The organism is Pseudomonas sp. SWRI179, assembly GCF_014268705.1.
Lineage (GTDB): Bacteria > Pseudomonadota > Gammaproteobacteria > Pseudomonadales > Pseudomonadaceae > Aquipseudomonas > Aquipseudomonas zanjanensis.
On record NZ_JABWRA010000052.1, the window covers coordinates 1 to 45,450 of the forward strand.

Genomic DNA, 45,450 nt, shown 5'->3' on the forward strand with positions numbered 1-45,450 from the left:
CGAGGGAGCTTGCTCCCGCTCGGTTGCGCAGCGACCGCAAGATCTTAGGGCCGCTGCGCAGCCCAGCGGGAGCAAGCTCCCTCGCCACAGGTTGTGTGTTCAAATCTTGAGCATCAGGCGCTGGCGCGCTTCACCACTTCCGACGGATCGGCATGCACCAGCACTTCGGCTTTCGGATAAGCGCGGTGGATCGCATCGGCGGCCTGGTCGCTGATGCCGTGGGCCACTGACAGGGTCAGTTCCCCCGGCAGCTCCAGGTGCAGCTGCACGAACCAGTGGTTGCCGGAGACCCGCGTGCGCAGGTCATGGGCGCCGAGCACGCCGGGCACCGCGCAGGCCAGTTCCAGCATGCGCTGGCTGACGTCGGGCGGCAGTTCTTCATCCATCAGCACGGCGAAGCTTTCCCGGGCGATCTGGATGGCGCTCCACAGGATGTACGCCGCGATCCCCAGGCCGAACCAGGCGTCGAGTTGATACCAGCCCAACCCTGCCAGTACCAGCGCCACCAGGATGCTGCCGTTGAGCAACAGGTCCGAGCGATAGTGCAGCGAGTCGGCGCGCACGGCGTTGGAGCCGGTGGCGCGGATGACCCGATGCTGCAACGCCAGCAGCGCCAAGGTCAGCACCAGGGAAAACACGATCACACCGACGCTGAGCCAGGGCGCGTCCACCGGCACCGGCTCCTTCAGGCGTTCGAAGGCCTGCAAGGCGATCAGTACCGCACTGCCGCCGATAAACAGCGCCTGGGCCATGCCCGCCAGGGATTCGGCCTTGCCGTGACCGTAGCGATGGTCATCGTCGGCGGGACGCAAGGCGTAATGCACCGCCAGCAGATTGAGCAGCGAGGTGACGCCGTCCAGCGCCGAGTCGGTCAGGCCGGCAAGCATGCTCACCGAACCGCTGAGCCACCAGGCGAAGGCCTTGGCGACAATCAATGTCAGTGCCACGGCCACCGACGCCCGGGTGGCCAGGCGCAACAGGCGAGCGTGTTCGGTGCTGGTGGTCATGGCGCGGTCGTTCCTTCAGTCGCGTCGGTCATGCGGCCGGTTTGAGACCGAGGGCAGCCAGTTGTTGTGCGCTGCCCTTGTGTTGGATCAGGCGCGGATCGTCCAACGGAAAGCTGCGGCCCAGTTCGCGTTCCAGGATCGCCTGCAGTTTTTGGTTATTGACGGTGCCATCGGGGTTGATGGCCGGCTTGAGCTTCTCGGGCTCGATCTGGACGCTGCGGCCCGGTTCGAAATAAATGGCACCGGTGGCAAAGTCCACGGCGAACGCGATCAGGCCAGGGATGATGTAGAACAGCAGGCCGACGGCATCGAGGGCGGCGATGGCCGGGTCGATCTTGCCGTCGATCTGGCCGCGACGGTCCGGGTAGAAGATCGAGCCACAGGCGCTGATCTGGGTCAGCAGGGTGGCGACCAGGACGCCACCGATCACGCGAAAGGGAATACGCATAGCAATCTCCTGAACAGGTAGAGGCGTTGCTGGTTGGAGTCCAGACCACGCTAAACAGTTCGCCGTTATACTCGGCCCTCTGTTTTGGAGCCAGCATGATTTCTTTGCCGATTGATGAAGTTTTACCCGCCCTGCGCCAAGCCTTGGCGTTGCGCCACGAAGCCGTGCTCGAAGCGCCGCCCGGTGCCGGTAAAACCACCCGTGTTCCCCTGGCCTTGCTGAACGAGCCGTGGCTGGCCGGACAGACCATCCTGATGCTCGAACCCCGGCGCCTGGCGGCACGGGCGGCGGCCGAACGGCTGGCCAGCGAACTGGGGGAAAAGGTCGGCGAGACGGTCGGCTACCGGATTCGCCTCGACAGCAAGGTCGGGCCCAAGACCCGCATCGAAGTGGTCACCGAAGGTATTCTCACCCGCCGCTTGCAGGACGACCCGGCGCTGGAAGGCGTGGGGCTGCTGATTTTCGATGAATTCCATGAACGCAGCCTCGACGCCGACCTGGCCCTGGCCTTGAGCCTCAACGGTCGGGAGTTGTTTCGCGACGACCAGCCGCTGAAGATCCTGTTGATGTCCGCCACCCTGGAAGGCGAGCGCCTGGCCGGGTTGCTGGGCGACGCGCCGATCCTGCGCAGCGAAGGCCGCATGTTTGCGGTGACGGTGCGCTGGGGGCGGCCGTTCCAGCCCGGCGAGTTCATCGAGCCGCGCCTGGTGCAGACCGTGCTCGACGCCCTGCACGATGAAACCGGCAGCGTCCTGGTGTTCTTGCCCGGGCAGGCGGAGATTCGCCGGGTGCATCAGCAACTGGCCGAGGCCTTGGGTGAGGGCGGCAATGTGTTGCTCTGTCCGTTGCACGGCGAACTGGACCTCGCCGCCCAACGCGCCGCCATCGACCCGGCGCCCCCCGGCCAGCGCAAAGTGGTGTTGGCCACCAACATCGCCGAGACCAGCCTGACCATCAACGGCGTGCGGGTGGTGATCGACGCCGGACTGGCCCGCGTGCCGCGTTTCGATCCGGGCAGCGGCATGACCCGTCTCGACACCCAGCGCATTTCCCGGGCCAGCGCCACCCAGCGGGCCGGTCGTGCTGGGCGCCTGGAACCGGGTGTGTGTTACCGGTTGTGGTCCGAAGACCAGCATGAACAATTGGCCGCTTACGGCAGCGCGGAGATTCTGTCGGCGGACCTGGCCGGGTTGGCCCTGCAACTGGGGCGCTGGGGCGTGACGCCGCAGCAACTGGTCTGGCTCGACGTTCCGCCTGCCGCTGCGTATGCCCAGGCCCAAGACCTGCTGCAACGCCTGGGCGCGCTGGAGGGGGAGCAACTGACCCGCCACGGCCAGGCCATGGCCGAACTGCCGGCCCACCCACGTATCGCCCATCTGCTGTTGCGCGGCCAGGCGCTGGGCCTGGCAGACATGGCCTGCAATGTCGCCGCACTGTTGGGCGAGCGCGACATTCTCCGTGGTGCCGGCGCGGACTTGCACAGTCGCCTGGCCTTGCTGTCGGGCGAAGAACGCGCCGCGCGGGGCGCCCAAGGTGGGGTGCAACGGGCCCGGCAATTGGCTCGGCAGTATCGCGGCTACCTGCGGGGCAAGGCCGAAGAGGCCGTGGCCGATCCCGATCATTCGCGCTGGCTCGGCGCCTTGCTGGCGTTGGCCTACCCGGACCGTGTCGCCCAGCAGCGCCGGCCCGGCGGCGCGGAATATCGTTTGGCCAATGGTCGTGCGGCGCTGTTTGCCGAGGCCGACAGCCTGATGAAACAGGCGTGGCTGGTGATCGCCGATTTGGGCAGTCGCCAGGGCCAGCGCGAAGAGCGAATCTATCTGGCGACGGATTTCGACCCGGCGCTGTTCGATTCGGTGCTGGCCGAGCAAGTGCGCACCGTGGACCAACTGGATTGGGACGAGCGCGAAGGCGTGCTGCGGGCCGAGCGCCAGCGCAAGGTCGGCGAGCTGGTGCTCAGCCGCGAACCGCTGACCGGCCTGGATGAGTCAGCCCGTAGCCAGGCCTTGGTGAACCTGGTGCGGCGCAAGGGCCTGGAACTATTGCCCTGGACCCCGGAACTGCGGCAATGGCAGGCGCGGGTGGCGCTGCTGCGGCGCCTGGACCTGGACGCCAAGGGCGAGAGCGAATGGCCAGACGTCAGCGACGGCGCCTTGCTGGACAGCCTCGAGCATTGGTTGATGCCGTATCTGGGCCGCGTCTCGCGCCTCAGCCATTTCGCCAACCTGGACGTGTCGAGCTTCGTTCACAACCTGTTGCCCTGGCCCCTGCCGCAACGCTTGGATGAACTGGCGCCGCACCATTTGAACGTGCCCTCGGGTTCGTCGATCCGCCTGGACTACAGCGAGCATCCACCGATCCTCGCGGTGCGCCTGCAGGAACTCTTCGGCCTGGCCGACACCCCGCGCATTGCCGGCGGTCGGCAGGTGGTCAAGCTGCACCTGCTGTCACCAGCGCGGCGGCCGGTGCAGGTGACCCAGGATTTGGCGAACTTCTGGCGCAGCACCTATGCCGAGGTGAAGAAGGACCTCAAGGGGCGTTATCCCAAGCATTACTGGCCGGACGACCCGCTGGTGGCGGAGGCGACGGCGCGGGTCAAGCCGCGCAAGTAATTGGGGCCGAGACAAAACCTTTGTGGGAGCGGGCTTGCTCGCGAATGCGGAGTGTCAGTCAATAATTTATGTAACTGACCCACCGTATTCGCGAGCAAGCCCGCTCCCACAGTTGTTCGGTGATGGGGCTCAAATCACGGCATCGCCGGCAACAGGAACCGCGCGATCACCGGCAAGTGATCGGAGATGCGCAAGGTATCGTCCTGCCTTACCTGGGCTTCAACCCGCTTGATCCGCGGGCTGTAGAACAGGTAATCGACGGTGCGGTCGGGGCCGTTGAGGCCGGGGTCGTTCGGGTAGTGGGTCAGCCAATGTTCGCGGTCGATGCCGCTGGCTTCGTTGTTGGTGGGGATCATCGGGTATTTGTCCCACAGCAGGTGCAGCGGGCTGTCGGCGGCGTAGGGCGTGCGCTGCTCGGACGGCAGGCGCCGGTACTGGCCCAGGGGCAGCAGGTTGAAATCGCCACCGATCAGCCAGGGCGTGCCCGCGGATTCGAATTTATCCACTGCCTTGGTGACGGCGGCGATTTGCTTGGGCAGGGTGTCGTCCGGCTCGGTGGCCCGTTCCAGATGGGTGTTGAGCACCGCCAGTTGGCCGCCGTCGCTCAGCGCCAGATAACTCACCAACAAAGCGTTTTTTGGCTGGAACTGACGGCTGATGAAGTTGGCGTCGGCCACCGGCAGTTGCACCCGTTCGGCATGGTCGATGCGGTAGCGACTCAGGGTCGCCAGTTGCCGGCCGACACTGCCGAAGATGCGCGGGTTGGGGATGAAGTCGGCTTTCCAGTCGAAGGCGCTGGTGCCGCACGGATAGAGGTCGGCCAAGCGTTCCTGTAGCAGCTTGAGCTGGTCCTGGTAATCGCTGGCCTTGGCGCCCTTGTCCAGTTCCTGGAGCAAGACGATGTCCGGTTGTTCGTCGCGAATGACCCGGGCCACTTCGTCGAGGCTGAAGGCCATGTCCTCCAAGGTCGGGCTTTCATCGTCGCCCTGGGCCAGGTCGTGCCAGAACACGTAGCGCTTGCCGGCGAGGAACTGGACGTTCCAGGTCATCACCTTCAAGGCCTGGCCAGGCGCCAGCGCTGCTGCGTTGGCAGTGCAACTGACGGGCAGTACTTCCCGGGCCTGGGGGCGCCAGGTCAGGCCATAGGTTGCAAAGGCACCGATGCCGACAATCAACAGCAGGCCCAGCAAGGCGTGGCGCAGTAGACGGGTCATGGCTTGGGTTTTTCTGCAATCAGCATGAACATTCGGAACAACACCACGGTGGTGAACAACTGCAGGAAACTGTGGAGGCTGTCGACCAACAAGCTGATCAACGGATTCTGCGGCGGCGGATACACCGAGACGCTGGCACCCTTGAGCAACCACAGCGGGACCATGACGGCCAGGATGCAGAGCAGGATTCGCCAGAAATGGCCTCGACTCAGGCGCGCGCTTTCCTTCATGGCGGCCAGTGGCGCCAGGCCTTTCAACACCAACAGGTATTCACCGAAGGCCAGGACGACCATCAGCCACAGCCCAGGCAGGAAGTACAAGGAAATGCCGATCAGGATCAGCAACGTGTTGAGAGCGGTCAGCAAGGCAAAGCGCGGCCACTGGAGCAGGGCGGCGGCAAGCAGGTCTCGCGTGCGTGGCGCTTCACCACGGCTGCGGGCATCGAGGAACAGAATCAGCGCCGCGGTGTACAGCGGATAGACCAATAACCCAACGATTACGCTGTAGCCGGAAAAACCGTCGGCCCCCAGGGCGTTGTCCACCCCTTGTTGCAGCACGGCTTCAAGTATCACCAGCGGCAGGCACAACTGGGCGATCCGGCCCAGATGGCGCTTGAAAAAATACAAGGAGTCACGCAGTACTTCTAACGGATTCATGGGTCGGTATCGCAGTTCAAAAAAAGCGGTCCGACACTTTACCCATCAGGTGACCGCAGAAACAAACGTAAACATCAGGTAAAGACCATTGAAAGCTTTTCGACGCGCCCCATTACTGATGGGCACCGGTCTTCGGGATCGGAATGGTTTCTACCCGGCAATCGAATGAGGTCGCCATGAACAGCGAAGAACAAACCCTGATCGATGGACTGTTTTCACGGCTGCAACAGGCCGAAAAGGATTCAGCCCCGCGCGATGCCCAGGCCGAGGCGCGGATCAAGGAACACCTGGCGAGCCAGCCAGCGGCGGGCTATTTCATGGCCCAGGCGATCCTGGTGCAGGAGGCCGCGATCAAGCGCCTCGATGAGCAGAACAGGCAGCTCTCCCAACAGGTCGAGCAGTTGCAGGCCGAGCTGCAACAGGCTCGCAAGCAAGCGCCGGCGTCCAGCGGTGGCGGTGGTTTCCTCTCGAGTATTTTCGGCGGTAGCCCACGGGACTCGCGCCCGGCGAGCGCACCGGCCTCCAGCGGCGGTGGTTGGCGCGAACCGGCGCCGTCGTCCTTCAATGCCCCGGCGCAACAGGGTTTCGGCGCGCCGCCCGGCAATTATGGCGCGCCGCAGCAGCAGGCCCCGGCAGCGGGCAGCTTCCTCGGCGGCGCGCTGAAAACCGCGGCGGGCGTGGCCGGTGGCGTGATGCTGGCCCAGGGCATCAGCAGCCTGTTCCACAGCAACCAGCAACCGCAGGAAATCGTCGAGATTCTCAAGGAAGAACCGGCGCAACCGGTCAGCGACACCACAGACAGCGGTTGGGGCGATGACCAGCGTATGGCCGATAACGACGCCTACGGTAACGACCCGGGCGGGTTCAGCGACGCGGACTACAGCGACAATTCATCTTCCTTCGGCGACGACGACTCCTTCGTCTGACCTGCCATTCGTCCGGGGCGCCCTGGCGCCTCGGGCCGATTATTCGCGGAACAATCCCTCTGGCTGGCATACTGGGCGACTTTTCGGCCCTGGTGGTCTGCCTGCGTGTGCATCCAAGAGGAAACGCGGTGAAAAAAATTGCGGTGTTCGCCGATGTCCAGAACCTCTACTACACCGTGCGCCAGGCTTATGGTTGCCATTTCAACTACGCCGCGCTGTGGGCCGATGTCAGCAAGCAAGGCCAGATCGTCGAGGCCTACGCCTATGCGATCGATCGCGGTGACAGCAAGCAGCAGCAATTCCAGCAGATCCTGCGCAACCTGGGTTTCATCGTGAAGCTCAAGCCCTACATCCAGCGCAGCGACGGCTCGGCCAAGGGCGATTGGGACGTGGGCATCACGCTGGACATCATGGACGCCGCCGACCACGTCGATGAAGTGGTGCTGGCCTCCGGCGATGGCGATTTCGACATGCTGCTCGAACGCATCATCAACAAGCACGGCATCCAGGCCGTGGCCTATGGCGTGCCGGGGTTGACCGCCAACTCGCTGATCCGCGCCGCCAGTCGCTATGTGCCCATCGAAGGCGCGTTGTTGCTCAAGAATTGATTTTCACGGAGTTCAAAAGGTTTGGAACGCATCGCAGTCATCGACTTTGAAACCACCGGCATCACCCCGAGCAGCAGCTGCCGGGCCACTGAAATCGCAGTGGTGATGCTCGAACAAGGCCGGATCGTCGACCGCTACCAGAGCCTGATGAATGCCGGTGTACGCGTCCCAGCCTTCATCGAACAACTGACCGGCATCAGCAACGCCATGTTGCGCAGCGCACCGTCGGCGGAAAAGGTCATGAACGAGGTCAACGAGTTTGTCGGCACCACGCCGCTGCTGGCCCACAACGCTGCGTTCGACCAGAAGTTCTGGGATTTCGAGCTGGGACGCATCAAGCGCACCCGCTTGCAGAATTTTGCCTGCTCACTGTTGCTGGCCCGGCGCTTGATGCCGGCGGCGCCGAACCACAAGCTCGGCACACTCAACGTGTTTGCCGGCTTGCCCCACACCGGCCAGGCTCACCGGGCCATGGCCGACGCCGAAATGGCCGCCAACCTCACCGCGCACCTGGCTTCGGAGCTGCGGCAAAAGCATGGGCTGCGGGCGTTGTCCCATGATCTGCTGTGCAGTTTGCAGAAGGTGCCGGCGGCGAAGATCAGCGAGCACCTCAAGCGCCATCGCGGGTTCTAAACACACCACAGAACCCTTGTGGGAGCGGGCTTGCTCGCGAATGCGGTGTGTCAGTCGCATGTTTACGTACTGACACACCGCATTCGCGAGCAAGCCCGCTCCCACAGTTTTGACTTGTGTTGGGCCGTCTATTTGCCATTCCCTTCCAACTGCCCCAACGGCACGCGCTTTTCAATGGCACTGGACAGCACGATCGAGGTCTTGCTGAAGCCGAACTTGGCGATGCGGTTGATCAATTCTTCCAGCTCGGGCATCGAGCCGACTGCCGCTTGCATGATCACGCACGGGTCCCCGGTGACCCGATGGCATTCGGTCAGTTGTGGGATCTTGCACAGTTCGTCGTAGGTCTTCTGGTTGCCGTGCTGGTTCATGCGCAGTTCGATGACGCACTGCACCGGCAGGCCGATCTTGGCCATGTCGACCTTGGCTTGATAGCCGGTGATGACGCCGCTGGTTTCCAGTTTGCTGACCCGCTCGGCCACGGCCGGGGCTGACAGGTTCACTTTGCGGGCCAGTTCAGCGTAGGACGCACGACCGTTTTCCAACAAGGCGCTGAGCAGCATGCGGTCGTATTTATCCACAGGTAGGCTTCCAAATGACGTGACTTTCGAAAGCGCGATTTATAGCGCCGAACGCCGTGTTTTGAAAAGTGTATGGCTTGGATAAACAGGTTTTGTAACTTAAATTCCGTCTGTCGCCTTTCTAGAATAACGTCTCTCATTGTCCTGACTTCGAGTTGAACATGCCTGGCACACGCCGTTTTCCCCTGCCCTTGATCGCTGCCTTCTTTGCCTTGTACGTCATCTGGGGTTCGACCTACCTGGTGATTCGTATCGGTGTGGAGCATTGGCCGCCGTTGCTGCTGGCCGGGATTCGTTTTGTGCTGGCCGGTTCGCTGATGTACGGCTTCCTGCGCTGGCGTGGGGCGCCGGCACCGACCTGGGCGCAGTGGAAGGCCGGGGCGATCATTGGCGTGCTGCTGCTCAGTTTTGGCAATGGCGCGGTGAGTGTCGCCGAGCACACGGGCGTGGCGTCCGGGGTCGCGGCATTGGCGGTGGCGACGGTGCCTTTGTTTACCTTGTTGTGCGGCTATTTCTGGGGCGCGCGTAATACGCGTCTGGAATGGGCGGGCATTGTGCTGGGATTGATCGGCATCGCCATGCTCAACCTCGGTTCCAACCTGCAGTCCAGCCCGTTGGGCGCGATCTTACTGGTGTTCGCGGCGGCGTCCTGGGCCTTTGGCTCGGTGCTGAGCAAACATTTGCCGTTACCGGCCGGGGCGATGGCCAGTGCCGTGGAAATGCTGGTAGGCGGTGTGGTGCTGTTGATCGGCAGCTTCGCCAGCGGCGAACACCTGGACAGCATGCCGCCGCTGGAAGGTTGGTTGGCCTTGTTCTACCTGATCGGCTTCGGTTCGATCATCGCCTTCAACGCCTACATGTACCTGCTCAAGCATGTGCGCCCGGCGGCGGCCACCAGTTATGCCTATGTCAACCCGGCCGTGGCGGTGCTGTTGGGCATCGTGTTTGCCGGTGAAACCATCGGCATGGAGGAGGCCCTGGCGATGTTGGTGATCATCAGTGCCGTGGTGTTGATCGGCTTGCCGCAGTGGCGCAAGCCCAAGCCTGCGCCGGCCGCCGCCTGATTTAGGGTAAACTGCCGCGCATTGCACACCTTGCGCTGATTTTTCCTACGGTACTTCCATGACTTTCGCCACCCTTGGCCTGATCGAACCCTTGTTGCGCGCCCTCGAGACGCTCGGCTACCAGACCCCGACCCCGGTTCAGGCCCAAGCCATGCCGGCGGTGCTCGCCGGTCGCGACCTGATGGCCGCGGCCCAGACCGGCACCGGCAAGACCGCCGGTTTTGCGGTGCCGCTGTTGCAGTTGCTGACCACTGAAGGGCCGAAGGTCGCGGCCAACTCGGTGCGGGCGCTGATCCTGGTGCCGACTCGGGAACTGGCTGAGCAGGTCCATGAAAGCGTGCGTCAGTACGCGCAGAACCTGCCGCTGAGCACCTACGCGGTCTACGGCGGCGTCAGCATCAACCCGCAGATGATGAAGTTGCGCAAGGGTGTCGACCTACTGGTTGCCACGCCGGGTCGCTTGCTCGATCTGTTCCGCCAGAACGCGCTGAAGTTCAACCAGTTGCAGACCCTGGTGCTGGACGAAGCCGACCGCATGCTCGACCTGGGCTTCTCCGAGGAACTGGCGAATATCTACAAGGCCTTGCCGAAGAAACGCCAGACTCTGTTGTTCTCGGCGACCTTTTCCGATGCGATCCGCCTGTTGGCCGGGCAGATGCTCAACGATCCGCTGAGCATCGAAGTGAGCCCGCGCAACGTCGCCGCCAACACCGTCAAGCAATGGGTGGTGACGGTGGACAAGAAGCGCAAGGCGGAATTGTTCGTGCACCTGATGCGCAAGAATAAGTGGAAGCAGGTGCTGGTCTTCGCCAAGACCCGCAACGGCGTCGATGCGCTGGTGGAAAAACTCCAAGGCCTGGGCGTCAACGCCGACGGCATCCACGGGGACAAACCCCAGGCCACCCGCCAGCGGGCGCTTGACCGCTTCAAGGCCAGCGAAGTGCAGATACTGGTCGCCACCGACGTCGCTGCTCGTGGCTTGGACATCGAGGATTTGCCGTTGGTGGTGAACTTCGACCTGCCGATCGTCGCCGAAGATTACATCCACCGTATCGGCCGTACCGGTCGGGCGGGCGCCACCGGGCAGGCGATTTCCCTGGTCTGCGCCGACGAAGTGAATCTGCTGTCGGCCATCGAGATGCTGACCCGCCAGACGTTGACTCGGCAGATGGAACAGGACTTCGAGCCTGAGCATCGGGTGCCGGACACCGATGCCAGCGGCCAGGTGATCAAGAAGCCGAAAAAGCCGAAGAAACCGAAAACCTCCGGGGGTGGCGGCAAGCGCAACCTGGGTAAGTGGGTGGACAGTGGCGACGCTGCGCCTGTGGAACCTTCGGTCAAGCCTGTGCGAAAAGTGCCGGTGTTCAATACTGGGCCGCGTAAGCGTAAGCCTTGATGGTCTGCTCTATCTGATAAACCGCTATCGCGAGCAGGCTCGCTCCCACAGTTGATAGGTGTACGCCGTCAATGTGGGAGCGAGCCTGCTCGCGATGGCCGCGCCTAGGTTTCAATCCAGGCGCTGTAACCACTCCACCATCCCCAACCCCGCCGCCCGGCCGCTGGCAAAGCACGCCGTGAGCAGGTAGCCGCCGGTCGGCGCTTCCCAGTCGAGCATTTCCCCGGCGCAGAACACGCCGGGCAGGTGCTTGAGCATCAGGCGTTCATCCAGGGCCTCGAAGGTCACGCCACCGGCGCTGCTGATGGCTTCGTCCAGGGGACGAGGCTTCACCAGGGTGACCGGCAGGGCCTTGATCGCCTGGGCCAGTTGCGCCGGGTCAGTGAAACACTCGGCCGGGGTGAGCTCGCGCAGCAGCGCCGCCTTGACGCCGTCGATCCCCAACTGGCTGTGCAAATGCTTGGCCATCGAGCGTGAGCCGCGCGGTTTGTTCAAGGCCTGGAGGATTTTATCCACAGGCCGGCCCGGCAATAGGTCCAGATGAACAGTCGCGTGGCCATGCTGGTTGATGGCTTCACGAATGGGCGCTGACAGGGCATAGACCAGGCTACCTTCGAGGCCGGTGACGGTGATCACGCATTCGCCGAGGCGCGGCATATCGTCGTTCAGGCCCATGGCGATGTTTTTCAGCGGGGCGCCGGCGAATTTGCTGATCATCAAGTCGCTCCAGGCCTCGACCTCGAACCCGCAGTTGCTTGGTTGCAACGGCGCCAGCGCCACGCCGCGTTGTTCCAGCGGTAGCATCCAGGCGCCATCGGAGCCCAGGCGCGACCAACTGCCGCCGCCCAACGCCAGCAAGGTCGCCTGGGGGCGCAAGGTTGTTTCGCCTTCCGGCGAGGCGATGCGCAAGCTGCCGTCGGGGTTCCAGCCGAGCCAGCGATGACGGGTGTGTATCGCCACGCCCGCATCGCGCAGGCGCTTGAGCCAGGCGCGCAATAGCGGCGCGGCCTTCATGTCGGTGGGAAATACCCGCCCGGAGCTGCCGACAAAGGTGTCGATGCCCAGCCCGTGAATCCAGGTGCACAACGCGTCCGCCCCGAATGTTCGCAGCAGTGGCGCGAGGTTGGGCGCGCGTTCGGCGTAGCGGGACAGGAAGGCCGGGAAGGCTTCGGAGTGGGTGATGTTCATGCCGCCCACGCCGGCCAGCAGGAATTTGCGGCCTACCGATGGCATGCCATCGTACAGATCGACTTTCAGGCCGGCCTGGCTCAAGACCTCGGCCGCCATCAGGCCGGCGGGGCCGCCGCCGATGATGGCGATGTTTGGGGTAGAAGGCTGGACGGTCGCGGTCATGATCTGGGCTGCGGGGCTGGAATAGGCGAGGCATTCTACCAGCACACATTCCTGTGGGAGCGGGCTTGCTCGCGAATGCGGTGTGCCAGTGACATAAATATCGACTGGCGCACCGCCTTCGCGAGCAAGCCCGCTCCCACAAGGGAATGCAGGTGTTTTTGAGAACTCTGATCAAAAAACAGCCAAGCCTCTGCAAGCTATAGGCAACATAGCCTGTAGGCCGTTTCGCTCAGGTTATCCACAGGCCGCTCCACAGGCATTGTGGGTAAAGCCCAGGTTTCAGTGACAACCTGATGACGTCCAGACCCTTTGTGCGCTGTGGTGCAGGATCCCGTGGCGGCGGGCCAGGGCCTGGCGATCCTTGCTGTAGCCACCGCCGATCACCCCGACCACCGGGATGTCGCGCCCCAGGCAATGGCGCATGACGCTCTCGTCCCGGGCGGCGAGGCCTTCGTCCGTCAGCTTCAGGTAACCGAGGGCGTCATCCTTGTGCACATCGACGCCGGCGTCATACAACACCAGGTCCGGTTGATAGAGCGGCAGCAGGTAGTTGAGCGCATCGTCCACCACGTTCAGGTAAGCGGCGTCGCCCATGCCCATCGGCAGCGGGATGTCCCAGTCGCTTTGCGCCTTGCGTGCGGGAAAATTCTTTTCGCAATGCAAGGAAACTGTCACGGCGTCCGGGGTGTCATGGAGTATTCGAGCGGTGCCGTCGCCTTGATGCACATCGCAATCGAAAATCAGCACCCGCGACACCCGGCCGCTGGCCAGGAAATAACGGCTGATCACTGCCAGGTCGTTGAAAATGCAGAACCCGGCCGGGTGGTCGTAGTGGGCGTGGTGGGTACCGCCGGCCAGATGACAGGCCAGGCCGTGTGCGAGGGCTTGCTCGGCGGCCAGGAGCGAACCGCCGACGGCGCGCACCGTCCGGCGGGCCAGGGCCTCGCTCCAGGGCAGGCCCAGTCGCCGTTGGTCTTCACGGGACAGCTCGCCGCCCATGTAGCGCTCGATATACGCGCGGTCGTGAGCCAGGGCGAGAATGTCCGGCGGACACAGTGAGGGGCGCAACAGGTCCGCATCGCGGGTCAGGCCGCTCTCCACCAGGTGGTCGCGCAACAGGCGAAACTTGTCCATGGGGAAGCGGTGTTCCGCCGGGAATTCGGGGCTGTAGTCTTCGTGATAGATCAGCGGTAGCGGCATGGTGTTTTCAGTGGTGATTGAGCCACGAATCCTACCAGCGATGTAGACTCTGAGGGCATGGAGGGGAGTGAAGATGGAGCCGATACTGGAACTGGAAAGCGCACGGCTGATATTGCGGCAGTGGCGCGACGATGATTTGCCGGCGTTTGCGGCCATGTCTGCCGATCCGCAAGTGATGCGTTATTTTCCGGCACCCTTGAGTCGCCTGGAAAGCGCTGCGTTGATCGGCCGTGTGCGCGGGCATTTTGCCGAGCATGGTTTTGGCTTGTGGGCGTTGGAGCGCAAGGACACCGGGGCTTTCATTGGCTTTACCGGGCTGGGCGTGGTCGGGTTCGACGCGCCGTTCACGCCAGCGGTGGAAATCGGCTGGCGCCTGGCGCGCGAGCATTGGGGGCTCGGTTATGCCAGCGAAGCGGCGTGGACCGCGCTGCGCTGTGCCTTCGACCGTCTGGGGCTGGATGAAGTGGTGGCGTTTACCGCTGTGGATAACCTGCCGTCGCAGAAAGTCATGCAGGCCATCGGCATGCAGCATGATCCTACCGACGACTTTGAACACCCAAAACTCGCGGTCGATCATCCATTGCGTCACCATGTGCTTTATCGCATCAATCGTGAGCAATGGTTGCAGACCCTTCACGGTTAGCCGACACGGACGTTTACAATGCCCGCCAGAATGGCCTGGGCCAACAATCGATCCACCGCCGCAGCGTAGACTGCGCGGTTTTTGCGCTGTGTGAGGAAAGTCTGAATGAGCCACGTGTTGGAAGATCTGGTCGACCTGCTGACCCTGGAACCGATCGAAGAGAACCTGTTTCGCGGTCGCAGCCAGGACCTGGGGTTTCGCCAGCTATTCGGCGGCCAGGTACTGGGCCAGTCGTTGTCAGCGGCCAGCCAGACCGTGGAAGAGGCGCGCCATGTGCATTCGATGCACGGTTATTTCCTGCGTCCAGGCGATGCCGCGCTGCCGGTGGTCTACCAAGTGGACCGGGTGCGTGACGGTGGCAGTTTCAGCACCCGCCGGGTGACGGCGATCCAGAAGGGCAACCCGATCTTCACCTGCAGCGCCTCGTTCCAGTATGACGAGCAGGGTTTCGAGCACCAGAGCACCATGCCGCAAGTCGTCGGCCCGGAGAACCTGCCGTCCGAGCTGGAGCTGACCCAGCAGCGCGCGCACCTGCTGCCCGAGCACATGCGTGAAAAACTGCTGTGCCCCAAGCCGATCGAAGTCCGCCCGGTCACCGAAAAAGATCCGTACAACCCGCAACCGGCCGACCCGGTGAAATACGTGTGGTTCCGTGCCGATGGCGCCTTGGCCGACATCCCGGCCCTGCACAAATACCTGCTGGCCTACGCGTCGGACTTCGGCCTGCTGACCACCTCGATGCTGCCCCACGGCAAATCGGTGTGGCAGAAGGACATGCAGGTCGCCAGCCTCGATCACGCGTTGTGGTTCCACGCTGACCTGCGGGCCGATGACTGGTTGCTCTACGCCATGGACAGCCCGTGGGCCGGCAATTCCCGTGGTTTCTCCCGTGGCAGCGTGTTCAATCGCGCTGGGCAACTGGTGGCGTCGGTCACCCAGGAAGGCCTGATTCGCCACCGCAAGGACTGGGCATGAGCCTGGCCGAGGTTCGTCACTGGGTGTTCGACATGGATGGCACGCTGACCATCGCCGTGCATGATTTCGCGGCGATCCGCGTGGCCCTGGCGATTCCGGCCGAAGATGACATTCTCACTCACCTGGCAGGGTTGCCCGCTGAGGAGGCCACGGCCAAGCATGCCTGGTTGCTGGAACACGAGCGGGACCTGGCGCTGGGCTCCAAGCCTGCGCCGGGCGCGGTCGAATTGGTGCGCGAGCTGGCCGGGCGCGGCTATCGCCTGGGGATCCTGACCCGCAACGCCCGTGAGCTGGCCCACGTGACCCTGGAGGCCATTGGCCTGGCGGACTGTTTCGCGGTGGACGATGTGCTGGGTCGCGACGAGGCACCGCCCAAGCCGCATCCCGGTGGCCTGTTGAAACTGGCCGAGGCCTGGAACGTGGCGCCCGACACGATGGTGATGGTGGGCGACTACCGCTTCGACCTGGATTGCGGGCGTGCGGCGGGGGCACGGACGGTGTTGGTGAACTTGCCGGACAATCCATGGCCGGAGCTGACGGATTGGCATGCGCGGGATTGCCTTGAGTTGCGGCGGATGTTGTCGGCTTGAGATTTGTGTGACGGGTTAATCGCTTTCGCGAGCAAGCCCGCTCCCACAATGGATCTGCGGTGGACATGGATTTTGTAATCGACAGAGATCCCTGTGGGAGCGGGCTTGCTCGCGAAAGGGCCTCCCCAGTCGCAACGAGGCTCACTGCCCAAACAACACCCTCAGCCCCTCCGGCGAATTGAACATCCCATCCCCATCGTGCCCGACCCCGGGCACCTCGATCAGCCGCTGGTTCAGCCCCTCGGGATGGCGCCGGGTCAGGTAGTCGAAAAAGAAATGCCCACGCAGTAACCGATACGCCCCCTGGGTCTGTGCTTCACAACCCTTGTCCAACGCCGGATGCTCCGGGTCGATGTCCTGCTGCCCGAGCAGATAAACGATATCGCGCTTGACGTAGTGTTCCTCCAGTTGGGCGGGCGTTCGCCCAGCGGCATAGGCGGGCAGGTCCTGCAGGCCGTATTTCCAGCGGTTGAAGCCCGGGCAACTGGCGGCGTCGAAGGCCATGGGCCGTTGCGCATCGAAATAGGCATAAGACGAGGGGTTGGCGATGACGAAACGCGGGTTGATCCGGTACTGGCCTTGGGCGAGCAGGGCATAGCGCTGCACGACCTGGGCGCCGCCGGAATGACCGGCGATGACGATTTCCTTTACTTCGGGAAATTGCTGCCGGTCACTGACCCGCGCGACGATGTCGTCGAGGACTTGAAAGGAGCTGACCGGGTTGGGCCCCGTGGACAGGCCTGCGGCCATCCAATCATTGCCCTGCCAACGCAGTAGATCATTGGGCAACGTGTGGCGAGCCACGTCCTGCTCGTTGAGGAATTGCGGGGCGATGACCAGCGTCGTGCCCTGTTGCCCGGCCTTTTCGGCCGCCTTTTCGGCGCTGTGCAGGTAGGTGTCGGCGTTGCGCAGCCGACCATGAAGGATGATCAGCACGCGTTGAATGGACGCCGGGGGCGGGCTGACGGCGACGGCCATGGCACCGCCCTTGAGTTGCAGGCGTCCCTGGGCGATCACGTTGACGCCGTGTTCCTCGGCTTGGGCAGCGGCGCAGCACAGCACCAGCCCGATCAACGCCCACCCCTTCATCTACAGGGTTTTCGCCGCGAAGGTGTCGCACTGACTGACCTGGCCCTGGGCGAAGCCGGTCTTGAACCAACGCACCCGCTGCGCCGACGTACCGTGGGTGAAGGAGTCCGGCACCACGCGGCCCTGGCCTTGCTGCTGCAAGCGGTCGTCACCGATCGCATTGGCGGCGGTCAAGGCCTCTTCGATGTCGCCCGGCTCCAGCCAGTTCAGGCGTTTCTGCGCATGGTTGGCCCAGACCCCGGCCAGGCAATCGGCCTGCAACTCCTGGCGCACCAACAAGCCACCGTCGCCTTCCATTTGCCGGCCTTGCTGGCGTGCTTCCTGGATTTTCGCCGACACGCCGAGCAGCGTCTGCACATGGTGGCCGACTTCGTGGGCAATGACGTAGGCCTGGGCGAAGTCGCCGGCGGCGGCAAAGCGTTGGGACATTTCCTTGAAGAAACTCATGTCCAGGTAGACCTGCCGGTCCGCCGGGCAATAGAACGGCCCGGTCGCCGAAGAGGCCAGGCCGCAGGCCGAATTGACCCGGCCGCTGAACAACACCAGTTTGGGCTGCTGGTACTGGCGTCCGGCCTGCTGGAAGACTTGGCCCCAGGTGTCTTCGGTATCGCCGAGGATCGAGCGCACGAACTCGGCCTGTTCATCGTTGGCCGGTGGCGCCTGGCGGGTTTGTGACGTGGCGGGTGCGGACGTGTCCATCTGCCCGGCCAGTTGCCCGAGAATCTGCATCGGGTCCTGGCCGGTGATCCAGCCGATGCCGACGATCAGGAGAATGGCCGTCAGGCTCAATCCCTTGCCGCCGCCAAAACGCATTCCGCCACCGCCCCCACCATCACCACGGGCGTCCACCACGTTGTCACTGCGGCGACCTTTTTTCCATAACATGTGGGAGATCCTCTAAATGACGCTGCGAGAAATGACTGCTGTGGCGGTGAGTCTAGCTTTTAGGCGCCCAAGGTGCGCGCCGCGCTTGTGCTGTCAGGCAACGAACACGGGTTTTGGTTCAGCGGTGAGCCGATCCTGCCCTGCGCCGGAATTTTCATTACACTGCCGATTCAGAACTTATCGGCATGCTCGCTGGCCCAACAACTGCATCGTGCGTCACGGCCCTTACATCAAGCAACGCAGGTTTCCCTCATGACCGTCAGCACACCGCTCTCCGGCGTCAATCAGGCTTTCAAGGGCATCGTGCTAATCCTGGCCGCAACGTTCCTGTTCTCCAGTCATGACGCGTTGTCCAAATACCTGTCCGGTTTTTATCCGATCGTCATGGTGGTCTGGGCGCGTTACGTGGTGCACACGTTGTTGATGGCGGGTATTTTCCTGCCACGCTCGGGGCTACGGGTACTGCGTACCAAGCGCCCGTTGTGGCAGTTGGCCCGGGCGTTGTGCCTGCTGGGCACCAGTCTGTTTTTCACCACCGCGTTGATGTTCATACCTCTGGCGGAGGCGACGGCGGTCAACTTCCTCGCGCCCGTACTGGTGACCGCGCTGTCGGTGCCATTGCTGGGCGAACGGGTGACGCGCGGTCAATGGATCGCGGTGATCTTCGGTTTCATCGGGGTGTTGATCATCGTCCATCCCGGCGGCGATCTGTTCACCCCGGCGGTGCTGTTACCGTTCTGTTCGGCACTGTTTTTCTGCTTCTACCAACTGCTCACGCGCAAGCTCAGCGAGATCGACAGCCCGACCACCAGCAATTTCTTCGCCGGCCTGTGCAACACCTTGGTGATGAGCGCGCTGGTGCCGTTCTTCTGGCAGGTGCCGAGCCTGATGCACGGGGCGATGATGTTAGCACTGGGGGCCTGCGGGATGACGGCGCACCTGATGCTGACCCAGGCCTTCCGCTTTGCCGCCCCGGCGCTGCTCGCGCCGTTCGGGTATTGCCAGATCGTGTTTGCCGGCCTGCTGGGCTGGTTGTTGTTCAACCACACGCCGACGCTGACCACCGTGGTGGGCATCGTCTTGATCTGCTTGAGTGGGTTGGCGGCGGCGTGGCAACAGCGGCGGGCGTAACCGCTAACAAACCCTTTTGTGGATAGCACCACAGCCCCTGTGGCCAGCACAGTCCTCTGTGGGCTAGTACAGCCCCCAGTGGCGAGGGAGCTTGCTCCCGCTGGGCTGCGAAGCGGCCCTCGCTTTTATGCGATTGCTGCGCAATCGAGCGGGAGCAAGCTCCCTCGCCACAGGTGAATCGCTGCCCGTTAGCGTGTGGACAGTCAATTTTCCAGGGTTGGCACCTTGCGCGGCGCCATGAAGTACAGCCAGGTCAGGGCAATGAAGTACATCGCCGGAATCAAGGTGAACAGCACCGTGTAATTGTTATTGGTGATCGTGAGAATGTGGCCCACCAGTTGGGTCATGAACATCCCGCCGATGGCCGCGCACATGCCGCCGAAGCCGAACACCGTGCTCATCATGTGCTTGGGCGTGTAGTCCATCACCAGGCTCCAGATGTTGGCGGTCCAGGCCTGGTGCGCGCCGATGGCCAGGGAAATGGCGAACACCGCCATCCACAGGCTGCTGGAACCCGCGGCCATGATCACGCCGATGATGCAGCAGGCGAACAGCAGCATGGACACCAGGCGCGCCTTGATCGGGTCGAGGCCGCGGCCGATCAGGAACGACGACAGGATCCCGCCGCCGACGCTGCCGAAGTCGGCGGTGAGGTAGATGATGATCAGCGGGATGCCCATCTGGGTCACGTTGATGCCCAGGTTGTATTGCTGGTTCAGGAACGGCGGCAACCAGTAGAGGTAGAACCAGAACACCGGCGCGGTGATCGAGTAGGCCAGGGCGAACGCCCACGTGCCGCGCATGCGCAGGATGCGCGAGAACGGTACGCGGACCGGGGCCGGTTCGTCCTGGGCCTGGATGTAGTCCAGCTCCGACTGTTTGACGGTGGGATGGTCTTCTGGGTTGAAGTACTTCAGGCCCCAGAACAGCAGCCAGATCCCGCCCAGCGCGGCCATGCACAGGAACGCCGCCTGCCAGCCCCATACGTGCAGGACCAGTGGCAGGAGCATCGGCGTGAACATCGCACCGACGTTGGTTCCGGCGTTGAAAATACCGGTGGCGACCGCCCGTTCGCCCGCCGGAAACCACAGCCGGGTGGTCTTCACGCAGGCCGGGTAGTTGGCGGCTTCGGTAAGGCCGAGAATGAAACGGCAAATCATGAAGCCCGCTGCCGACGTGGCCAGGCCGTGGGCGCCGGTTGCCAGGCTCCAGAGCAGCACGGCGCAGAAGAACACGCGCTTGACGCCGATCCGGTCGATCAGTCGCCCCTGCAACACGAAGCCGATGGCATACCCGACCTGGAACCAGAAGTTGATGTTGGCGTAATCCATCGCCGTCCAGCTCATTTCCTTGGCCAGGATCGGCTGCATGACGCCCAGGGCGGCGCGGTCGATGTAGTTCAGGGTGGTGGCGAAAAACACCAGGGCGAGCATGCCCCAACGGGTCTTGCCCACGGCCATGGCGCCGCGGATCTTGTCACCGACGCTGCCGGTGGAGGCACCCAGGCCAGGGGCCAGGCGGGAACTTTGGGAGGGAATCATAGCGTGTACCCGTTTTTGAAATTCTTATGGTTGGTCTGGGTCTGTCCATCGAGATTGGCGATCAGAGCCGGTGTCAATGTGGAAGCGATGGTGCGCAGTGAGCAAAAAATCGTCAATTCAGCCATGGGCATTGTGTTCGATAATCGCCCAAAAAACTAACCGGATGGTACATATTGAATTGCTGAAAGAAACCGGCAGCTCAATAATCGGCTGACTCTTAAAAAGCGGCGCACCTTTGTAGCCGATGCCTGTCCCGGGAGCCGAAGTCATGCAGCGTTCCATTGCCACCGTGTCCTTGAGCGGTACTTTGCCGGAGAAACTCGACGCCATTGCCGCCGCCGGCTTTGATGGGGTGGAAATTTTCGAGAACGACCTTCTTTATTACGATGGCAGCCCTCGGGAAATCAGGCAGATGTGCGCCGACCTGGGCATCGCCATCACCTTGTTCCAACCGTTTCGTGATTTCGAAGGCTGCCGCCGCGATCGTCTGCCGCGCAACCTGGAGCGGGCCGAGCGCAAGTTCGACTTGATGCAGGAGCTGGGCACCGATCTGGTGTTGGTGTGCAGCAATGCCTCGGCCGACAGCGTCGGCGATGAGCAGATCCTCATCGATGACTTGCGCCTGCTGGCCGAACGGGCCGGTGCCCGCGGCTTGCGCATCGGTTACGAGGCGCTGGCCTGGGGCCGCCATGTGAATACTTATCAACAGGTCTGGAACATCGTGCGCCAGGCTGATCACCCCAACCTCGGCGTGCTGCTCGACAGCTTCCATACCTTGTCCCTCAAGGGCGACCCGAGCGCCATCGCCGAAATTCCGGGCGAGAAGATTTTCTTTGTGCAAATGGCCGACGCACCGATCCTGGCCATGGACGTCCTGGAGTGGAGCCGGCATTTTCGTTGTTTCCCGGGCCAGGGCGAATTCGACTTGCCGGGTTTCCTGGCGCCGATCATCAAGAGTGGTTATACGGGGCCGCTGTCGCTGGAGATCTTCAACGACGGTTTTCGTGCCGCGCCGCCACGGGCCAATGCCGCCGACGGCCTGCGTTCGCTGCTGTACCTGGAAGAAAAGACCCGCCAGCGCCTGGCCGAAGAAGCGAGCGCCGCTGGCAATGCCGACATCCTGTTCGCCACACCACCGGCCAGCGAATACGACGGCATCGAATTCCTCGAGTTTGCCGTGGACGATAACCTCGGCGCCAAGCTCTCCCACTGGTTGGAACGGTTGGGGTTCGTCAAGGCCGGCCAGCATCGCTCGAAGAATGTCAGCCTGCTGCGCCAGGGCGATATCAACCTGATCCTCAACAGTGAAGCGTATTCCTTCGCCCACAGCTTTTTCGAAGCCCACGGGCCATCGTTGTGCGCCACCGCCGTGCGGGTGAAAAACAGCGCCAGTGCCCTGGAGCGGGCGGTTGCCTACAAGGGTCAGCCCTATCGCGGATTGGTGGGGCCCAATGAGCTGGAGCTGGCGGCGGTGCGTGCACCGGACGGCAGCCTGATCTACCTGGTGGACCAGGACGCCGACGTCTATGGCACCGATTTCAACCTGCAACCGGGGGCGGTCATCGGGGCCGGGCTCAAGCGCATCGACCACATGGCGATGGCGCTGCCGGCCGACAGCCTCGACAGTTGGGTGCTGTTCTACAAGAGCCTGCTGGATTTCGAGGCCGACGACGAAGTGGTCTTGCCCGACCCCTATGGCCTGGTAAAAAGCCGGGCGCTGCGCAGCCGCTGCAGTTCGATTCGCTTGCCGCTGAACATTTCCGAGAACCGCAACACCGCGATCTCACATGCGCTGTCGAGTTATCGCGGCTCCGGCGTGCATCACATCGCCTTCGACTGCGACGACATTTTCGCCCAGGTCAGTCGGGCCAAGGAGGCGGGCGTACCGTTGCTCGACATTCCGCTCAATTACTACGACGACCTGGCGGCGCGTTTCGATTTCGATGACGAGTTCCTCAGCGAACTGGCTTACTTCAACGTGTTGTACGACCGTGACGCCCAGGGTGGCGAGCTGTTCCACGTCTACACCGAGCCGTTCGAGGGGCGGTTTTTCTTTGAGATCATCCAGCGCAAGAACGGTTACGCCGGTTATGGCGCCGCCAACGTCGCGGTGCGCCTGGCGGCCATGGCCAAGTCCCGCAGCGGTGGCTTGCGGCACGCCAAGTTGTAGGGAAATCGTAAACGTGGCGGTAATGGGCGGTGTCGTGGCTTCCTTCAGTGCACGGTGCGGCCCATAATCGCCAGCCTGTGCAGTGATGGCCGTGAGCCCGCAATGACTATGAATCCAGAGCTTTCCGCAGCGCTCGACGAACCTGTCGCCCCGCCGCGCAAGAGTCGCAAGAACAACCCGGAGAAGACCCGGGAAAACATTCTTCAGGAAGCCATCGTCGAATTCGTCCAGCAAGGCCTGGCGGGTGCCCGGGTCGACGCCATCGCCGAGCGCATCCACACCTCCAAGCGCATGATCTACTACTACTTCGGCAGCAAGGAGCAGTTGTACGTCGAGGTGCTGGAAAAACTCTACGGCGATATCCGCACCACCGAGAGCCGTCTGCACCTGGCGGAACTGGCCCCGGTGGACGCAATCCGGCGCCTGGTGGAATTCACCTTCGACCACCACGACCGCAATGTGGATTTCGTGCGCATCGTCTGCATCGAGAACATTCACAACGCCGAGTACGTGAAGCAGTCAGGCGCGATCAAGGCGATGACCAATACCATCCTCGATTCCCTGGGGGTGATCCTGCGGCGCGGCGCCGAAGAGGGCGTGTTCCGTGCCGGCCTCGAACCGCTGGATGTGCATCTGCTGATCAGCTCGTTCTGTTTCTACCGGGTGTCCAATCGCCAGACATTCGGTGAGATCTTTCAGATCGATTTGTCGGATGAAGCGGTGAAGCAGCGGCATCGGCAGATGGTGTGTGAATCGGTGTTGCGGTACTTGCAGGCCTGACACCGAACCTAGTGTGGGAGCGGGCTTGCTCGCGAATGCGGTGTGTCAGTAGGCAAATGTGTGACTGACACACCGCATTCGCGAGCAAGCCCGCTCCCACAGGGGATGCTTCAGGTCTTAGTGGTTCATGCTCTGGAAATGCGCCAGCATCCGTTGCGCGTCCGGCGCCACGCCACTGAACAGTTCGAACGCCTTCACCGCCTGGAACACCGCCATGTTGCCGCCATCCAGCGTGCGGCAGCCGATGGCGCGGGCGTTGCGCAGCAGCTCGGTTTCCAATGGGAAGTAAACGATTTCCGCGACCCACAAAGCGCTCCGCAACAGCTCGACCGGCACCGGCATGCCCGGCAGTTTCGCCATGCCCATGGGCGTGGTGTTCACCAGACCGTCGGCCTCGGCCATGGCCGTTGGCAGGTCATGCCCGGCGCGAGCGCGGCCGGTGCCGAAGTGTTGATTCAAGTTATCGGCCAGTGCCTCGGCGCGGCTGACTTCGACGTCAAAGATGCTCAAGGTTTCCACGTTCTCTAGCAACAGCGCATGGGCCACCGCCGCGCCGGCGCCACCGGCGCCCATCTGGACCACGCGTTTGCGCGCCACTTCCCCCAGGCCACGGCGAAAACCTTCGGCGAACCCCAGGCAGTCGGTGTTATGGCCGATGCGCTTGCCGTCCTTGAGCACCACCGTATTGACCGCGCCGATGCCACGGGCCTCGGGCGACAGCTCGTCCAGCAGCGGGATGATCGCCTGCTTGCAGGGGAAGGTGATGTTCAGGCCGGTGAAGTCCATGCGTTCGGCGGCCACCAGCAAATCGGCCAGGGCACCGCTGTCGAGCTTCAACGCGTCCAGGTCGATCAGTCGATAGAGATAACGCATGCCTTGGGCATCGCCTTCGCGCTCATGCAGCGCTGGCGTGCGGGACGCCTGGATACCCGCGCCGATCAGGCCGGCCAGCACAGTGATATTCGACATGCCCATCAACCCTTCAACCGCTGACTGAAATGTTCAAGGGCCAGGCGATAACCATGGCTGCCAAACCCGCACATCACGCCAATGGCGACGGATGAGACAAAGGAGTGGTGGCGGAAGGTTTCACGGGCATGAACGTTGGACAGGTGGACTTCGATGACCGGCACTTCGCTGGCCACCAGGGCGTCACGGATCGCCACGGAAGTGTGGGTCCAGGCCGCCGGGTTGATGACGATACCGGCGCACCGGCCCCGGGCACCGTGAATCCAGTCCAGCAATTCGCTTTCCTGGTTGGTCTGGCGGAACTCTACCGCCAAGCCGAATTCGTCGGCGGCGCGCCCGCACAGTGCAGAGATATCGGCCAGGGTTTCATGGCCGTAGGTGGCCGGCTCGCGGGTGCCGAGCAGGTTCAGGTTCGGGCCGTTGAGCACCAGAACGATCGGAGGCATCGCAGTTTCTCCACATTTTTATTGTTGGTGTCGGCGGGGTTTCAGCCGGTGGAGATAAATTGTACTAGATGGTTAATTTGGTCAAATAAAGCAGCGGTCGTTGGGCAATAAGTGTTCGATGATCGAACATTGCCGGCCGAAAGGGGAGGGAGAGCAATTGTGGCGAGGGAGCTTGCTCCCGCTGGGCCGGTCCGACGCTTCGGGCGTAGCAGCCCCAAGCTTTTTGCGGTTGCTGCGCAACCGAGCGGGAGCAAGCTCCCTCGCCACAATAGGTATGTGTTGGCTTAACGCCGAGTCAACAACACCCCGGATTCCATGTGATGGGTCCAAGGAAATTGATCGAACAACGCACAACGCGTGATGCGGTGGGTGTCGTTCAGCTGTGCGATGTTCGCGGCGAGGGTCTCCGGGTTGCAGGAGATATAGAGGATGTTGTCGAACCGCCGAGTCAACTCGCAGGTGTCCGGGTCCATGCCGGCGCGAGGCGGGTCGACGAAGACACTGCCGAACTCGTAGCTTTTCAGGTCGATGCCCTGCAGACGACGGAACGGCCGGACTTCGTTCAAGGCTTCGGTCAGTTCTTCGGCGGACAGGCGCACCAGGGTGACGTTATCCACGGCGTTTTCGCTGAGGTTGCTCAGCGCGGCGTTCACCGACGTCTTGCTGATTTCGGTGGCCAGGACTTTGCGCACGCGGGTGGCCAGGGGCAGGGTGAAGTTGCCGTTGCCGCAGTACAACTCCAGCAGATCGTCGCTGCGATCGCCCAGCGCTTCATAGGCCCAGTTGAGCATCTTCTGATTCACCGTGCCGTTGGGCTGGGTGAAGGCGCCCTCGGGTTGGCGATAGCTGAAGGTGCGGCCGCCCACTTCAAGTTTCTCCACCACGTAATCGTGGCCGATCACTTCCCGCTTGCCCTTGGAGCGGCCAATGATGCTGACGCCCAGGTCGGCCGCCAATTTTGACGCGGCCGCGTGCCAGTGCTCGTCCAGCGGGCGGTGATAACACAGGGTGATCATCGCATCGCCCGCGAGGGTGGTCAGGAATTCCACTTGGAACAGCTTGTGGCTCAGGGGCGCACTGGCTTGCCAGGCGGCCTTGAGCTGCGGCATCAATTGGTTGATGCGCAGGCTGGCAATGGGAAACTCCTCGATGAGGATCGGTGTGCGCTTGTCGTCCTGGGAGAACATTGCGTAATGCCGTTCGCCGGCCTCGCGCCAGAGGCGGAACTCGGCCCGCAGGCGAAAGTTTTTCAGGGGCGAATCGAACACCGCAGGTTCCGGTGCATCGAACGGCGCCAACAGGTCACGCAAGCGGGTGACCTTGTCCTGTAACTGGGCGGCGTAGGCCTGGGAATCAAAAGTCATGCGTTGAACCAACCCAACTTGATCACGAACAGGATCGACAGAATAACCAGCGCCGGGTTCAGCTCACGGCCACGGCCAGACACCAGTTTGATGGCGGTCCAGGCGATGAAACCGAAAGCGATGCCGTTGGCGATGGAATACGTGAATGGCATTGCCAGGGCGGTCACCACCACGGGTGCGGCGACGGTGATGTCATCCCAGTCGATTTCCGCCAGGCCCGAGGTCATCAGCACGGCGACGAACAGCAGGGCAGGCGCGGTGGCGAAGGCCGGGACGCTGGCGGCCAGTGGCGAGAAGAACAGCGCCAGCAGGAACAGGATCGCCACCACGATGGCGGTCAAACCGGTGCGGCCGCCGGCACTGACGCCCGCCGCCGATTCGATGTAGCTGGTGGTGGTGGAGGTGCCCAGCAGCGAACCGGCCATGGCGGCGGTGCTGTCGGCGATCAGCGCACGGCCCATCTTCGGCATGTGGCCGTCCTTGCCCATGAGTCCGGCGCGCTTGGCGACGCCGATCAGGGTGCCGGAGTTGTCGAACAGGTCGACGAACAGAAAGGCGAAGATCACGCTCACCAGGCCGATGTCCAGGGCGCCCTTGATGTCCAGTTGCAGGAAGGTCGGGGCCAGGGACGGTGGCGCGGAAATGATGCCGCTAAATGGCGTGAAGCCCATCAGGATCGAAACGATGGTGACCGCCAGGATGCCGATCAGCACCGCGCCGCGTACCTTCAAGGCTTCGAGGGCGACGATCAGGACAAAACCGAGGGTCGCGAGGATCGGCGCCGGTTGCTTCAAGTCGCCGAGGCCCACCATGGTCGCCGGGTTTTTCACCACGATGCCGGCATTGTTCAGGGCGATCAGCGCCAGGAACAGGCCGATACCGGCGGCAATGGCCGAACGCAGCGGCAGCGGGATGCTGTTGATGATCCACTCGCGGATGCGGAAGATCGACAACAGGAAAAACAGCACGGCGGAGACGAACACCGCGCCCAGGGCCACTTGCCAGGTGTGGCCCATGTGCAGGACCACGGTGTAGGTGAAGAAGGCGTTCAGGCCCATGCCCGGCGCGAGGGCGATCGGGTAGTTGGCGATCAGGCCCATGACCGTGGAGCCAATGGCCGCCGCCAGGCAGGTGGCGACGAACACCGCGCCCTTGTCCATGCCGGTTTCGCCGAGGATGCTCGGGTTGACGAACAGAATGTAGGCCATGGCCAGGAACGTCGTGACGCCCGCCAGGATCTCGGTCCGCACGTTGGTGTTGTGTGCCTTGAGTTGAAACAGCCTTTCCAGCATGTCTGCTCCCCGTGGCGCGCCCGGCGCCGTGAATGTATCGACCTCAACAGCAAAGCACAGGTCGCCAGCGGCGCCCGGGAATTTTCTGCGGGTCGGAAAAAGCCGCGCATCATACCAGCAGCGTAGCGTTGTGGCTGCGATCGTCGTCGATGTTTTGCCAACGCGCCAAGTGGGCCATACTGCCCGCGGTTCCGGGAGGGTCTCTATGTTCCACATGAATAAAAAGCGGCTGGTGGCTCTGGGCTGCGCGCTGGGCCTGTGGTTGCCCGGCCAGGCCGTCAATGCCGCGTCGGCCCCGCCCTTGAGTGAGGTCAAGGTGCTCAAGGTCGAGTCGCCGGCCTGTGGTTTCGAGGACATCGTCCCTGGGCAGGCGCAGACGCGTTGCGATCACAGCGGGCCGAACATAAAGGTCTACGTGCTGGAGGTTGGTTATGGCCATCAGCCCCATGTCACCCTGGACGGCTTTGAAGTCGACGGCACCCGCTCGCCGGTATGTGCCTACAGCAACGGCAATCTCAATGACTGCTCGGTGCGGACCAAAGTCGTCGGCTATGTGTACATCTTCGACCTGAAGGGCAAGCAAGAGGGCACCTTCAGCTTCAGCAACCAGTCGATCAACGCCCCGGGCAATCGGATGTCGACCCAGTTGTACATCAAATAGCCCGGCTCCCGCGTGGGAACTGCATAAACGCTGTGTAGGAGCTGCCGAGCGCAGCGAGGCTGCGATCTTTCCCCAGACGCTTGAGTCTCAAGCGCCTGTAAAAAGATCGCAGCCTTCGGCAGCTCCTACACTACAGGCATCACCCAGTGGAGAGAGCGCCCATGATTCCTGGAACCAAGATCCCCCGAGCCCTGATCGCCGTCGCCGAGGGCGTCGACGACTTGCAGACGGTCACCTTGATCGATGTGCTGCGGCGCGCGCAGATCGAAACCGTGGTGGCGAGCATCGAAGGACGGCGCATGCTCACCTGCGCCCGCGGCACGCGCCTGACGGCTGATGGCATGCTGGTGGACATGCTCGTGCAGGATTTCGACCTCGTCGTCCTGCCGGGCGGCATTATCGGCGCTCAGCACTTGGCGGCCCATCAGCCGCTGCAACAACTGATCAAGGACCAGGCCGCCGCCGGGCGTTTCTTTGCCGCCATCGCCGAAGCCCCGGCCCTGGCGCTACAGGCCTTCGGCGTCCTGCGCCAGCGCCGCATGACCTGCCTGCCAGCGGTAAGCCAGCAACTGTCCGGTTGCAGCTTCGTGGATCAGCCCGTGGTGGTGGACGGCAACTGCATCACCGCCCAAGGCTCGGCCGCCGCCCTGGCGTTTGCCTTGATGCTGGTGGAGCAACTCAGCGGCAAGGGCGTGAGGAGCGTGGTGGCGGCGGAGTTGCTGGCCTGACGGAGGTCAAGCGTGTTGGGGGAAAGGTTCGATCGCGGGTTGCTCACGGCGCTCGGCTTGCCACAAGTCATAGTCGGCCTGGACGCCCAACCACACCCTGGCCTTGCCGATCCCGGCACGTTCCAGGCGCACCGCCAGATCGGGGCTGATGGGCGCATGGCCATGCAATACCCGGGAGAGATGAGGCCGGGCGAAGCCCAGGTGTCGCGCCAGTTCGGTGACCGTGATGCCCAGCTCGGGCAACACGTCCAACCGCAAGGTTTCGCCAGGGTGTGGCGGATTGTGCATGGGCATGTTCCAGCCTCCTGATCAGTGGTAGTCCAGATAATCGACCAGTTCGATATCGGACCCGATGAAACGAAAAATAACCCGCCAGTTTCCCGAACCCCCCAGCGACCAGTACCCATCCAGCTCACCCTTGAGCGGATGCAATCGCCATCCCGGGATATCCAAGTCGTTGGCGGCCTGCGCCCTGTCCATGAACTGGAGCATGCGGGCCAGGCGTTTTCCGTGGTCCGCTCGGAATACCACGGGTCGACCCCGTCTCATAAAAGAGCCTGAGGCCTTTGTGCTGGAAGGATTTAATCATGGAACAGAGTGTAAGGCGATACATTACACTCGGTGCGGTACATATATACCGCACAGGCCCGCTAATTCATGTTGCTTGCGTTGCCCGCAGCATCGCAATTGCCTTGAACGCTTCGCCCCACCCTGAAGTCGTACCCCTTATGACGGCGGTTTCCCAAAACGCCGCGAGTACGACCAACCGTGAGGTGTTCCATGAGCGCGACCCTGTCCGAAGCGACGTCGGCGTCCTTCGTCCGTCATCCGATTCGCCTGACCCTCAATGGCCAGGTGCGAGAGTTGCAAGTGCTGGCCTGGACCACCTTGCTGGACCTGCTGCGTGAGCAACTGGACCTGGTGGGCAGCAAGAAAGGCTGCGACCACGGCCAGTGTGGGGCCTGCACCGTGCTGCGCGACGGCAAGCGGATCAATGCCTGCCTGACGCTGGCGGTGATGTGCGACGGTGCCGAGCTGACCACCATCGAAGGCCTGGCCAGTGATGAGGCTTTGCATCCCATGCAGCAGGCGTTCATCACCCATGACGCGTTCCAGTGCGGCTACTGCACGCCGGGGCAGATCTGTTCGGCGGTGGGGCTGGCCAACGAGGGCAGGGCGCAGACCCGCGCACAGATCAGTGAACTAATGAGCGGCAACCTGTGCCGGTGCGGGGCCTACAACAACATTCGCGATGCCATTGAAGACGCCTTGCCTCGTTGCCGTCAGGAACAAGGGGGTGACCGATGAACCCTTTCCAATACAGCAAGCCGGACACGGTGCAGGCGGCCGTCGATCTGTCGAGCCCGGTGTCCCGCTTCATCGCCGGCGGCACCAACCTGCTGGACCTGATGAAAGAGAACCTCACCCGCCCTGAACACTTGATCGACATCACCGGTTTGCCCCTGGCAGACCTCAGTCAAACCCCGTCTGGCGGAGTGATGATCGGCGCCTTGGTGAGCAACGCCGACCTGGCCTGGCATCCGTGGATCGAGCGCCGTTATCCGCTGCTGGCCCAGGCCATCCTGGCGGGCGCCTCGCCGCAGTTGCGCAACATGGCCAGCACCGGCGGCAATCTGCTGCAACGTACCCGCTGCTATTACTTCTATGACGCGAGCGTGCCGTGCAACAAGCGCCGGCCCGGCAGCGGGTGCCCGGCCCGGAACGGTTTGAACCGCATCCACGCGATTTTCGGTGCCAGCGATCAATGTGTCGCCACCCATCCCTCCGACATGTGCGTGGCCTTGGCCGCCCTGGAAGCGGTGGTCCATGTCCTGGGACGGGGCGGGGCGCGGACCATCGAGTTCGCCGACTTCCATCGTCTGCCCGGCGATGCCCCGGAACGTGATAACCAATTGGCTGACGATGAATTGGTCACCGCCATCGAATTGCCTGCCGCCGGTTTTGCCGACCATAGCCACTACCTGAAGATCCGTGACCGTGCCTCCTACGCCTTTGCCCTGGTTTCGGTGGCGGCGGCGCTGGAACTGGACGGGCCGGTGATTCGCCAGGCACGCCTGGCCCTGGGGGGCGTGGCGCACAAACCCTGGCGCGACCGGGCGGTGGAGAGCTGGCTGACCGGGCAGACTGTCAGCCGCGAAACGTTCACCGCCGCCGCCGATGCGCTGCTGCAACACGCCGAGCCGCTGGAGCACAACGGCTTCAAGGTCAGATTGGCGCGGCGGGCGATTGTCCGCGCCTTGAGCAATGCCGCGTTGGGTAGCGCACCGCAGGGAGGACACGCCTGATGAACGCTTCGAGCAAATCCATAGGGCAGCCACTCGACCGGGTCGATGGCTTGCTCAAGGTGACGGGCCAGGCACGTTACGCCGGTGAATATCCCGAGGACGGCCTGCTGCATGGCAGCGTCGTGTCCGGTACGGTCGCCCGTGGCCGTGTGCTGCGCATCGATGCGTCCCGAGCCTTGGCACTGCCCGGCGTAGTCGCGGTCATCGACCACACCAACCGGCCGAGAATCGCCAGCTACGACGAGCCCTACCAGGATGCCGATGCGGCGGACGGCTCGCCGTTCCGGCCGTTGTACAACGACCAAGTGCTCTACAGCGGTCAGCCGTTGGCCTTGGTGGTGGCGGAGAACCTTGAGCTGGCGCGGTATGCCGGCTCACTGGTTGAAATCGAATACGCGGCCGAGGATCACCAGACCGATCTGAAAATCCTGCAAAACGAGGCCCATCCGGCACCCGCTGAATTGCCCAAGCCTCGTGGGAATTTTCAGGGCGAGTACGCCAGTTCCGCGCTCAGCGTGGATGTGTCCTACAGCACGCCGGTGGAACACCACAACCCGATGGAGCCACACGCCTCCACCGTGCTGTATCAGCCTGACGGCAGCCTGCACATCCACGACAAGACCCAAGGCACGCAAAATTGCCAAGCCTATGTGCAAAAGGTCTTCGGCCTTGAGAAAGAGCAGGTGCGCGTGTTTGCCGCGTTTGTCGGCGGCGCCTTCGGTTCCGGACTGCGCCCGCAATATCAATTGCCGTTGGCGGTGATGGCGGCACTGGCCCTCAAGCGTTCGGTGCGGGTCAGCCTGACGCGCCAGCAGATGTTCACCTTTGGCTATCGGCCACGCACGTTCCAGCGCGTGCAGCTGGGGGCGGCGGCCAACGGCCGCTTGCTGGCCGTGGCGCACACCGCCGTCGGCCAGACCTCGCGTTTCGAAGACTTCACCGAGCACGTGGTGGAGTGGAGCGGCATGCTCTATCACTGCGACAACGTGACATTGACCTATAAGTTGGTGCCGCTGGACGTCTACACGCCCCTGGACATGCGTGCGCCCGGCGCGGCCCTCGGGCTGATCGGCCTGGAATGCGCCATGGATGAACTGGCCTGTGCCCTGGCGATCGATCCGGTGCAACTGCGGTTGATCAACTACGCCGAACGCAACGAGAACGAAGGCAAGCCCTATTCCAGCAAGGAACTGCGTGAATGTTATGCCCAAGGCGCCCGTCGTTTCGGCTGGGACAAACGCAACCCGGAACCGCGCAGCATGCGAGAAGGCCGGCAACTGGTCGGCTGGGGCATGGCCGGTGGTGTGTGGGAGGCCATGCAGCAGAAGGCCAGTGCCCGGGCCTCGCTGGATACGAATGGCATGCTGACCGTCAGCAGCGCCACCACCGACATCGGCACCGGCACCTACACGGTCATGACCCAGATCGCCGCCGAGGCGTCAGGGGTTTCCCTTGAGAACGTCAGGTTTATCCTGGGTGATTCGTCGCTGCCCACCGCGCCGTTGCAGGGCGGTTCGTTCACCGTCTCGTCGGTGGGCACCGCCGTGCAGCAGGCCTGTGAAGCGCTGAAGGAAAAACTCCTGGCCGTGGCCCGCCAGGCGTGTCCGGCCTTCAGCGGCGCGACCCTTGAGCAGGTGACGTTTGCCGATGGCCATTTGCGGCTGGGCGAAGCGAGTGTGACATTGGCAGAGCTGGCGCAGAAAAGCGGCGAGACACCGCTGCAGGCCCAGGTCACCGCCGAGCCGGACAAAAAACGCCAGGCCTACGCCACGGCCACTCACTCGGCGGTGTTTGTCGAAGTGTGGGTGGACGAGGATTTGGGGACGGTGAAGGTCAATCGAGTGGTCAGTGCCATCGCCGCCGGCCGGGTCGTCAACCCGAAAACCGCCCGCAGCCAGATTCTCGGGGGCGTGGTGTGGGGCGTCGGCATGGCCCTGCACGAAGAGACCCTGACCGACCACGCCCTCGGTCGCCACATGAACCACAACCTGGCCGAGTATCACGTGCCGGTCAGTGCCGACATCGGTGACATCGAGGTGATTTTCGTCGAGGAACAGGACGATATCGTCAATGCGCTCGGGTCCAAGGGCGTCGGTGAGATCGGCATCGTCGGGGTGGCCGCGGCGGTGGCCAATGCGATCTACCATGCCACTGGCAAGCGGGTGCGGGACTTCCCCATCACCCTCGACAAATTGCTCTAGGCCTTCGCTTCGTCCACCGGTTCGTGCATCCGGTCGCGGTTGGCCAGGGTCGGGAACAGCTTGATCCAGGTCCCGGTCACCAGCAGTGTGCCTACACCGCCCATGACCACCGCCGGCACCGTGCCGAACCAGTGGGCGGTGAGGCCGGATTCGAACTCGCCCAACTGGTTCGAAGCGCCGATGAACAGCCCGTTCACCGCGCTGACCCGGCCGCGCATTTCATCCGGCGTTTCCAATTGCACGAACGAGGCGCGGATCACCATGCTGATCATGTCTGCCGCGCCCAGCACCACCAGCACTGCCAAGGAAAACCAGAACGAGGTGGAAAGGCCGAAGGCAATGGTGGCGACGCCGAACACGCCCACTGCGGTGAACATCACCCGGCCAACCTTGCGCTCCACGGCAAACCGCGCCAGCCACAGCGACATCAGCAAGGCCCCGACCGCCGGCGCCGAACGCAGCAGGCCCAGGCCCCAGGGGCCGGTGAGCAGGATGTCCTTGGCGAACACCGGCAGCAGCGCCGTCGCGCCGCCGAGCAGCACGGCGAACAGGTCCAGGGAGATCGCCCCGAGGATGTCCGGGCGGCTGCGAATGAAGCGAACCCCGGCCAGCAACGAATCCAGGGTCGCCTTGCCTTTATTCAGCGGCGTCTGCCGGGCGGGCAGGTTGAGCATCAGGCAGCAGGCAATGAGGTAAAGCACCACGGTGGGCCCATAGACCCAGACGCTACCGAAGGCGTAGAGCAAGCCGCCCAGCGCCGGGGCGACGATGGTGGCCGACTGCTGGGCCGATTGGGCGGCGGCCACGGCGCGGGGAAACAGGCCGGCCGGAACGATGCTGGGCAGCAACGCCTGGGTGGTCGGCATTTCGAAGGAGCGGGCGGCGCCCAGCAGGAAGGCAAGGATGAAGATCATTTCCCGGGTGACATGGTCGGTGGCGCTGCCGATCGCCAGCGCCAGGGCAATCATCGCCTGCAATGACTGGCAAATCGCTGCGACCTTGCGCCGATCGTAGCGGTCCGCCACATGCCCGGTGTGGAGCATGAACAGCACGCGCGGGGCAAATTCCACCAGGCCCACCAGGCCCAAGTCGAGAACGTTGCCGGTCAGTTGATAGAGGTTCCAGCCGATAGCCACGGTGAGCATCTGGAAGCCGCTGGCGGTGAAGATCCGGGCCAGCCAGAAGGCGATGAAGGGACGGTGGTGACGGAGCAGCAGCGGTGCTTGGCTGGGCATCTATGACGGGTCCGGTGATGAAGGCTTTGAGATTATCACCGAGCTGTAACTGGAAGTTGCGATGGCTGGAAAAATAGTTAGCCAGACATCTACTTTCACTGGCGGAAGCGGTTGTTCCCGGGAACATGCGGGCCTCTGTGGCGAGGGAGCTTGCTCCCGCTGGGCTGCGCAGCGGCCCCTCGATTTTGCGGTCGCTGCGCAACCGAGCGGGAGCAAGCTCCCTCGCCACGGGGGCCGTGTGGGTTTGGAAAATCACAGCTTGAAGCAGGATTACGACACTGAGACAACCTGTCACGCGACAAAAGACCACGCCGTCCATCGGCAATAATGCGACTACTCTTTGATCATTGCTTGATCCAGATCAATACCTTTCGGGGTGTTGGGCTGGCGGCCATCCGGCCTGCGTCCTGCGTTGTGACGGTTAAAAAAAGAACGATTTGAAAAGCACTGCACTCCATATCCCTGGGGGTTGGTGCAAGCCCCACCCGCAGCCGGTTTTACCTGACAGAGGAAGACTTATGTTCGGTTTGGAGGCGCTCGATCTCGCCCGAATCCAATTCGCGTTCACAATCTCGTTCCACATCCTGTTCCCGGCCATCACCATCGGCCTGGCGAGTTACCTGGCGGTGCTCGAGGGCTTGTGGCTCAAGACCCGCGATGACACCTACCGTGACCTGTACCACTTCTGGTCGAAGATCTTTGCCGTCAACTTCGGCATGGGGGTGGTGTCCGGGTTGGTCATGGCCTATCAGTTCGGGACCAACTGGAGCCGCTTTTCAGACTTCGCCGGTGCGGTGACCGGGCCCCTGCTGACCTACGAGGTGCTCACGGCGTTCTTCCTCGAGGCGGGTTTCCTGGGCGTGATGCTGTTTGGCTGGAACCGCGTCGGCCGTGGCCTGCATTTCTTTTCCACGGTCATGGTGGCGATCGGCACCCTGATCTCGACCTTCTGGATCCTGTCGTCCAACAGCTGGATGCAGACCCCCCAGGGCTACGAAATCATCGACGGCCGGGTGATCCCGGTGGACTGGCTGGCGGTGGTGTTCAACCCCTCGTTTCCTTATCGCTTGTTGCACATGTCCACCGCGGCGTTTGTTGCCACGGCGTTCTTCGTCGGCTCGTCGGCGGCCTGGCATTTGCTGCGCGGCCGCGACAACCCGGCCATCCGCCGGATGCTGTCGATGGCGATGTGGATGGCGTTGCTGGTGGCGCCGATACAAGCGGTCATCGGCGACTTCCATGGCCTGAACACCCTCAAGCATCAACCGGCGAAGATCGCCGCCATCGAGGGCCATTGGGAAAACGTCGGCAATGAACCGACCCCGCTGATCCTGTTCGGCTGGCCCGACATGCAAGCGGAAAAAACCAAATACGCCGTGGAAATTCCCTACCTGGGCAGCCTGATCCTGACGCACTCGTTGACCGAGCAGGTACCGGCCCTCAAGGAGTTCCCGCCTGAAGATCGACCCAACTCGACCATCGTGTTCTGGTCGTTCCGGGTCATGGTCGGCCTTGGGTTGCTAATGATTTTTACCGGCCTGTGCAGCCTGTGGCTGCGCCGCAACGATCGGATCTATCAGTCCCGGCCGTTCCTCCACCTGGTGTTGTGGATGGGGCCGTCCGGGCTGGTTGCGATCCTGGCCGGCTGGTTTACCACGGAGATCGGCCGCCAACCTTGGGTGGTCTACGGCTTGATGCGCACGGCCGATGCGTCGTCCGGCCACAGCTTCGCCCAGATGAGCATCACCCTGGTGCTGTTCGTCGTGGTGTATTTCGCGCTGTTCGGTGCGGGCCTGAGCTACATGATGCGCCTGGTGCGCAAAGGGCCGGTGGCCCACGAAGACGAACCGAGCGATGGCGGCCCGGGCCAGAAACGCACCCCGGCCCGGCCATTGTCGGCCGCCAACGAAGGCGACGACGACGTGGACCACAACGACCGCTCGAACAAGGGGAATTGAGTCATGGGTATTGATCTTCCGCTGATCTGGGCCGTGGTCATCATCTTCGGCATCATGATGTACGTGATCATGGACGGCTTCGACCTGGGGATTGGCATCCTCTTCCCCTTCGTTAAGGGCGAGCGCGACCGCGACGTGATGATGAACACCGTGGCGCCGGTCTGGGACGGTAACGAAACCTGGCTGGTGCTGGGCGGTGCCGGATTGTTCGGGGCGTTTCCGCTGGCCTATTCGGTGGTGCTTTCGGCCCTGTACCTGCCGTTGATCCTGATGCTCATCGGCCTGATCTTCCGCGGCGTGGCTTTTGAGTTCCGTTTCAAGGCCAAGGCTGAGAAGCGCCACCTCTGGGACAAAGCGTTCATTGGCGGTTCGCTGACGGCCACCTTCTTCCAGGGTGTGGCGCTGGGGGCGTTCATCGACGGTTTCGAGGTGGTCAATCGCCAGTTTGCCGGCGGCTCCCTGGACTGGTTCACGCCGTTCACGGTGTTCTGTGGCCTGGCGTTGATCGCGGCGTACGCGTTGCTCGGCTGCACGTGGCTGATCATGAAGACCGAGGGCAAGCTGCAAGAGCAGATGCATGACCTGGCCCGGCCGTTGGCGTTCGTGGTGCTGGCCGTGATCGGTATCGTCAGCATTTGGACGCCGCTGGCCCACGCCGACATTGCCGCCCGCTGGTTCACGTTGCCGAACCTGTTCTGGTTCCTGCCGGTGCCGATCCTGGTATTGGTGACCATGTACGGGTTGTTCCGCGCGGTGGCCCGCAATGCCAACTACACGCCTTTCATCCTGACCCTGGTGCTGATTTTCCTCGGCTACAGCGGCTTGGGCATCAGCCTGTGGCCGAACATCGTGCCGCCGTCCATCTCGATCTGGGACGCCTCGTCACCGCCCCAGAGCCAAGGCTTCATGCTGGTGGGCACGCTGTTCATCATTCCGTTGATCCTGGTGTACACCTTCTGGAGCTACTACGTGTTCCGCGGCAAGGTGACCCATGACGACGGCTACCATTGAGGGCGTGAACATGGCCAAACCTGATTTGAAAGACATCGAGGCCGCCGAACGCAAGCCACTCTGGCAGCGGCTCGGCTGGCTGGCGCTGATCTGGGCTGGCAGCGTGCTGGCGTTGTTCATCGTCGCCAGTCTGATGCGGATGTTCATGAATGCCGCGGGGCTGACCACCCACTGATTCCCCTGTGGGGGCAAGCTTTGCTCCCACAGGGCAATCGTTATTTGCGGGCTTTGAGGATCACGAATTTCGGCGTGGCGGCCACTTGCTCGACGCCTCGGAACAACCGCGCCAGTTTGCTGTGGTAGCCCAGGTGCCGGTTGCCGACGATGTACAGCGCGCCGCCTACCACCAACGCTTCGCGAGCCTGCTGGAACATCCGCCAGGCGAGGAAATCGCCCACCACCTGCTGCTGGTGAAAGGGCGGGTTGCACAGCACCACATCCAATGACTGCGCCTCTTGTCCGGCCAGGCCATCACCGGCCCGGACGGTCACTTCGCGTTCGCCCAAGGCCGCGCGCCAGTTCTCGGCAGCCGATTGCACAGCCATGTACGACTCGTCCACCAAGGTGTAGTGGGCCTCGGGGTTTTGCAGGGCACTGGCGATGGCCAGCACGCCATTGCCGCAGCCCAGGTCGGCGACCCGGGCCGTCCCGAGATTTTTTGGCAGATGGGGCAGGAACGCACGGGTGCCGATGTCCAGGCCTTCGCGACAGAACACGTTGGCGTGGTTGAGCAGTTCGATCTTTGGCTCGTCCAGCCGGTAGCGCGTGGGGTAGGGCGATACGGCCGGGGTACTGCCTGGTGGGGAGGCGGCTGGCGTGGCGATCAGCAGCCGCGCCTTTTTCACCGCCAGTGAGGCCTGCACCGGGCCGATGTAACGCTCCAGCAAATCGCCGGCGGCCCGGGGCAGGTGTTTGATCATCGCTCCGGCAATCACTTGGGCGCCCGGCGCCAATTGGCCTTGCAGGCGAATCAGTTGTTCCTCCAGCAGGGCCAGGGTTTTCGGTACTTTGATCAGGACGCGATCGAACGGGCCGCTCAACGGCTCGCTGGCGGGCAACGTGGGCACCGCATCGAAGGGCCGGCCATTGCGCACCAGGTTTTTCTCCAGTGCCTGCAAAGCCAGGAAGGAATCACCGCTGCTGGTCACCAGGACGTTGCCGGCCAGGCTGGCCGCCAGGGCGCCGAAGCCGTCATTGAGCACCAGGACCCGAGTCTGCGCGACCGGTTGTTGTTCGGCCAGGTACGCGAGCAGGTATTCATCGGCCGCATCGAAGGCTTGCAGCGGTTCGTTCTGCTGTTCGGGTTGGCGGATCAGGTCAAGTTGAGCGAAAGGGCTGTCAAGCAGGGGCATGGCTGGGGACTCTGGAGATCAACGAATGTCCCGCTGCCTGGAGGTAGGTGTCTGTGCGGGACCACCTGAATGAAAGGCGTCGCGTGCAAGCAGCGGCATCATTCAAGAGGGACCGCAAATGGTACGTTTTTTTGTTGCACATTACTCGCGGGTTTTTCAGCTCGGCAACGCCGGGCCAAGGGTTAGATCACATGGATCTGGGCGGCTTTGGCCACCGCTGAAATCTTATTGCTGACGTTCAGCTTTCGCATGCAACTGCACACATGAAAATTCACGGTTCGTTCGGAAAGACAAAGGATCCTGCCCACTTCCGACGCCGTCTTGCCTTCGGCTGACCACCTCAACACTTCGATCTCTCTTGGCGACAAGTGACATTTGGGTTGGGCTGCGATGGCGTCCGCCAGTTTTTTGTTGGCCAGAGCATGCAGCTTTTGACTGGCGTAGATGGCGTAGCCGAGATTGTCATAATGCTCCTCGATATCAATAGGACAATGGGTTCGTACAAGGCTGAACAGACTGCACTGGGCCCCTTGTTCGTCATGAACGGCCTGGGTCCAGCCGTACTTGAGTCCCAGCCGATTAAGTTCTCGCCATAACTTGGGGGCCTGAGCGAAAACAGTCTCATTCCACAAGATAGGGAGTGATGATTGATTGCAATGTGCTACTAGTGGATCGTTCGACGCATAACCGTTTTGTTCATAAAGCCTGTCCCATCCATAAGGGTAGTTATTCAGGTTTACCTTGCTGGTGTGTTTGTCGGGGCTTCCGATATAGGCTGCAAATGCACAGTATTCAAATCCTTGATTATTAAAGAAATTCAATACTAGACGATAGGCCGTCTGCAGGTCCTTTTCACAGGATAACTTTTTCAGCAACAAGTCCTTCCACCTGTCCATCGCTTTCTCCTGGGTTTGATTCGTCCGTGCGGATCCAATCCATGATGCGAATTTTTAGTGTAGGACTATTCCCTAACTTTGGAGTGAGATTTTTTAACTAGCTTACAAAATTGTAATGTGATCTTTCTGTAGATTTGTTTCTTTTGCAGTGTCTCTAACTTTGTACAGTTTTGGTAAAAGTTATAAGTTGGTGAGTGCAGCAAAGTGCTATCACTCGCCCGTCGGTGGTGAAAAGGTTCACTTTGCGGGACACTGCACGTCTTGTCTCATAGGAGTGGCCCATGACCGACAGCGCAGAGAAGTTCACCCGCCAGACCCTGCTCGATGTCCAGCCGTTGACGTCTCATTTGTTTACCTTGCGCACGACCCGGGATCGCGGCTTTCGCTTCCGGGCGGGCCAGTTTGCCCGGTTGGGTGTCGCCAAGGCCGACGGCACCACCGTCTGGCGGGCGTACTCCATGGTGTCGTCGCCGTTCGACGAGTTCCTCGAATTCTTTTCCATCGTAGTCCCCGATGGCGAATTCACCAGCGAACTCAGCCGTTTGCAACCGGGCGATGAATTGTTGGTGGATCGCCAGGCTTTTGGCTACCTGACGCTTGACCGTTTCGTCGATGGTCGGGATTTGTGGTTGCTGTCCACGGGGACGGGCGTGGCGCCGTTTCTTTCGATCCTTCAGGATTTCGAGGTCTGGGAAAAATTCGAGCGGATCATCCTGGTCTACAGCGTGCGCGAGGCACGGGAGCTGGCCTATCAGGAGCTCATCAAGGAACTGCCCCAGCGTGACTACTTGGCCGAGTACGCTCACAAGTTTCGTTTCATTGCGACCATCACCCGTGAGCAGCATCCGGGAGCGCTCAACGGGCGGATTACTACGCTGATCGAAAATGGCGAGTTGGAGCGCGCGGCCGGCGTAGCGCTGACGCCGGAGCATTCACGGGTGATGCTATGCGGCAACCCGCAAATGATCGACGACACGCGCAAGCTGCTCAAGACCAGGGGCCTGCAACTGAGCCTGACCCGTCGTCCGGGCCAGGTGGCGGTGGAAAACTACTGGTAGGCTCAGGGCCGCTCGTTCTGAGCCTTGAGCAGATCGCGAATCTCACTCAGCAGCAGCTCTTCCTTGGTCGGGACCGGCGGGGCGCTGGGAGCCACGGCCTCTTCACGCTTAAGGCGGTTGATGGCCTTGACGCCCATGAAGATGGCGAACGCGACGATGATGAAGTCAATGGTGCTCTGGATGAATTTACCGTAGGCCAGTACCACCGCAGGCGCATCACCCTGGGCGGCCTTGAGGGTGATGGCCAGGTCACTGAAGTCCACGCCACCGATCAACAGGCCAATTGGCGGCATGACCACGTCGCCAACGAATGACGAAACGATTTTGCCAAAAGCGGCCCCGATGATGATCCCGACGGCCATGTCGACGACATTGCCTTTGACCGCGAAGGCCTTGAACTCGCTTAGCACGCCCATGAGTTATTCCTTGTGACAGATGAAAGATGAGTGGCAGTGTAAGTCAGCCCAACGGGTCTTGCTCGAAACGCTTGCTTACAAAGCTTCCGTTATCGACCTGAGCGGGGAGAAAAAGTTTACAAAGTGCCATCAATCGCGCGCGATACGCGGTTTCAGGCCCGAGCCCTATAACGTTTTTTCTATCGGCACGGTACGGCATTTCTATTTAGGTTTTCTTTTTTCCGGCACTAGCCTCTGGATGGCGCACATGGATGCGCTCTATAACATCAGAGGAACATGCTATGAACACTTCCCTTGGCCACGGGGCTTATTCCCATCGCCGCGCTTTTTTTGTGCTGACCGCGAGCCTTCTATCCTTGTCTGTCAATGCGGCCACCCTGACCCGGGACAACGGTGCGGCGGTCGGCGATAACCAGAATTCGCAAACGGCGGGTCCCAACGGTCCGACCCTGCTGCAAGACGTGCAGTTGATCCAGAAGCTCCAACGCTTCGACCGTGAACGCATCCCCGAGCGCGTGGTGCATGCCCGCGGTACCGGTGCCCACGGCACCTTCACGGTGTCCGACGACCTCAGCGACTTGACCAAGGCCAAGGTGTTCGCCGCAGGCCAGGTGACCCCGGTGTTCGTGCGGTTTTCGGCCGTGGTGCACGGTAATCATTCACCGGAAACCCTGCGCGACCCCCGTGGCTTCGCCACGAAGTTCTACACCGCCGACGGTAACTGGGACTTGGTGGGCAACAACTTCCCGACCTTTTTCATTCGTGATGCCATCAAGTTTCCAGACATGGTGCATGCCTTCAAACCCGACCCGCGGACCAACCTGGACGATGATTCGCGCCGGTTCGACTTCTTCTCCCATGTTCCAGAATCGACCCGCACCCTGACCGAGTTGTATTCCAACGCCGGCACGCCTGCCAGTTATCGTGAAATGGACGGTAATGGTGTGCATGCCTACAAATTGGTTAACGCCAAGGGTGAAGTTCATTACGTGAAGTTTCATTGGAAAAGTTTGCAGGGTTTGAAAAATCTCGATCCGAAAGAAGTTGTGAAAGTTCAGGGTCAAGATTACAGCCACATGACCAATGACTTGGTCAGTCATATCAATAAGGGCGACTTCCCGAAGTGGGACTTGTACGTTCAAGTGTTGAATCCACAGGACCTTGCCAAGTTTGATTTCGATCCATTGGACGCGACCAAGATCTGGCCGGGTGTGGCTGAGCGTAAGGTCGGGCAAATGGTCTTGAACCGTAATCCGGCGAATGTCTTCCAGGAAACCGAGCAGGTGGCCATGGCGCCGGCCAATCTGGTGCCGGGCATCGAGCCTTCCGAGGACCGTTTGCTCCAGGGACGGGTGTTTTCCTACGCCGATACGCAAATGTACCGGATAGGCGCCAATGCCCTGCAGTTGCCGATCAACGCCCCCAAGGTGGCGGTGAACAACGGCAACCAGGACGGCGCGATGAACCCGGGCAGCACCAGCACCGGCGTGAATTACCAACCGAGCCGCCTGACGCCTCGCGAAGAACCGCAAGCGGCACGCTACAGCCAGGCCGCGCTGAGCGGCAGCACCCAGCAGGCGAAGATCCAGCGCGAGCAGAACTTCAAGCAGGCCGGTGATCTGTATCGTTCGTTCAACAAGAAAGAGCGTGATGACTTGATCGAAAGCTTTGGTGGCTCGCTGGCGACCACCGATGACGAGAGCAAGCACATCATCCTGTCGTTCCTCTACAAAGCCGATCCTGAATACGGCACTGGCGTGGCCCGTGTTGCCAAAGGCGACCTGGCCCGGGTCAAGGCGCTGGCGGAAAAACTGAGCGACTGATCCACAGTCAGGCAGGTGCATGACCTGTGGGAGCAAAGCTTGCTCGCGAAGCGGCGTTGGGTCTGGAATCAGACCGAGTCGTTTGCATCGCGGGCAAGCCTTGCTCCCACAGCCTGGCTACAACAGTCATGCCCACGGTCATATGCCAGAGGAGACGTCATGATGGGTAAATTGCTTTTATCGATGCTTGTGGCCTGGTCAGTGAATGTACTGGCCGATCAACCAATAGCCACCGAACCGGCGGCGGTGCAGGAGCAACTGCAAAGTTACTATTTCGACGCCGCTCGCCGAGGCGACGTGCCGATGCTCGATACGTTTATCGAAGCCGGTTACTCGCTGGATACCCGGGATGAGAAGGGCTACACCGCGCTGATTCTGGCGGCCTACCACGGCCACGGTCCGGCGGTGGAGCGGTTGCTGGCCGCGGGGGCCGATGCCTGTGCCCAGGACAAGCGTGGCAATACCGCACTGATGGGCGCCATTTTTAAAGGCGAAGTGCAGATTGCGCGTCGTTTATTGTCCACCGACTGCAGCCCGGACCAACGCAATGGCGCGGGGCAGACCGCCGCGATGTATGCCGGCCTGTTCAAGCGTGGCGAGTTGCTCGATGCCTTGAAGGCCAAGGGCGCCGACCTGGAGGCCAGGGATCCGTTGGGCAATACCGCGACGAATCTGGCCAACGGTGAAATCAGAATGCCGGCCCCGCAATAAAGCCCGACTGCTATCATCGCGGTTTTTACCCCGGAGTTGAGATGGCCAAGGCAAAGCGCATGTACGGCTGCACCGAGTGCGGCTCGACCTTCCCCAAGTGGGCCGGCCAATGCAGTGAATGCGGAGCCTGGAACACCCTCACCGAAACCATGGTGGAAAGCGGCGGCGCGGCGGCTCCTACCGGGCGCACGGGCTGGGCTGGCCAACAGGCGCAGATCAAGACCCTGGCCGAAGTCAGCGTTGAAGAAATCCCGCGTTTCTCCACCGCGTCCGGTGAGTTGGACCGGGTGCTGGGGGGCGGCTTGGTGGACGGCTCGGTGGTGCTGATTGGTGGCGATCCGGGCATTGGTAAATCCACCATCCTGTTGCAAACCTTGTGCAACCTCGCCACGCGCATGCCGGCGTTGTACGTTACGGGCGAAGAGTCCCAGCAACAGGTTGCCATGCGCGCCCGGCGCCTGGGCTTGCCCCAGGACCAGTTGCGGGTCATGACCGAGACCTGCATCGAAACCATCATCGCCACGGCGCGCCTGGAAAAACCCAAGGTGATGGTCATCGACTCGATCCAGACCATTTTCACCGAACAACTGCAGTCGGCCCCGGGCGGCGTGTCCCAGGTGCGTGAAAGCGCGGCGTTGCTGGTGCGCTACGCCAAGCAGAGCGGCACGGCGATTTTCCTGGTGGGCCACGTCACCAAGGAAGGTGCGTTGGCGGGACCGCGGGTGTTGGAGCACATGGTCGACACCGTGTTGTATTTCGAAGGCGAATCCGATGGGCGCCTGCGTTTGCTACGGGCGGTGAAGAATCGCTTTGGCGCGGTCAACGAACTGGGGGTGTTCGGCATGACCGACAGGGGCCTGAAAGAAGTCTCGAACCCGTCGGCGATCTTTCTGACACGTGCCCAGGAAGAAGTCCCCGGTAGCGTGGTCATGGCAACGTGGGAAGGGACCCGGCCGATGTTGGTCGAGGTGCAGGCGCTGGTGGACGACAGTCACTTGGCGAACCCACGACGGGTCACCCTGGGCCTGGATCAGAACCGGCTGGCCATGCTGCTGGCGGTGTTGCATCGACACGGTGGGATCCCGACACACGATCAGGACGTGTTCCTCAACGTCGTGGGCGGGGTCAAGGTACTGGAGACCGCGTCCGACCTGGCGTTGATGGCGGCGGTGATGTCCAGCCTGCGCAACCGGCCGCTGCCCCATGATCTGTTGGTGTTTGGTGAAGTCGGGTTGTCGGGGGAAGTGCGACCGGTGCCCAGCGGGCAGGAGCGGCTCAAGGAAGCCGCCAAGCATGGCTTCAAACGCGCCATCGTGCCCAAGGGGAACGCGCCGAAGGAAGCGCCGGCGGGGTTGCAGATCATTGCGGTGACACGCCTGGAACAGGCGTTGGATGCGTTGTTCGAATAATGTCGAGGCGGATGCAGGCCTCCGTGGCGAGGGAGCTTGCTCCCGCTGGGGTGCGCAGCAGCCCCTCAAATATGCATTGCGATGTGTCAGGTTGGTGGAGTCGCTGCTTTTG

At 62.3% G+C, this 45,450-nt stretch carries 44 protein-coding genes and 1 pseudogene; 24 read left to right on the forward strand and 21 right to left on the reverse strand.

Annotated elements, in window-relative coordinates; all coding sequences use genetic code 11:
* Positions 1-113 precede the first annotated feature (113 nt).
* Both HU767_RS23660 and HU767_RS23665 read right to left on the reverse strand, forming a co-directional pair.
* Positions 114-1,007 (reverse strand): cation diffusion facilitator family transporter, encoded by an 894-nt coding sequence (locus HU767_RS23660; protein WP_186706549.1) that lies wholly within the window; start codon positions 1,005-1,007, stop codon positions 114-116.
* Between the two features lie 28 nt (positions 1,008-1,035).
* On the reverse strand, positions 1,036-1,455 hold the full coding sequence (locus HU767_RS23665; RefSeq protein WP_053125612.1) for a hypothetical protein: 420 nt from the start codon (positions 1,453-1,455) through the stop codon (positions 1,036-1,038).
* 95 nt (positions 1,456-1,550) lie between these two features.
* Here HU767_RS23665 and hrpB point away from each other — a divergent pair, with 95 nt between their 5' ends.
* Positions 1,551-4,067: an ATP-dependent helicase HrpB gene (hrpB, locus tag HU767_RS23670; RefSeq protein ID WP_186730602.1), complete on the forward strand. Its 2,517-nt coding sequence runs from the start codon at positions 1,551-1,553 to the stop codon at positions 4,065-4,067.
* Positions 4,068-4,201: 134 nt separating this feature from the next.
* On the opposite strand, the gene HU767_RS23675 is transcribed toward hrpB, so the two are convergent.
* Together HU767_RS23675 and HU767_RS23680 are read right to left on the reverse strand one after the other, a co-directional pair.
* Positions 4,202-5,281: an endonuclease/exonuclease/phosphatase family protein gene (locus tag HU767_RS23675; protein ID WP_186730603.1), complete on the reverse strand. Its 1,080-nt coding sequence runs from the start codon at positions 5,279-5,281 to the stop codon at positions 4,202-4,204.
* A complete protein-coding gene (locus HU767_RS23680) occupies positions 5,278-5,937 on the reverse strand; it encodes a YciC family protein (protein ID WP_186706546.1) in 660 nt (219 codons plus the stop codon). Before HU767_RS23680 ends, HU767_RS23675 begins: the two co-directional genes overlap by 4 nt.
* 176 nt (positions 5,938-6,113) lie before the next feature.
* Between HU767_RS23680 and HU767_RS23685 the strand changes: the two genes are divergently transcribed.
* The 3 genes from HU767_RS23685 (at position 6,114) to HU767_RS23695 (ending at position 8,104) form a co-directional block, all read left to right on the forward strand.
* Positions 6,114-6,863, forward strand: coding sequence for a DUF2076 domain-containing protein (locus HU767_RS23685; RefSeq protein WP_186730604.1), 750 nt, complete (start codon positions 6,114-6,116; stop codon positions 6,861-6,863).
* A 128-nt stretch (positions 6,864-6,991) separates the two neighbouring features.
* A complete protein-coding gene (locus tag HU767_RS23690; RefSeq protein WP_053125603.1) occupies positions 6,992-7,471 on the forward strand; it encodes an NYN domain-containing protein in 480 nt (159 codons plus the stop codon).
* A gap of 21 nt (positions 7,472-7,492) precedes the next feature.
* Positions 7,493-8,104: a 3'-5' exonuclease gene (locus tag HU767_RS23695; protein WP_186730605.1), complete on the forward strand. Its 612-nt coding sequence runs from the start codon at positions 7,493-7,495 to the stop codon at positions 8,102-8,104.
* Between the two features lie 128 nt (positions 8,105-8,232).
* On the opposite strand, the gene HU767_RS23700 is transcribed toward HU767_RS23695, so the two are convergent.
* Positions 8,233-8,685 carry an Lrp/AsnC family transcriptional regulator gene (locus HU767_RS23700; protein WP_053125600.1) on the reverse strand — a complete coding sequence of 151 codons (453 nt, stop codon included), beginning with the start codon at positions 8,683-8,685 and terminating at the stop codon, positions 8,233-8,235.
* Positions 8,686-8,846: 161 nt separating this feature from the next.
* Between HU767_RS23700 and yedA the strand changes: the two genes are divergently transcribed.
* Positions 8,847-9,749 carry a drug/metabolite exporter YedA gene (gene yedA / locus HU767_RS23705; RefSeq protein ID WP_186730606.1) on the forward strand — a complete coding sequence of 301 codons (903 nt, stop codon included), beginning with the start codon at positions 8,847-8,849 and terminating at the stop codon, positions 9,747-9,749.
* Positions 9,750-9,807: 58 nt separating this feature from the next.
* A complete protein-coding gene (locus HU767_RS23710; protein WP_186706542.1) occupies positions 9,808-11,145 on the forward strand; it encodes a DEAD/DEAH box helicase in 1,338 nt (445 codons plus the stop codon).
* A gap of 111 nt (positions 11,146-11,256) precedes the next feature.
* Here the strand turns inward: HU767_RS23710 and HU767_RS23715 are convergent, their stop codons facing one another.
* Together HU767_RS23715 and HU767_RS23720 are read right to left on the reverse strand one after the other, a co-directional pair.
* Positions 11,257-12,498: a TIGR03862 family flavoprotein gene (locus HU767_RS23715; protein WP_186730607.1), complete on the reverse strand. Its 1,242-nt coding sequence runs from the start codon at positions 12,496-12,498 to the stop codon at positions 11,257-11,259.
* Positions 12,499-12,777: 279 nt separating this feature from the next.
* Complete coding sequence (locus HU767_RS23720) at positions 12,778-13,698, reverse strand: histone deacetylase (protein WP_186706540.1); 921 nt, start codon at positions 13,696-13,698, stop codon at positions 12,778-12,780.
* Positions 13,699-13,771: 73 nt separating this feature from the next.
* Here HU767_RS23720 and HU767_RS23725 point away from each other — a divergent pair, with 73 nt between their 5' ends.
* The 3 genes from HU767_RS23725 (at position 13,772) to HU767_RS23735 (ending at position 15,906) form a co-directional block, all read left to right on the forward strand.
* Positions 13,772-14,341 carry a GNAT family N-acetyltransferase gene (locus HU767_RS23725; protein WP_186706539.1) on the forward strand — a complete coding sequence of 190 codons (570 nt, stop codon included), beginning with the start codon at positions 13,772-13,774 and terminating at the stop codon, positions 14,339-14,341.
* A gap of 105 nt (positions 14,342-14,446) precedes the next feature.
* Positions 14,447-15,316, forward strand: coding sequence for an acyl-CoA thioesterase II (gene tesB, locus HU767_RS23730; RefSeq protein WP_039594097.1), 870 nt, complete (start codon positions 14,447-14,449; stop codon positions 15,314-15,316).
* Positions 15,313-15,906 carry an HAD family hydrolase gene (locus HU767_RS23735; protein ID WP_186706538.1) on the forward strand — a complete coding sequence of 198 codons (594 nt, stop codon included), beginning with the start codon at positions 15,313-15,315 and terminating at the stop codon, positions 15,904-15,906. The genes tesB and HU767_RS23735 overlap by 4 nt, the downstream gene beginning before the upstream one ends.
* Before the next feature lie 141 nt (positions 15,907-16,047).
* Here HU767_RS23735 and HU767_RS23740 read toward each other — a convergent pair whose 3' ends face one another.
* Together HU767_RS23740 and HU767_RS23745 are read right to left on the reverse strand one after the other, a co-directional pair.
* Positions 16,048-16,995: an alpha/beta hydrolase gene (locus HU767_RS23740; RefSeq protein WP_186730608.1), complete on the reverse strand. Its 948-nt coding sequence runs from the start codon at positions 16,993-16,995 to the stop codon at positions 16,048-16,050.
* Positions 16,996-17,880 (reverse strand): neutral zinc metallopeptidase, encoded by an 885-nt coding sequence (locus HU767_RS23745; protein ID WP_186706536.1) that lies wholly within the window; start codon positions 17,878-17,880, stop codon positions 16,996-16,998.
* 252 nt (positions 17,881-18,132) lie between these two features.
* Between HU767_RS23745 and HU767_RS23750 the strand changes: the two genes are divergently transcribed.
* A complete protein-coding gene (locus tag HU767_RS23750; protein ID WP_186730609.1) occupies positions 18,133-19,011 on the forward strand; it encodes a DMT family transporter in 879 nt (292 codons plus the stop codon).
* A 203-nt stretch (positions 19,012-19,214) separates the two neighbouring features.
* On the opposite strand, the gene HU767_RS23755 is transcribed toward HU767_RS23750, so the two are convergent.
* Together HU767_RS23755 and HU767_RS23760 are read right to left on the reverse strand one after the other, a co-directional pair.
* A complete protein-coding gene (locus HU767_RS23755) occupies positions 19,215-20,552 on the reverse strand; it encodes an MFS transporter (RefSeq protein WP_186730610.1) in 1,338 nt (445 codons plus the stop codon).
* A gap of 117 nt (positions 20,553-20,669) precedes the next feature.
* Complete coding sequence (locus tag HU767_RS23760; RefSeq protein ID WP_186730611.1) at positions 20,670-20,822, reverse strand: hypothetical protein; 153 nt, start codon at positions 20,820-20,822, stop codon at positions 20,670-20,672.
* Between HU767_RS23760 and quiC the strand changes: the two genes are divergently transcribed.
* Positions 20,821-22,722 (forward strand): 3-dehydroshikimate dehydratase QuiC, encoded by a 1,902-nt coding sequence (quiC, locus tag HU767_RS23765; protein ID WP_186730612.1) that lies wholly within the window; start codon positions 20,821-20,823, stop codon positions 22,720-22,722. The two genes, HU767_RS23760 and quiC, sit on opposite strands and share 2 nt — an antisense overlap.
* Positions 22,723-22,824: 102 nt before the next feature.
* Positions 22,825-23,502 carry a TetR/AcrR family transcriptional regulator gene (locus tag HU767_RS23770; RefSeq protein WP_186706532.1) on the forward strand — a complete coding sequence of 226 codons (678 nt, stop codon included), beginning with the start codon at positions 22,825-22,827 and terminating at the stop codon, positions 23,500-23,502.
* A 117-nt stretch (positions 23,503-23,619) separates the two neighbouring features.
* Here HU767_RS23770 and HU767_RS23775 read toward each other — a convergent pair whose 3' ends face one another.
* The 4 genes from HU767_RS23775 to HU767_RS23790 form a co-directional block, all read right to left on the reverse strand.
* On the reverse strand, positions 23,620-24,471 hold the full coding sequence (locus HU767_RS23775) for a shikimate dehydrogenase (protein WP_186706531.1): 852 nt from the start codon (positions 24,469-24,471) through the stop codon (positions 23,620-23,622).
* Positions 24,472-24,476: 5 nt separating this feature from the next.
* Entirely contained in the window at positions 24,477-24,917 is a 441-nt protein-coding gene (gene aroQ, locus HU767_RS23780) for a type II 3-dehydroquinate dehydratase (RefSeq protein ID WP_186706530.1), read from the reverse strand.
* Between the two features lie 284 nt (positions 24,918-25,201).
* The gene (gene trmA / locus HU767_RS23785; protein WP_186706529.1) at positions 25,202-26,281 is read right to left on the reverse strand and encodes a tRNA (uridine(54)-C5)-methyltransferase TrmA; all 1,080 of its coding nucleotides are present in this window, start codon (positions 26,279-26,281) and stop codon (positions 25,202-25,204) included.
* Complete coding sequence (locus HU767_RS23790) at positions 26,278-27,573, reverse strand: NCS2 family permease (RefSeq protein WP_186730613.1); 1,296 nt, start codon at positions 27,571-27,573, stop codon at positions 26,278-26,280. The genes trmA and HU767_RS23790 overlap by 4 nt, the downstream gene beginning before the upstream one ends.
* 205 nt (positions 27,574-27,778) lie before the next feature.
* On the opposite strand from HU767_RS23790, the gene HU767_RS23795 reads away from it, so the two are divergent.
* The gene (locus HU767_RS23795) at positions 27,779-28,234 is read left to right on the forward strand and encodes a DUF4879 domain-containing protein (protein WP_186730614.1); all 456 of its coding nucleotides are present in this window, start codon (positions 27,779-27,781) and stop codon (positions 28,232-28,234) included.
* A 161-nt stretch (positions 28,235-28,395) separates the two neighbouring features.
* Positions 28,396-28,962: a DJ-1 family glyoxalase III gene (locus HU767_RS23800; RefSeq protein ID WP_186706526.1), complete on the forward strand. Its 567-nt coding sequence runs from the start codon at positions 28,396-28,398 to the stop codon at positions 28,960-28,962.
* Positions 28,963-28,968: 6 nt separating this feature from the next.
* On the opposite strand, the gene HU767_RS23805 is transcribed toward HU767_RS23800, so the two are convergent.
* Entirely contained in the window at positions 28,969-29,256 is a 288-nt protein-coding gene (locus HU767_RS23805) for a HigA family addiction module antitoxin (protein WP_186730615.1), read from the reverse strand.
* Positions 29,257-29,271: 15 nt separating this feature from the next.
* Positions 29,272-29,551, reverse strand: a pseudogene (locus HU767_RS23810) (type II toxin-antitoxin system RelE/ParE family toxin).
* A 191-nt stretch (positions 29,552-29,742) separates the two neighbouring features.
* Here HU767_RS23810 and HU767_RS23815 point away from each other — a divergent pair.
* Genes HU767_RS23815 through HU767_RS23825 form a run of 3 tightly spaced genes read left to right on the forward strand, consistent with a single transcriptional unit; the run spans position 29,743 to position 33,469 of the window.
* Entirely contained in the window at positions 29,743-30,270 is a 528-nt protein-coding gene (locus HU767_RS23815) for a (2Fe-2S)-binding protein (RefSeq protein WP_186706524.1), read from the forward strand.
* Positions 30,267-31,268 carry a xanthine dehydrogenase family protein subunit M gene (locus HU767_RS23820; protein ID WP_186730616.1) on the forward strand — a complete coding sequence of 334 codons (1,002 nt, stop codon included), beginning with the start codon at positions 30,267-30,269 and terminating at the stop codon, positions 31,266-31,268. The genes HU767_RS23815 and HU767_RS23820 overlap by 4 nt, the downstream gene beginning before the upstream one ends.
* Positions 31,268-33,469: a xanthine dehydrogenase family protein molybdopterin-binding subunit gene (locus HU767_RS23825; RefSeq protein WP_186730617.1), complete on the forward strand. Its 2,202-nt coding sequence runs from the start codon at positions 31,268-31,270 to the stop codon at positions 33,467-33,469. The genes HU767_RS23820 and HU767_RS23825 overlap by 1 nt, the downstream gene beginning before the upstream one ends.
* Here the strand turns inward: HU767_RS23825 and HU767_RS23830 are convergent.
* Positions 33,466-34,704, reverse strand: a complete 1,239-nt coding sequence (locus HU767_RS23830; RefSeq protein ID WP_186706521.1) for an MFS transporter — start codon at positions 34,702-34,704, stop codon at positions 33,466-33,468. The two genes, HU767_RS23825 and HU767_RS23830, sit on opposite strands and share 4 nt — an antisense overlap.
* Positions 34,705-35,222: 518 nt before the next feature.
* On the opposite strand from HU767_RS23830, the gene HU767_RS23835 reads away from it, so the two are divergent.
* From HU767_RS23835 to HU767_RS23845, 3 genes are read left to right on the forward strand one after another with little or no spacing between them, the layout of a single operon-like run.
* Positions 35,223-36,662, forward strand: coding sequence for a cytochrome ubiquinol oxidase subunit I (locus HU767_RS23835; protein WP_186706520.1), 1,440 nt, complete (start codon positions 35,223-35,225; stop codon positions 36,660-36,662).
* Positions 36,663-36,665: 3 nt separating this feature from the next.
* The gene (gene cydB / locus HU767_RS23840) at positions 36,666-37,673 is read left to right on the forward strand and encodes a cytochrome d ubiquinol oxidase subunit II (protein WP_053125566.1); all 1,008 of its coding nucleotides are present in this window, start codon (positions 36,666-36,668) and stop codon (positions 37,671-37,673) included.
* Positions 37,674-37,683: 10 nt separating this feature from the next.
* A complete protein-coding gene (locus HU767_RS23845; protein ID WP_003205785.1) occupies positions 37,684-37,848 on the forward strand; it encodes a DUF2474 domain-containing protein in 165 nt (54 codons plus the stop codon).
* Between the two features lie 40 nt (positions 37,849-37,888).
* Here HU767_RS23845 and HU767_RS23850 read toward each other — a convergent pair whose 3' ends face one another.
* Together HU767_RS23850 and HU767_RS23855 are read right to left on the reverse strand one after the other, a co-directional pair.
* Complete coding sequence (locus HU767_RS23850) at positions 37,889-39,025, reverse strand: methyltransferase (RefSeq protein ID WP_186706519.1); 1,137 nt, start codon at positions 39,023-39,025, stop codon at positions 37,889-37,891.
* 182 nt (positions 39,026-39,207) lie between these two features.
* Positions 39,208-39,921, reverse strand: a complete 714-nt coding sequence (locus HU767_RS23855; protein ID WP_186706518.1) for an autoinducer binding domain-containing protein — start codon at positions 39,919-39,921, stop codon at positions 39,208-39,210.
* Positions 39,922-40,202: 281 nt separating this feature from the next.
* Between HU767_RS23855 and HU767_RS23860 the strand changes: the two genes are divergently transcribed.
* Positions 40,203-40,979: a ferredoxin--NADP reductase gene (locus tag HU767_RS23860; RefSeq protein WP_186730618.1), complete on the forward strand. Its 777-nt coding sequence runs from the start codon at positions 40,203-40,205 to the stop codon at positions 40,977-40,979.
* Positions 40,980-40,981: 2 nt separating this feature from the next.
* Here HU767_RS23860 and mscL read toward each other — a convergent pair whose 3' ends face one another.
* Complete coding sequence (gene mscL, locus HU767_RS23865; RefSeq protein ID WP_003205779.1) at positions 40,982-41,395, reverse strand: large-conductance mechanosensitive channel protein MscL; 414 nt, start codon at positions 41,393-41,395, stop codon at positions 40,982-40,984.
* A 281-nt stretch (positions 41,396-41,676) separates the two neighbouring features.
* Between mscL and katB the strand changes: the two genes are divergently transcribed.
* The 3 genes from katB to radA all read left to right on the forward strand — a co-directional run bounded on the left by katB (position 41,677) and on the right by radA (position 45,338).
* Positions 41,677-43,218, forward strand: a complete 1,542-nt coding sequence (gene katB, locus HU767_RS23870) for a catalase KatB (RefSeq protein WP_186730619.1) — start codon at positions 41,677-41,679, stop codon at positions 43,216-43,218.
* 183 nt (positions 43,219-43,401) lie between these two features.
* Positions 43,402-43,929, forward strand: a complete 528-nt coding sequence (locus HU767_RS23875) for an ankyrin repeat domain-containing protein (protein ID WP_225917659.1) — start codon at positions 43,402-43,404, stop codon at positions 43,927-43,929.
* Positions 43,930-43,970: 41 nt separating this feature from the next.
* Complete coding sequence (gene radA, locus HU767_RS23880) at positions 43,971-45,338, forward strand: DNA repair protein RadA (RefSeq protein ID WP_030140305.1); 1,368 nt, start codon at positions 43,971-43,973, stop codon at positions 45,336-45,338.
* The last annotated feature ends 112 nt before the right edge of the window (positions 45,339-45,450 follow it).

Bases quoted from the DNA above. Each gene is read 5' to 3' on its own strand.
- HU767_RS23660 (WP_186706549.1), bottom strand. From the start codon at position 1,007: ATGACCACCAGCACCGAACACGCTCGCCTGTTGCGCCTGGCCACCCGG.
- HU767_RS23665 (WP_053125612.1), bottom strand. From the start codon at position 1,455: ATGCGTATTCCCTTTCGCGTGATCGGTGGCGTCCTGGTCGCCACCCTG.
- hrpB (WP_186730602.1), top strand. From the start codon at position 1,551: ATGATTTCTTTGCCGATTGATGAAGTTTTACCCGCCCTGCGCCAAGCC.
- HU767_RS23675 (WP_186730603.1), bottom strand. From the start codon at position 5,281: ATGACCCGTCTACTGCGCCACGCCTTGCTGGGCCTGCTGTTGATTGTC.
- HU767_RS23680 (WP_186706546.1), bottom strand. From the start codon at position 5,937: ATGAATCCGTTAGAAGTACTGCGTGACTCCTTGTATTTTTTCAAGCGC.
- HU767_RS23685 (WP_186730604.1), top strand. From the start codon at position 6,114: ATGAACAGCGAAGAACAAACCCTGATCGATGGACTGTTTTCACGGCTG.
- yedA (WP_186730606.1), top strand. From the start codon at position 8,847: ATGCCTGGCACACGCCGTTTTCCCCTGCCCTTGATCGCTGCCTTCTTT.
- HU767_RS23710 (WP_186706542.1), top strand. From the start codon at position 9,808: ATGACTTTCGCCACCCTTGGCCTGATCGAACCCTTGTTGCGCGCCCTC.
- HU767_RS23715 (WP_186730607.1), bottom strand. From the start codon at position 12,498: ATGACCGCGACCGTCCAGCCTTCTACCCCAAACATCGCCATCATCGGC.
- HU767_RS23720 (WP_186706540.1), bottom strand. From the start codon at position 13,698: ATGCCGCTACCGCTGATCTATCACGAAGACTACAGCCCCGAATTCCCG.
- HU767_RS23725 (WP_186706539.1), top strand. From the start codon at position 13,772: ATGGAGCCGATACTGGAACTGGAAAGCGCACGGCTGATATTGCGGCAG.
- tesB (WP_039594097.1), top strand. From the start codon at position 14,447: ATGAGCCACGTGTTGGAAGATCTGGTCGACCTGCTGACCCTGGAACCG.
- HU767_RS23735 (WP_186706538.1), top strand. From the start codon at position 15,313: ATGAGCCTGGCCGAGGTTCGTCACTGGGTGTTCGACATGGATGGCACG.
- HU767_RS23740 (WP_186730608.1), bottom strand. From the start codon at position 16,995: ATGAAGGGGTGGGCGTTGATCGGGCTGGTGCTGTGCTGCGCCGCTGCC.
- HU767_RS23745 (WP_186706536.1), bottom strand. From the start codon at position 17,880: ATGTTATGGAAAAAAGGTCGCCGCAGTGACAACGTGGTGGACGCCCGT.
- HU767_RS23750 (WP_186730609.1), top strand. From the start codon at position 18,133: ATGACCGTCAGCACACCGCTCTCCGGCGTCAATCAGGCTTTCAAGGGC.
- HU767_RS23755 (WP_186730610.1), bottom strand. From the start codon at position 20,552: ATGATTCCCTCCCAAAGTTCCCGCCTGGCCCCTGGCCTGGGTGCCTCC.
- quiC (WP_186730612.1), top strand. From the start codon at position 20,821: ATGCAGCGTTCCATTGCCACCGTGTCCTTGAGCGGTACTTTGCCGGAG.
- HU767_RS23760 (WP_186730611.1), bottom strand. From the start codon at position 20,822: ATGACTTCGGCTCCCGGGACAGGCATCGGCTACAAAGGTGCGCCGCTT.
- HU767_RS23770 (WP_186706532.1), top strand. From the start codon at position 22,825: ATGACTATGAATCCAGAGCTTTCCGCAGCGCTCGACGAACCTGTCGCC.
- HU767_RS23775 (WP_186706531.1), bottom strand. From the start codon at position 24,471: ATGTCGAATATCACTGTGCTGGCCGGCCTGATCGGCGCGGGTATCCAG.
- aroQ (WP_186706530.1), bottom strand. From the start codon at position 24,917: ATGCCTCCGATCGTTCTGGTGCTCAACGGCCCGAACCTGAACCTGCTC.
- trmA (WP_186706529.1), bottom strand. From the start codon at position 26,281: ATGACTTTTGATTCCCAGGCCTACGCCGCCCAGTTACAGGACAAGGTC.
- HU767_RS23790 (WP_186730613.1), bottom strand. From the start codon at position 27,573: ATGCTGGAAAGGCTGTTTCAACTCAAGGCACACAACACCAACGTGCGG.
- HU767_RS23795 (WP_186730614.1), top strand. From the start codon at position 27,779: ATGTTCCACATGAATAAAAAGCGGCTGGTGGCTCTGGGCTGCGCGCTG.
- HU767_RS23800 (WP_186706526.1), top strand. From the start codon at position 28,396: ATGATTCCTGGAACCAAGATCCCCCGAGCCCTGATCGCCGTCGCCGAG.
- HU767_RS23805 (WP_186730615.1), bottom strand. From the start codon at position 29,256: ATGCCCATGCACAATCCGCCACACCCTGGCGAAACCTTGCGGTTGGAC.
- HU767_RS23815 (WP_186706524.1), top strand. From the start codon at position 29,743: ATGAGCGCGACCCTGTCCGAAGCGACGTCGGCGTCCTTCGTCCGTCAT.
- HU767_RS23820 (WP_186730616.1), top strand. From the start codon at position 30,267: ATGAACCCTTTCCAATACAGCAAGCCGGACACGGTGCAGGCGGCCGTC.
- HU767_RS23825 (WP_186730617.1), top strand. From the start codon at position 31,268: ATGAACGCTTCGAGCAAATCCATAGGGCAGCCACTCGACCGGGTCGAT.
- HU767_RS23830 (WP_186706521.1), bottom strand. From the start codon at position 34,704: ATGCCCAGCCAAGCACCGCTGCTGCTCCGTCACCACCGTCCCTTCATC.
- HU767_RS23835 (WP_186706520.1), top strand. From the start codon at position 35,223: ATGTTCGGTTTGGAGGCGCTCGATCTCGCCCGAATCCAATTCGCGTTC.
- cydB (WP_053125566.1), top strand. From the start codon at position 36,666: ATGGGTATTGATCTTCCGCTGATCTGGGCCGTGGTCATCATCTTCGGC.
- HU767_RS23845 (WP_003205785.1), top strand. From the start codon at position 37,684: ATGGCCAAACCTGATTTGAAAGACATCGAGGCCGCCGAACGCAAGCCA.
- HU767_RS23850 (WP_186706519.1), bottom strand. From the start codon at position 39,025: ATGCCCCTGCTTGACAGCCCTTTCGCTCAACTTGACCTGATCCGCCAA.
- HU767_RS23855 (WP_186706518.1), bottom strand. From the start codon at position 39,921: ATGGACAGGTGGAAGGACTTGTTGCTGAAAAAGTTATCCTGTGAAAAG.
- HU767_RS23860 (WP_186730618.1), top strand. From the start codon at position 40,203: ATGACCGACAGCGCAGAGAAGTTCACCCGCCAGACCCTGCTCGATGTC.
- mscL (WP_003205779.1), bottom strand. From the start codon at position 41,395: ATGGGCGTGCTAAGCGAGTTCAAGGCCTTCGCGGTCAAAGGCAATGTC.
- katB (WP_186730619.1), top strand. From the start codon at position 41,677: ATGAACACTTCCCTTGGCCACGGGGCTTATTCCCATCGCCGCGCTTTT.
- HU767_RS23875 (WP_225917659.1), top strand. From the start codon at position 43,402: ATGCTTGTGGCCTGGTCAGTGAATGTACTGGCCGATCAACCAATAGCC.
- radA (WP_030140305.1), top strand. From the start codon at position 43,971: ATGGCCAAGGCAAAGCGCATGTACGGCTGCACCGAGTGCGGCTCGACC.